Raw genomic sequence first — 51147 nt, forward strand, 5'->3', positions numbered from 1 at the left:
AAGCTATGCCGCAGGCTTTACGCTGCGCTAACGTAATTCGTAATTCGTAATTAAGAACGCAACACATCAACCATTGTAGAGACGTAACACATCATGTCTCCTTAATTTTGAATTGATATAAACTAAAACACATCTAGTTTCCCCTCGCGATAAAGGTTAGCATAAAGGCAAAAGATAAAAGGCAAAACTCAAAATCTTGTCTTATTCTTTGCCTTTTTTCTTCATATTTCGACTTTGCCTTTCGGCTCTGCTCAGGACAAGCTCATTACAAGTTCCCTACTCCCATTTACCGTGGGCTGAGCGAAGTCGAAGCCCACTCACTACTCTTACCTACAACCACTTCTCAAATGCAACATAATCGCAAAAGATAACCCATCCCATAAGGGAGTATTTGCATTAGCTTTTCGCAAACCTTCACCTGTCCAAGAATTACAATTTCTTAATATAGAATAACTACCTTTTGCCGCATAAAAACCAGCATTATCGGTGTGACCATCACCAATACGAACTTTTTGATTTTGAGCATTAAGTTGAAAACTTGCTTGAATAAATTGCATTAATTGTAAATAATCTGTTTGATTAACTTTAATACATTTAACTTCTAACTCATTAGGAATTGACTGATAACCTTTAACATACATCACAGAAGGAGTTGGTAAAAATAAAGCCTTAAAAGTCGTAGACAATTTGAAATCCGCCACATTTGGCGTTGACATATAAAAATCGCGATCGCCCCAACCAAAACTTAAATAATTGTAACTATTATTAGTATCCTTACCAATCTTATCTAGAGATATATATTCTTTCCAATTAAAAGCATCATTTTTGATGGGCACTATAATATTAGAATGAATTCCCGTGTTAGAAATACAAATATTCAAATTACACCCATGTTGTGAGTAATTATTCCATTTTCTAGGTATCAACACACCCAGAGCTAATAGAGTTAGACTAGATAAAACAAAACCAAATAAATAGTAACTGCAACGATATAGTAAACGCCGTCCCCTAGAATTATTGGTACCTTTCATAACAATCTCAAGACCTTTTTATATAGAACTCATATTTGATTTGGTGAAAAAACTCCGTATACCTATAAAATCTCTCTTCCCCCACTTCCTACTACGCCACTTGGGGAAACCCCAAGACCCTTCGGGTTCAGCACTTTGCTATCGGCGGAAACCTTAAGAGGTGCAAGTACTTCACCGCAGTGGCTCCCCTACTCCCTGTCTACGCAAATAATTTCATCAATCAAGTCAGATCTTATAGTTAACTTTAAGCAGAATATTATGAATACGGATAATTGGACAGATCAATTACCAAAGGCATTACCCACAAGTCCCCGCGCACTGCTGTTGGTAAATCGTCATGCCCGCCAAGGACAGCAACGTTTAGAAGAAGCAATTCATCATCTTGAAACACTTGGCTTCAATTTAATTGAGGAGTCAACAGAAGACCCCAAACATCTTTCTGAGGTTATATTACGCTATCAAAATCAAGTTGATTTGGTGATAGTTGGGGGCGGAGATGGTACTCTCAACGCCGCCGTGGATGGATTAGTTGATACCAAGTTGCCTTTAGGAATTTTACCTTTAGGAACAGCCAACGACCTCGCAAGGACATTGGGAATTCCTAACTCTTTAGCCGAAGCTTGTAGAATTATCGCTTATGGGGAACAGCGCCGCATTGATTTAGGCTGGGTAAACGACAAGCACTTTTTTAATGTCGCTAGCTTAGGATTGAGTGTGAAAATTACCCAGCGACTTACCACAGAAGTCAAACGTCGCTGGGGAATACTTGCTTACGCTGCTACGGCATTGCAAGTAGTTTGGGAGGCCCGGCCTTTTCGTGCAGAAATCATCATTAACGGTCAATCAATTCGCGTCAAAACAGTACAAATTGCTGTAGGTAACGGGCGCTACTACGGTGGTGGTATGGCAATAGTCCATGATGCCACAATAGATGATCAAAGGTTGGATCTTTATAGTATAGAAATTAAACATTGGTGGCAAATTATACTTATACTTCCTGCGATGCGACAAGGGCGACACATTAATTCGCGGAATGTCCGCGCCCTGCATGGACAGGAAATAAGAGTTAATACTCGTAAACCGCGTCCAATAAATACTGATGGTGAAATCACTACCTACACCCCCGCTCATTTTCGGGTTATACCTAAAGCTGTGACTGTTTTAGTACCATCAGAAGTTAATTCGTAATTCGTAATTCGTAATTGGAATCAAGAAAATTATTTCCTAGTCCCCAGTCCCCCAGTCCCCAGTCCCCCAGTCCCCCAGTCCCCAATCCCCAGTCCCCAATCCCCCAGTCCCCAATCCCCAATCCCCAGTCCCCAATCCCCAGTCCCCAGTCCCCAGTCCCCAGTCCCCAGTCCCCAGTCCCCAATCCCCAGAAATGCATCTAAGATTTGCTCAAGATATTAAGTCGTTGCTGCAACGCCTAGCTGAACAACCGTTAACTTTGGGTGATATTCTGGCAGAAACTTCCGAAAGGGGTTTTAGTTTGGTTATTGCGTTATTAGTTTTGCCTTTTTTATTTCCGATGCCACCAGGATTGGCGGGGCCTTTTGGTGCTGCTTGCTTGTTGTTATCAGTGCAGATGATTTTGGGAAGGCGATCGCCTTGGCTACCGAGAAGAATGGCTAATTACAAATTTCCTCGCGTTTTTGCCCAGTTACTTTTACAAAATCTCGGACGCCTCACCAAAATATTACAAAAAATTACCCGTCCTCGGTTGACAAAAATAGCTCATAATCATTTAGTTTGGCGAATTAATGGAATTTGTATCTCTTGGCTAACAATATTATTAATGTTGCCAGTTCCTTTTACAAACCCTATCCCCACGGTTGGAATCTTATTATTAGCAGTTGCCACCATTGAATCGGATGGTTTATTAATTTGTATTAGTTATGTCATCACTGGTTTAATTACTGCATTATTTGCATTTATTGGTTATGCATTATGGCTAGCACCTAGTTTAATACCAGCCATATTTAAATAAGAAAAGTCCTCAGTTTTTAGGTGAGGACTGTAATTTTTTAGGGTGCATCTACCATTTATTTATCCATTTTGCTTATTGCTAAATCCGGGAAATTTTTATTTGAAATTTGTTTTTTAAAAGTAAAGCCCCCAGTCAAAAGCTGGGGGCAATAATTTATTAGGGTGCATCTACCATTTATTTATCCATTCGATTTAGAGTAGCATCCGGGAGAAACCAATTTTTCAACTATCATTTTATAGTCATAAATATCTAAATAATTAACCACTATAAATTAATAAAAAAAGTCCCCAACTAAAAGCCGAGGACTGTGATTTAATTAAGGTGCATCTACTATCTATATATCCATCTTGCTTTTAACTGCGTCAGGAAAAATTTAAAAAAGCGATCGCCTAATTTAAGGTAATGGGTAATTGGCCTATTACCCATTACCAATTACCAATTACCAAATTCCTCGTCCCCTTGTGGGCGAGGAATTTTAATGCTAGATTTACTTCGGGTTTTTGCGTTGATTTACCCAGCGTACTGCTTCAATTGCAGATGTAATCCGCAGTGGTATCTTAGATACATGTACTTCTCCTGTACTGGGATTCGTCGCCTTCAAAAACTGCATAGGCTGGACATTAACCCGCTCGTTTACGCGTAATAAGCTGTATTCTTCCCATGAATCAATTTCAACTGCATTAAATTTTTTTAATAACTGTGTCCAGTTAATATGGTCAATTAATTTATGTATGCGTTCTAGCTTGATTTGACCGTGATCTACATTTAGACTATACCCATCTGTAAATGCGATCGCGGCTGCATCCTCAGCATGAATACGATTCTCGCTATTAATACTTATTTTAGTTGGATGGTTGGCAATAATTGCTACGTTTTCAAAAAAGAAAGTCCAGCCGCAATTCCTCACAAATTTTTCTAAGGTGATGACTGTGTCTTGAAATTGGTGGTAGTTGAGAACATGAACACAAAAGTCAAAATAGCTGCTTCCTGCAACTAAACTTTCGGGTTTTCGGCATGAAGAGAATATATTTTTCAGGATTTGGCGATCGCGTCTACCAAAATGCTGATAAAAAACATTTTCCCAATGATTTTCTAATTGGTGTTGCACCAGATTAGCATACTCGTTGGCAAGATGATTTTCCAACAACGAATGTAAGTTGCTTTGCAACTCAAATGGTACTCGTGCAAGTAAATACGATTGTAAATTATTGTAAATTTTACTCCAATCAGAACTACTTATAGCATTGCCCAGCATTGTATCAGAACTAGCTTGGAGCAAATTCCAAATGTATTCAAATGCAGCATTTGGACTATCAACAAAAATTATTGTTGGTGAAGTAAGTTCAAGTGTGGTGTATATAGCTTGAACTGCATCGATGGCTTGTTGCTGGTTAATGCATTCGATAGATAACCCGATATGTTGCCATTTTTCTCGATAGTGGGATATTAGTGTGCGTTGTTCTGGTGTTAGATGGTCAGCAGACATAATCAGAAAGCGATCGTCACTCAAACACTACTGTACGATTACCATACACCAAAACGCGATTCTGTAGATGTAAACGTACTGCTCTTGCTAACACAACTCGCTCTAAATCTTTACCTTTTCTGATCAAATCATCAACTTCATCACGGTGGCTAACTCGCACTACATCCTGTTCAATAATGGGGCCTGCATCTAAGTCAGCAGTCGCATAATGAGCAGTTGCACCAATAATTTTTACACCGCGTTCAAAGGCTCTTTGATAAGGGTTTGCACCAATAAAAGCTGGTAAAAATGAGTGATGGATATTAATTATCTGTGGAAATTTTTTAATAAAATCTGCACTAACAATTTGCATATATTTTGCCAAAACAACTAAATTAATTTTGTATTTCTGGAGTAATTCTAGTTGTTGGGCTTCTTGTTCTGATTTATTGTCTTTATTTATTGGTATGTAATGATAATCAATGCCAAATTGCTCTGCAACAACTTTTAAATGAGGGTGATTACTAATAATTAAAGGAATCTCGGCGGCAAATTCTTTCGCTCGATGTCGCCAAATTAAATCAAACAAACAATGGTCTTGCCGACTTACCCAAATAGCAATACGTGGTATGGTATCAGAAAAATGCAATTCCCATTTAGCGCCTAAAGGTTGAGCAATGGCATTAAATGCAGCAGCGATTAAATCTCGTGGTAAATTAAATCCATCTAGCTGCCATTCAATGCGAGTTAAAAATAAACCTGCGGCAAAATCTGTATGTTGATCTGCATGGATAATATTACCACCATTGGCATAGATAAAATTAGCTATTTTCGCTACTAGTCCCCGTTGATCTGGACAGGAAATTAGCAAAGTTGCCGTTGAAGTTGTCATAGATATATTATTTTATACCGCCAAGTACGCCAAGAGAAGAGATAAATAGGGCATTTCGTATTTTATAATTTAAACTACGAATTACGAACTACGAATTACGAATTTATCTTGTGGGTGTTGGTTGAGGAACGGTGAGGGGAGGTAGTTTTTCAATACTCTTTATGGGTTGTTTCCATTCTGATAGTTCACGATTTACAGCATTTTCAAAATCTGTAGATACCAACAAAACATTTACATTTTGTTGATTAGCGGGGTCAGTTTGAGCATATAAGGAACTGCGACTAAAGTCACGCTTACCTAGAAGTAACTGATGACTTTTCTGGTTTTTCAAAGTGATATTGATCGTTGCTTGGGGTTTATCTAAGCCAAATTCGCCCAATCTGTTTGCAGGTGTTGATAAAATGCGATCGCTTTTTCCTTTAACCAACAAATCCGTTAAATAAGAAACAATAGCATCGTTTGCAGGTTGCGATATCGGAGATTTAATCAACCATTTGGGATTTTCAGTTTGACTGCTACGTTCCAAACTCAAAGTCATATTTTGAGTTTTGATCATTAAAGATTGTATATCCTCTTCAGTAAAAGAGAAAACTTGTTGCTGTTTTTCCTTGATTTCTTCTTGCCGAGTCTTACCTTGAATTTCATAAAAATAAACAAAACCACCTAAACCTAGCGCTAGCGATATCAAAATTAAAGTCGTTCGTGGTAATTTCATTTTTGAGGAATTGGGAATTGTCATTTATCGTTTGTCATTGATTATTCTCCGTGTCCCCGCGTCTCCCTCACCTCTCTTACCGTCTTTGCCACCAAATAATAGCACCCATCACCAACCCACTTAGGGGTAACACTAACAGTAGTGACAATAAAGAATAGGCTTGGGTAAGCGTCAGGTTTAGCCGACGGTTTTTCTGTTCTTTAGGGCTAATTGAAAGTAGTTGCTGATCTTGTTGACTTAGCCAAGTCACCGAGTTAAGAAATACATCTCCATTTAACTGCTGTTGAAACCAACCATCGGTCATAAAATCTGAATTTCCTAACACTACTAATCTTGATTCAGTCGCAATTGGTTGGGGTTTTTGAGAGGGAGGTGAGGGAGATGGGGAAGGTGAGGTAGGGGAAATATTGGCAGGGAGAGAGGGGAGAGGTGAGGGGGAGGCAGTAGGACTGGGGTTGGATGTAGATGTTACTTTTTTCTGCAAAGCTACGCCCAAAGTTAAGGGGCCTTTGAGGTCTTTGTCGGGGTTGAATTCTAATTTTTCGCTTTTGAGGTCACCTTCTGCCCAGCTTTCGGGATAGGGTTTGGTGAGTAACAAGGGAGTAGCTTCAATACCTGAGACTGGTTTAATCTCAATGGGTCGCGTCCACCCATAAACAGAAAAACCATTACCAAACACTTTAGTAATGGGGTGTTGCCCGTATTGGGTAACTATGGGTTCAGCAGGGCCACGTCCGACTAATTCTCCAGACCTTTCTATCACCAAACGATTATCTAATTTCACACCCCATGCACTTAAAAAGCTGTCGAGCTTAGGGTCGGTGTTGGGGTCAACCATTAATAATAAGTTACCCCCCTGGTTCATATATGCTTGTAAAGCTTTAATTTCGTTCTCAAATAGCGTTCTTTTTGGGGCTATTATGACAACTACATTAGCATCTTGTGGAACGCTTGGTTGTTTTGCCAACTCCAACGGTTCAACCGTATATTTTCTTTCGCTTAATGCTGCCACTGCCTGAGAAATTCCGCCTTCACTTGGTTTAAGTACACGTTCACCGTGACCTTGAAGAAAGTAAACTTTAGCTGTGCTGAATGTAGTAATTTGTAGCAACCGATTAGTCAATTTCACTTCCGACAATCGTTCTTGCTTATTGACCGTTTGCACCAACTGTCGTCTATTTTGAGATTCTAAATAAACTTCACCAAATTTTTGCACGCCAAACTTATCTGCTAATCCTGGTCTGGTGCGTGGGTCAATGTACTCAAACTCAAAATTTGGGTTTTGCTGTTGATAAATTTCTAGTAATTCCCTATCCGAAGAGTTTTGAGTTACATCAAATACCCATACCTTTACTGGCTGTTTTATAGAACCTATCAATTCCCTTGATTCAGGGGCCAAAGTAAACCATTGAGACTCTGTAAAGTCTATTCGCAAATGATAGCGAGTACCCAAAAAATTAATCAATCCTAAAATCGCTAACACTGCGAGAGTAGCAACCAATGCATTAGTTCCAGCTTGAGTAGAACGACTAGCCCACCAGTCATTCTGCCGACTGTGCGACACTAGCCACAACCCACTAACAATAATTCCTGCAACTAATAATCCCAATGGAATTGGTATCCAATTATCAGCTACTAATCCTGCCGTCAAGCCAGTAACAAATAGAAATGGCCCAAGCCAAAATATAAAAATCCACAGTTTCTTTTTTACAAATTTTTTCATGTTATTTGTTATCCCTTCGACTCCGCTCAGGGCAAGTTTTCATTTGTCCTTAGTAACGTGACAATAGACTCATAAACCTCTTGCATAAATCAAATTCTGGTCTATAAAACAATAAAACTCTCATTACTCTCTGCGTTTCTGCGTCTCTGCGTGAAAATATAATTCTTATTTTCCCAGCAATAACCCTAAAACTATTGCCGCTGAAAACGCAGTGCATCAATTGATTGTGCTGTCAGAAAGATACCTAAAATAATATAGCTAGCAAATAAAATTAAACTGCTAGTATCAAAAATTCCTTGAACCAGATTATTGTAATGTTTTGCTAATGAAAGATGACCAAGAAACTCCCCTACCGACCCGCCAAGTTTTTGAGCAATAAAATCTGGAATTAATAACAGCATTAAACTTGCTGCAAATGTAAAAACAGCAGACCAGATTGTACTGTCTGTTAGCGAAGAAATAAACATTCCTAAAGATAGAATTGTCGCCGCTAATAAGATTAATCCTAAATGACCTAACAGAGGAATTGTCGGTTGTATTGCTGGATTTGTATTACTTAAAGCGATCGCCTCCAGTCCCAGCAAGGGTACGATCATAGTAATAAAGAATGTTAGCACTCCCAATAACTTACCTACAGCCACAGCCCAGTTGGTTACAGGCGACGTAGCTAGTAGTTCCAATGTGCCACGCTTGCGTTCTTCGGCATAAAGTCCCATCGAGAGAATTGGCAGCACGAAAAATAATAGCCATGCCATGCCAATCAAAAAATCCTGTACCAATCTCACGCCAGAATCTAGCGATGCTATTGCCCCATAAGCAACTTCGTCCTCTAAGATGCCTTGTGGCCCCCATAAAATCAAGAACAACAATAGCCCACTCAATACCCAAAATATACCAGCGATCGCATACGCTAAAGGCGATACAAAATAACTCTGTAGCTCGCGGCGATAAATGGCAATAATATTACCAAGCACTATACCCATTTACGCAGCTTCTCCTTCTTTCGCTGCTGAGTTTACCTCAGTCTCTAATGTTGTCAGTTGCAAGAACACATCTTCTAGGGTAGCGCTGACACGCCGCATTTCATGTAAACCAAATCCCCCACGTAGTAGTGCTGCGGCAATATCCCGTCCTGGTTCTTTGCCTGGTTGCGATATCACCCGCAAATAAGCCCGGTTTTGCTCAAGTTGGTAACGATTTTGGACTCCGGCGTTCGGCATTGATTCTACCAAAGCGACGCCCTTAACATTTTGCAATACCTGTTTCGCTAAGGCAGCCTCTCCATCTATTTCAATTTCATATCCTGACCCATCTGTCAACTGGGTCATGAGGTTTTCTGGTGTATTTGTTGCTACAATTTTGCCGCGATTGATGATGGCTACACGATTACAGGTCATGCTTGCTTCTGGCAAAATGTGCGTAGACAAAATAATTGTGTGAGTACCAGCAAGGCTTTTAATTAAATTCCGCACCTCGATGATTTGCCGGGGGTCAAGTCCAACGGTGGGTTCATCTAAAATAATCGCTGGCGGGTCATGGACGATCGCTTGAGCAATGCCTACCCTTTGCCGATATCCTTTAGATAGTTTGCGAATAATCACTCGTCGCTTTTCTTCTAAATTACAGCGCTTGATAGCTGCTAAGACTTTACTAGTGCGATCGCCTGCTGGTATTCCTTTAATTTGGGCGACAAAATGCAAAAATCCCTCCACCGTCATTTCTGGATATAGCGGTGGTGTTTCTGGTAAATACCCAATTCGCTGCCGTACAGCTAGAGAATTTTCATGGACATCATAACCAGCAATTTGCGCTGTTCCACTTGTAGCCGGTAAATACCCAGCTAAAATTCGCATGGTCGTAGTTTTCCCAGCACCATTGGGGCCCAAGAAACCTAAAATTTCCCCTGGTTCGACACTAAAAGTGACATCGGTAATAGCTGGGGTAGAACCGTAGATTTTACTCAAATGCTCAACTTCGATCATCGGGTTCGTGGCGATCGTCAATGATAGGGTACTCAAACCATATTAGATCACCAAAAGAGGCAGAGGAGCAGGCTTACAGGTGTAAGTTTTTAATATTTTGCGTTTTGATAGACGGGGAGACAAGGAGACGGGGAGACGCGGGGACGCGGAGAAAGATTTCAAAACGAAGAAATAGGCTTTTTGGATTGAATAGACCTCTTGCAAAAGTCGGATACTCGCCAGAAAATTTATTTTCTGGCTGATAACTCAAGTCGGTTTCAACCGACTAATAACAGTATTTTTAGTCCGTTTCAACGGACTTTTGCTATTAGGCAGAGACTTGAGTCTCTGACGGTTCAAGTATTTTTGCAAGAAGTCTAATGTAAAAAACCTACCTTTCTCAATCATGTGAGTTCGACGGAACTAAAACAATAAAAAACCTCAGTTGTGAAACCGAGGTAACAGAGAAAGCCCAATGTTGTCGATGGAAGAAACCGATACCGTTGTCTAAAAAATTTAGCTAACGCTCAAACTAACCAAGATTAAGGTGGTGACAATCAATGTAGCGAACACACCTTGTATAACATATTTACGTTGTTCCCAGATTGCAGGGTACTCAGCGTAATAAACTTGGGGTTCGTTTGCGTAGTTGTTGAGAACGCCGTTTTCGTTAACTGTGGTGTACATAGTTTTTTCTTTTGTTTGTTTATTAACTTATGTAAACAAATATAACAGTATTGTTACAAATGGTCAACAGAACTTGACAAAAAAGTCTCATACTTTTGATAAGTAAATCTTATTGATTTTGGACGTTACAAGATACTCTCCCGACGATACCCGCTCCCCTGTGCCAAGGCGACCCCAGTGCTGTACTGGAGTTGCAAGCTGTGCTAAATGCTATCTATGACGAAGCTGGGTATGATTTATCGGTAGACTCACCCAACTTCCACCTCCACCAGCATTGAGTGATGCGGATATTGAGTGGATATACAAATAGTTGGGTAAATCTTCTTTGTAGCAGGTGTGGAGTTGCTTCAATATTTAAGATGTAGTTTGTAATTCAGCATTAATACTTGCTGCTTGCCGGATTGCCTCTAAACGTTTGAGGTAAAATTCATCCATTTTGGCAATAAATTTACTATCAATAATTTCAACACCCAAGGCATCAGAAACTGCTAAAAACTCCAAGAATGTTGCTCTTTATCTTCAAAGAATTTAATTTGTTCTTCCGTGTGTCCGCATAACGCTGCCAGTTCTTTTGGCGTGATTTTAAAAGCAATTCTGGCTTTAATTAATAAATCAGATATTTTATTCATGCACTCCACTTGTAGAGTGATAGGTTCGTTGGAATTATGGGCGGCTAACATTTCATACTCAACAATTTCATCCACAAGTTTCTGCCGTAACGCATCGTTAGAATCTTGAATTAACTGCCAGCCATCCGGGTCTTTTAATCGCTTTTCTTCATTTGCCCTTAATTTCCGGTTGGCTTCAGCAAACTTTTCTACCCATTCCTTGGAATATGCCAGTTGTTTATCATCTTTAATCATGGCTCCCACTCCAATAAGTTAATAGCTACAATACCCTTACGATTTTGTTTTCTATCGCGTTGAAAAAACTCTATTGATATTGTAGACTCATCCACGGGTTGGTCGGATGAATAAATTTCCCCCTTATACTTAGCTTTCTGTGCCGCACTGTCATAATAATTCATTTAAATAATCCAAAAATGTATTGGCAAAAATGGCAGCTTGAGTACGATCGCGCAAATTCAACCGATTTAAAATATTCGTAACATGGTTCTTAACTGTCCCTTCAGATATATAGAGTTGTTGAGCAATTTCGCGGTTACTAGCGCCTGTAGCAATTAAACGTAAAACCTCTTTTTCTCTAGGAGTAAGTTCGGCTAAATTAGGTGGTATGGGTGGCGACTGAGTTGGTGTGTTGGTGGGAAACTGAGTCAATAGTTTTTTAACGATTCCTGGGCCTAGTTGAGTGTATCCTTTATGAACAGCGCGAATAGCAACAGCTAATTCTTCTGAAGGCGTATCTTTGAGTAAATAACCCATTGCACCATTTTGTAAAGCTGCTGATACATATTCATCATTATCAAAAGTTGTCAATACAAGAACTTTGGTGCTATTAAAATGTTTTTGAATTTCTCGCGTAGCTGCAACTCCATCCATAATGGGCATTCTGATATCCATTAATACGACATCTGGCTGTAATTGCCTGACTAAATTAATTGCATGTTCGCCGTTTTCGGCTTCTCCAACTATTTCTAAATCTGACTCTAGTTCTAATAACGCTTTTAATCCTTGGCGAATTAAATTTTGATCGTCTACAATCAACACTTTAATCATGTGATTAACCTAGTCATAGGAATATCAACTATAATTTGACACCCAGAACCAGGGGTGGTGTTAATCTTAAATTCACCCCCTAATGCTAGAGTGCGATCGCGCATACTTTGCAAACCAAAACCAGTGGTATTTTGCTTTAGATCAAAACCTCTACCATTATCCTGAATTATCAACACTAAACTACGTATTTTTGTAGTGATTTCTAGTTTAATTTCTGTTGCATCCGCATATTTTGAGATATTTGTCAAAGATTCTTGGATAATGCGATAAATAGAAGTACTCACTTCTATTGGGATGGGATAGACAAGATTTATTTGACAAATTGGTATGACACCATTTGAGCGATAAAAATCTTCTAGAAGAGTAGCGATCGCCTGCTCTAAAGATTGTTCTTGTAAAAGATGGGAACGCATAGTAGAGACAGATTGACGGACATCTTTGAGTGTTTTAGAACCAAGTTCTTTAGCTGTTGTTAAAAAAGTAAAAGCCTTGGTTGGATTAGATTGCCATAGTTTTAAAGCAGTTTCTAGTTGCAAATTTAAAGCCGTGAGAGAATGCCCTAATGAATCATGAATTTCACGAGCAATACGGTTACGTTCTTCCAAAGTGGCTTGATTTTCAATTTTCAGAGCATATTGACGGAGTTTTTCATTAGCAATCGCTAGTTTATCTCGACTTTTACGTTCAGATAAAACTGCATTCATCAACAATAATATAAAAACCAAACTTAAGCCAAATAACATCGCTAAGCTAAAGCTAAAAAACCGAAACTTCTCCTGTGTCGGTGGTGGAAGTGGCGGTCTGGGAAATCGATATTGTAGTGTTAGTAAAAATAAAATAAACGATAAAAATGTAATGAATAAGCGTCCAGATGACTGAAAAATTAGACAACTGCGAGTTACTAAAATGATGTATAAAAAAGGAAAAAGCCTAGCAGTTCTACCACCAAAAATTCCCGTTATAATAATTAATAAAACTTCGCTAGCTGTGTAGATTATCTTAGTAAGATAGTTATTAGTAGGTAATCTTAGACCCATTAAACCAAAAATCACAAGACAGCAAATTGTCAATTCTGGAAACTTAGCAGCAAATCGTGGTGATGGATGTGGCAGTGCAGCACTGAGAACAGCGATCGCCAATAAAATCCATTCCAAATATAGTAGAAACCGAAAAGGATGATTGTTAATCTTAATTGGGCGACTCATAAAATTTTAAGCTTGAGATTTTCGATTGGTAATCATCGAGTTGAGGCTGTTTGATGAATTTCAAACAAGACAATTGATTTGTATAATCTATCTTCCAGATCCAATTTTCAATTCCCAATTTCCAAATATTTACATATAATTGTCAGTCATTTTTGCAAGAAATGAATCATGACTTAAGTCATAGTCTAACCGTGACTTTCTCCTCATGTGGTTACTAGAGGTGAGTTTCTATGATGGTGACATCAAAACACAAAAAACCACAAGGCAATAAATGAAACTCAAAGCATTATCACTCATCGCTGGTGCGATCGCTCTTACCTTAACTACAACTCCCTTTGTTGCTCAAGCACAACCAACTGTTCCGGCTCCAACCCGTACAGAAACCCCAGAAAAAGGCCCCTGGCGAAATTTAGAACTAACCGATGCACAAAAAGCCCAAATACAACAAATTCGCCGCAACACTCGTACCCAGATTGAAGCACTACTGACCCCAGAACAAAAAGAAAAATTAAAAGCCGCATTTGAAGCACGTCAAACTCAACGACAAGCAGGTCAGCGTCCATCACGTCGAGGTAAGGATTTTGCTAACCTGAATCTGACTGAAGAACAGAAAACCCAAATGCGTCGAATTCGCGAGTCTGCAAAACAGCAAATGCAAGCAGTTCTGACTCCCGAACAACAGGAACAACTCAAACAATTCCAAGAAAATAGGAGAGAGCGTCGTCAACAACGCAATCCTTAATTATCGTCAAAAAGTCTGATGTCAAATACATAACCATTGAGAAGGATATTTCTATGAAACGCTTTATCTTTGCTGCTGTGTGTGCTACCGCGATTTTCTTGCCTACAGTAGCTTCTGCTGGTGAAGTACATAATCGTGAAGTTAGGCAGAATCAACGTATCTACAATGGTGTTAGAAATGGCTCTATAAATAGAGCCGAACTACGCAATCTCAAACGCCGACAAGCAGCTCTTGAAGCTGCACGTAGGCGCAATTTGCTTGACGGTGGACGCCTAACTCCTCGTGAACGACGACGACTCAACCAACAACAAAATAATTTTTCTCGCACTATATATCGATATAAGCGCAACTAATACAAATTCGTAATTCGTAATAACGCTTCTACATTGCTACCGCTGCGAAACGCGTAATTCGTAATTTGTAGTTTAATGAATTTCCAATCTATTTACTCTTTCCCATTTTCTATTTTCAAAACAAATAGCAACAGTTAGGGTGGGTTTTTTCCCACCTTACAAAATTTCATATTTCGACTATGCAAACCTTTACTACTTCCTCAAATCCCGTTCCGCGCTTGCAACAAGTTTTAGATTTAATTGATCGCATGACTGAAGTAAAGGGATTAAATGTACCGCAAATCGTGGACATAGAGAAATTGCGATCGCTTCCTATAGGAACTTTTGGTAGAAATTGGGTAGACTTTCTTGGTAAAAACAATTTAAAACCCTTTACTACAGGTAGCCGTCGTAAACAACTCCATGACGGCGTTCACATCCTAACAGAATATGGTGTAGATCCCATTGGTGAAGCCGAAATACAAGCATTTTTATTAGGAGCAAAGCTGCAACTAACTAACGTTTTGTTAGGGTTAGGATTGTTGCGAGTAATTCATCAAAACCTAAATTATCAACAACAATTTAGTTGGAGTCGGCTCTGGCAAGCATACCAACGCGGTCGTCACTCTCAGTTTGACCCGGATACTTGGCAACCAGAGCTGTTGTGGCATTTATCCTTAACTGATGTGCAAAAAATATTTTCCGTAATCAATAAATAACAGACTTCTTGCAGAAAGAAGATGGGACAAGGGGAAAAACTTCATCCTCTTGTCCTTTTTCCTATGGTGGACTGGGGAACTCGGGGCCCCCGCTCCCGGAGGGAGTGGGGATTAGGGGTAATGGGGACTGGTTAATAGTCAAGAGTCAAAAGCCGTGTTTCGCGTAACCTGTAGCAACTTCCGCCTCAACGTTTCCGTGTTTCGCGTAGTAAGACGGCTGCTACATTTATTTTTATTTCCTCAGAGTGATAGAAGGAGTATGTCTGCTATATAAATTCTAGACAAGTCTAGACATTTATTTCTTACTTCAATGGGAGCTGGGTTTCACTTCGTACCCCTACGCTTAAGCAAGCTACAACCCAACCTACATATCTTCTTAACTGAACCGTATTGGGGTATGTCTCCACACAAAGAAATTTCAGTCCTGTTTCTTGTTCCCTTTTATGCATCAATTTCCTCGCTGAACAACACCAAATATTTATTGAAAGTAATTATTCTATTTTGGCTACATACTAGTAAATCTACTGAACTCAATAAGTCATTAGCTTACATACATTTATATTTGTTTCTTCACAAAATCTCAGAATTCCTACACATAATCTCAGTATTTAGTAGAAATTATTTGTGAGGAATAAAAAAGTACTAATAAAAACATTACTTGGTAAAACGCTGGTCAGTATGACTATCTACCCCACTCAAGATTTGTACCAACAACAGCCCACAGAACGTTTAGTTTTTATCGACCCACAGGTAGAGGATTATCAAAGCCTAGTAGCGGGTGTGTTACCAAACACTTGTGTTGTCATCTTAAACACTGAGCAAGATAGTATTGAAGAAATAAGCCAAGTTCTGGCATCTCATCAGGAAATCAACAGCTTACACATTGTTTCCCACGGCGCACCAGGATGCATATATTTAGGTAATAGTCAACTTAGCTACGAAACAATTAATTGTTATACTGAACAACTCATGGGTTGGGCAAATGCCTTGAGCGCAAATGCCCAATTACTGCTGTATGGTTGCGAAGTCGCCCATACACAGCAAGGTATGGCACTTATTGAGCGCTTGAGCGAACTCACAGGTGCAGTAGTCGCCGCATCTGATGACTTAACAGGAAGCGCTGCATTGGGTGGTGACTGGGAACTAGAAGTGAGTACAGGGGAAGTTGTAGCGCCTCTGGCATTTGAGCCAGAAGTAATGGCAGCTTACAGCTCAGTTTTATCTGTAGTACTTCCTGACATTAGCTTTGATGGCGATGGCATAGTCAAGACTGGTTTTGGTGGCGTCGATATTGGAAATAGCATAGTCGTGCAAACAAGCAACGGCAAGATTATCGTTGCGGGAGAAAGCAGTGGTAACTTGGCTGTTGCACGTTATCTAGTCAATGGTACTCTTGACAACACCTTTGACGGTGATGGTTGACTACTGATTTTGCTGACACCGAGGCAGGCTATGGCGTGGCTGTGCAAAGCGACGGCAAAATTGTTGTGGTGGGTAAAAGCGGCGATGACTTTGTCGTAGCACGTTATCTAGTCAATGGTACTCTTGACAGCAGCTTTGATAGTGATGGTAAGAATACTCATGGTTTTCTTGGTGGCACCGACATTGCCTACGGCGTTGCCATACAATCAGATGGCAAGATTCTCTCAGCAGGAGAAAGCAACGGTAACTTTGCTTTAGCACGTTACAGAACAGATGGTGATCATGACAACAGCTTTGGTGTTAATGGCAGAGTCGTTACAGATTTTGGTGGTTCTGATGGTGGCTACAGTGTTGTTGTACAACAAGTAGCCAATGGCAAAATTCTTGTAGCAGGACAAAGCAACGGTAACTTTGCCATAGCACGTTACAACTCCAACGGCTCACTTGACAATACCTTTGATGGTGATGGCAGGCTCACTACTGATTTTGATGGCAACGATGTTGGCAGAAGCATTATCCTGCAACCTGATGGCAAGATTGTTGTAGCAGGAAATAGCGATGGTAGCTTTGCTATTGCACGTTATAACACCAATGGCAGTCTCGACAATACCTTTGGTAGTGGTGGCAAGGTTGTAACTGGTCTTGGCGGCAACGATATTGGTAGAAGTGTTATCCTGCAACCTGACGGCAAGATTCTTGTAGCTGGTAACAGTGGTGGTAACTTTGCTTTGGTACGTTACACCTCTAATGGCGTTCTTGACACTACCTTTGACACTAATGGCATCGTCATTACAGGTCTTGGCAGCAACGACATTGGTAGAAGCATTGCCCTACAATCAGATGGCAAGATTCTCGTAGCTGGTAACAGTGGGGGTAGCTTTGCCATAGTACGCTACAGAATTAACAATGCTCCCACAGACTTGAGTCTGAGTCCAACAAGTTTCAACGAAAACATCGCCGCATCTACCGACGTTGCTACTTTCTCAACCACTGACTCAGATACAGTCGATACATCATTCACCTATACCTTGGTTTCTGGTGCGGGTGATACCAATAATGGTGCTTTCACTATTAACGGAAATCAACTGCAATTCAATTCTTCCCCAGACTATGAAACCCAAACTAGTTACAGCATTCGTGTCAGAACAACAGACGCTGCGGGAGAATATTACGAAGAGGCGTTGACTATCAGCATTACCAATATCAACGAACCTCCCACTGATTTTGCATCAAATCCAAGTCCAGTAAATGTTGACGAGAACATACCAGTATCTACCGACATTATTACTTTCTCCAGCACTGACCCTGAAGGTCAAACATTAACTTATACATTGGTTGCTGGCACAGGTAGTGATGATAATGGTGCTTTCACTATTAACGGTGGCAATAAGCTGCGATTTAACTCTTCCCCAGACTATGAAACTAAAACTAGTTACAAAATCCGTGTGAGTGTGTCGGATGGTTTTAACACTCCTGAAGAAAAAGAGTTTGTCATTAATATCAACGATATTAATGAACCTCCTACAGGCTTTATATCAACTCCAGTTACACCAATAGCTGTTAACGAAAACATAGAAACATCCACTGTCGTTACTACCTTTTCGGTCACTGACCCTGAAGGTCAAACATTAACTTACAGTTTTGTTGCCGGCATGGGTGATGATGATAACGATGCTTTCACTATTAATGGGAATGAACTGCAATTCAATTTTTCCCCAGATTATGAAACTAAAACTAGTTACAAAATCCGTGTAAGTGTATCGGATGGTTTTAACACTCCTGAAGAACAAGAGTTTGTCATTGATATTAATGACATCAACGAACCGCCCACTGATTTTGCATTGAGTCCCATAAGTGTAGACGAAAATGTAGCAGCATCTACCGACATTGCTACCTTCTCCAGCACCGATGAAGAAGGCAATACATTAACCTACAGCTTTGTAACTGGCACAGGTAGTGATGATAATGGTGCTTTCACTATTGATGGGGATAAATTGCAATTCAACTCTTCCCCAGACTATGAAACTAAAACTAGTTACAAAATCCGTGTGAGTGTGTCGGATGGTTCTAACACTCCTGAAGAAAAAGAGTTTGTCATTAATATCAACGATATTAATGAATCCTTCACAACATTGATGTTAAGCAATACAGAGGTTGACGATAACGCACCGAAGAATAAGGAAATTGGAGCTTTCTCAACTGATAACCCGGATGAAAACGACCCGTTGACTTATGATTTAGTTGCCGGAACTGGTGATACTGATAATCCGGTTTTCATCATTAAAGGCAATAAGCTGTTTATCAGGAAATCTCCGAACTTTGAAACTAAGCCTAGTTACAACATCCGTGTCAAAGCAACTGACACTGCTATGAACTCTAAAGAAGAAGAGTTTATGATCAATGTCACTGATATTGATGTGCCAACAAAATTAACCAAGGTTAATGACAAAGATGTCTTTATTGTCAACAGTGACAACGAAAAAGCCAAACTCTCAATCAAGCTGACTGGACAAAGTTCTAACCTACTTAATGAATTGGGAGTATTCATCGTTGACGATGAAGAAGGGACAATTGATGGTATTGGTCCTGGTGAAGAAGGTTATACCGAAGCGGCTTTAGAGCGTTCTCAGGTGTTATTTTCCACTATTGTTAAAATTCCCAACGGGTTTATTAACAAAGCAACGCGCCTACTAGAAGTCGATTCTAGCGAACGTTTGCGATTTTTTATTGTACGCAACAGCACTCTTGATGAGGTGATGAGTGGAGAAGGTAGTCTCGATGATGTACTCTTTTCCTCTGATGCTAGTTTCAACATCAAAAACTTAGAGGATGGAGGGTTTTCTCTCGGTTGGAGGGATGCCCAAGGTGCTAACACTGATGATTTCCAAGATTTGGTGGTGACGGCAAATGTCACGGATGATGATTTAGTTTTAGGTACAGGTTTACAAGGAAAACCACAAGGCGAAGTTCTTGATTTGCGAGATGTTACACAAGTAGTAAATGCTGAGTTTGTTGTCAATAGAGAAGCTGTTCACAACAACTTTATCGGCTTTTATCAGGTAATTGATGAGGATGGTGGTATTGACACTGACGGTGATGGTACAGCAGATTTATTGGTTGGGCAAGCTGGCTATACTGAAGCAGCTATTCGCAACCGTGTAGGCGGTCTTGCTTTGACTGTGGAGAATCAAAGCGCTGCAAGTTACACTGGCACTTTGCAGCCTGGTGGTATTTTTGTCCCATTCATGATTGTTGATGGTACGCCTGATACTTTTCTTGCAAGTAATTCTAATAATAATCCGGCTGTTTACTTCCCATTCTTGGGGGCTAATACAGACCAAACTGATCACGTTCGCCTATTAGGAGATAACACCTTTGGCTTTGAGGATTTAGCACACGGCGGTGACTATGATTTCAACGATATTATTGTGAAGGTGAATTTGAGTATTGCTTAGGGGAATTCGTAATTCGTAATGACGCTCGAGGACTCGCTACCGCTGCGCTAACGTAATTCGTAATTAGGAATTATTTATTTCTCCCCCTGCTTTTTTACTGTCTCATTTCCCTGGCAGAGACGCGCTATGGCCCGTTTCTACCAGGGTTTATCTTTTATTTATTACTATTCCCCATTCCCCATTCCCCAACTAATTCTGCATTACCGCATCTAAAAGCACTCCAGCATCGAAGCGTACTGCATCTGTACATGGTAGTCCGGTTTCGGCTGTTGTTTGCGCGATCGCCTCTTTAGCCTTAATCTCATCTAAGTGTGCAGTATTCAACGCTATACCAACTACTGGCACTTTCCCAAAAGCACCCCCAGCACTTGCAACAGTCTCATAAAGCCGGATTACTTCTGGTAAAGATGGAATGGGTACATAGGGATTATTACGGTTATGAGTTTGTCCGGCTCGATGCACTAATACTAGTTGAGTTGGTTGAGAACCACGAATTAAGGGTAAGGTTGCTGTGGAACCAGGATGAAGTAACGAACCTTGACCTTCGACATGAAGGATGTCGTAGTTTTTACCATAGCGCATGACTATTTGTTCGACAGCACCAGCGGCAAAGTCTACCCGGACTGCATCTAAAGCTATGCCATCTCCTTCTAGCATTAAACCAGTTTGACCCGTAGCGATGAACTTAGAACGCCAGCCCCGCAGTTTTGACGCCCAATGTAGTTCTAAACTTGTAGACATTTTACCGATCGCCATGTCAGTTCCTACAGTCAGCACTCGCCGACAGGGAAGAGTACGTGCTATGGCACTAGCAACCTCTAAATTTGGTGGTTCTCTGCGTACATCCCAAATTATTTGCCCTGGTTGCAATAGGGCATTTAACTCTGGCATGTTTGCCATTGGTGTGTGCAAACCATTGACTAAAGACATACCAAATTTTAGGGCATGTTTAATTTCTAACCAATAATCATCTGGTACACCACCACCCTTTGGCGCAATCCCAATCACCAAAACCTCGGGTTTGTATTCTAATGCTGCTGCTACCGATGCTACAATCGGTACTTCACGCTTGATACCTGTGAGTTCTACTAGAGATTTACCCGCACACTCGCGATCGATTAGTGTTACTATCGGGGCTTCGCTATAGCGTAAAATTGATAGTCCGGTTTTGCCCTGGGGGCCGGTGACTCCTTCATGTAATAAGATAGCAACTCGTTGATTAAGCGACAGACGCACTGTGTTGTACCCCCAAGCCTGGTAAATCGTTTGGTAATATTCTTCCTTCTTGCATCAATGCACCCGTGAAGGGGTCATCAATTAAGTTTAGGTGACTGTCTAAATCTAAATAATCAGCTAGTGGTGCTAACTGAGCAGCGGCTGTATTTGCTAAAGTACTATCTGAGTAGCAACCGAACATTACTTGCAAACCACAACTTCGTGCTGTGTGTACCATCCGCATTGCCTCAGTTAAACCCCCTGATTTCATCAATTTAATGTTAATACCATTCACGCAGTTTGCTAGATGAGGAATGTCAGCGCTGGTAAAACAACTTTCATCAGCAAAAATAGGTAGAGGCGAATGCTCTTTGAGTTTTGTTAAGTTTTTTTCCTCTCCTCGTGGCAGTGGCTGTTCTACATACTTTATACCTAAATCAGCTAGCCAACTACACATCTCAATCGCATCTATCAAATTCCAACCCCCGTTGGCATCAACGAAAAATTCCAGATCAGGTGCTTGTTCTCGTACCGCTAATAGCATTTTTCGATCTGCGTCTATGCCATCTGGGCTACCTAATTTCACCTTAAACAGCTGAACATTCATAAATTGTAACCAATCCCGTGCCCTTGCTTTGGCTCCCTCTGGTGAATTAATCCCAATTGTTACCGAAGTTGGTACTATCACATTGCGATCGAGTCCCCAGATTTGCCACAGTGGTAAACCTACATACTTGCCAAGCCAGTCATGCATCGCCATATCCAATGCTGCCCTAACCGAACAAGGAACTTGAAATTGGGTTAGCACTTGCTCAACTTGCTGCCGTTGTAAAGGGTTGAATCCTTGCAACGCAGGTACGACTTGCTGTAATGCGATTCTGATTGTATCAGTTGATTGTGAGTAATTGCCCACACTAAAGGGTGATGCCTCTCCCCAACCTTCAATCCCATCTTGGGAAATTTTCACCCATATATTCGTTGTTTGTGCCGTTGTTCCTCGGCTGATGGTCAAGGGAAATCGTTTGTTTACGGTAAATGATGTAACATCTATTTGCATAAGTATACTATGGTGGATGAAATAATACGTTAGTGATAATTTCTAGATTAATTACTGAAGTGCTTTCCTCTTAGAGGATTAAAGTCCTCACTCCAAAAGCTTTTTTATACATAAACTTATTCTTGATTGATCTTATGAACAATTTAAAAAAATGGAAAATTTTAAACTCAAAAATGGTTTTAGATGAACGCTGGTGTCAGGTAAGACAAGATGAAATCGAATTGCCTAATGGTAAAATTGTAGATGATTACTTTGTCACTATTAAACCAGAAGTCGCGTTAATTTTACCTATTACTAGTAATCAAGAAATTATTTTTGTTCGTCAATACAGACACGCAGTAGGAGATTTTTTTATCGAACTGCCAGCAGGGAGTTTTGACCACACACAAGAGAGCGCTGAATTAGCAGCTATGAGAGAATTACAAGAAGAGACTGGTTATAGCGCCAAACAGCTACAGAAAATTGCAACGTTATATGACAAACCTAGCAAAGATACTAATAAAATACATTTATTTTTAGCAGAGAATGTTATCAAGTCTGGCGAGCAAAACTTGGACATTACAGAAGAAATTGAAGTTATCTTAATTCCTATAGAATTAGTTTTGGATAAAATCAGCCGAGGCGAAATTTCTGTTGCAGGAACTGTAGCGGCTCTTTTATTGGGTTTAAATTTTATTATTTAATTAATAGTCTATGAGAAAACCACAAACTGTAGAAGCTTTAGAAAGATTGGGGCGTGTTCAACTTTCTAAGAGTTTTTTTATGCGTGAGTTCCTGTACTCTGAGATTTCACAAATAGAAGGCATTCCCAACATACCAGATGATCCAGACTTAGCGATCGCAGCCGGAAAAATGCTCTGTGAGCAAGTGTTAGAACCAATTCAAGATGCACTCGGTAGAATTAGTGTGCGTTCTGCCTTCCGTGCTTGTACAGTTAATGCTAAAGGTGCAGAAAACAAAAATCAGTACAACTGTGCCAGCAACGAATCAAGTTATGCAGGTCACATTTGGGATATTAGAAGTAAAAAAGGTTATATGGGTGCAACCGCGTGTATCATTGTCACCTCGTTTATTCCGTACTATGATCGCACCCAAGACTGGACAGCTTTAGCTTGGTGGATACATGATCATATTCCTCACTATGCTAATATGGTTTTCTATCCAAAGTTGGCAGCATTTAACATTAGTTGGTATGAAGCATTAGAACGCTCAAAAGTTATCTATAGCTACGTTAAAAATCCACACACAAAAAAGGCTGGGTATTTAACTCATCAAGGAATGGACAACTATTTGGGTTCACACGAAGAATATTACCAAGAATTCATCCAAGAACTACAGATAGCTAAGTAATATCGTGTTCGATTAATTACGAATTACGAATTACGAACTATTTAACGTGCCCACTGCTGTAAAATGTAGGCATAAAAAGCTTCTTTATCTACTCGATCCATTGCATAAATTTTACGACCACCAGGGACTATTTTTGTACGCCCCTGACTAATACCTGTGGTAATAATTTCTGTTTCCCACTCGCGCAATTGATAAAATTCTGGATGTCCGAGGTAAGCTGTTGCTAGCACATCCCAGAAATAATAATCTTGGGGAATCACTAATGCATAACATTGTCCGGCTAAATCGGATATGGGATAGTGGCGTTGTCGTCCCATTTTTTGTACTAATTCTGATGTAACGGGGACATTGTTAGTTAAATCCAAAGGACACATGATAATTTCAATCGGCGTTTCCCACACTCTTGCTGCCGAAACCGCATCCCAATAAGCATTCCATTCTGCGGAACCGTCTTGTCCTGGTTCCCAATTTTTTTCGACATTGCCAGGTACATTTAATGCACCCCCCATCCAGACAATTCTTTGAATTTTGGCGCTAATGTCTGGTGCTTTTTCTAATGCTGCGGCAACCGTCGTCAAGGGGCCTGTAACCATGAGTGTGACTGGTTGCAATGCCTCACGCAACACTCGAACCATAAAATCTTGACCTGTTTGTGCTACCAAAGGTGTGTTAATGGTTTCGCTTTGATTGAGAATGGGAAGATGGTCAATCACAAACGAATCTCGGCGATAAAGATAAGGAAACGGGTTAATACCGCGCACAGTGCTTTCTGCAACCGAGATGTGACAAGATGCCATCAAATCAAGAATTTTCCGGGTAGCGCTGAGAGCTGGTTGAGGATAACAATCGGCAGGAGTGACAACTACACCGAGAAGTTCGATATGATCCATCGTTAGCAATAGCATAATTGCGAGAAAATCATCTACACCGCCATCATGATCCATTAATACGAGTTGTTTTGACATAAAAGGAGGTTAACATGGATGAGTTTATGGAAGTTGCGATCGCTCAAGCTAAACGAGGCAGGCAAGAGGGTGGAATTCCCATTGGTTCTGTGCTTGTCAAGGATGGCGAAATCCTCGGCAAAGGACATAACAAGCGCGTACAAGATGGTGATCCTGTTACCCACGCCGAAATTGATTGTCTGCGTAATGCGGGAAGAATTGGCAGTTATAGAGGCACAACTCTCTATTCAACCTTAATGCCATGTTACTTGTGCGCTGGGGCTGTAGTGCAATTTGGGATTAAAAAAGTCATCGCTGGAGAATCGAGAACTTTTTCTGGTGCTAAAGATTTTATGGTATCCCACGGTGTAGAAGTAATCGACCTCAACCTTGATCAATGCGAACAGATGATGAGTGAATTTATTGAAGCTAATCCTGAACTTTGGAATGAAGATATTGGCAAGTGAGAGGGAACGCTTAACAGGGAAAAGGGGAAAGCAGCGGTTGTGACAACCGCAGTCATAGCTTCTCAAGGAAGGAATAGGGAACAGGGGATTTTCCTGCATGGTTAACAGTTTATGGTTATTAAAGATTCTCTATTATTCAATAAAATAGTACGATTAAATAAGAGATTCAGTAAAACATAAATATGGCCCATACGCTAATAATCTCAATCATGTCTTGAAACATATTGAGGGGCATTACATTCGCGGCTATGGTGATGGAACTGCTAAAGCCGAAAGTGCCGAAATTTATGTTTTACCAGAAGGCAGAGAAACAGCACAAGCTTTTTTATCAACAGAACCAGAAGCTCAGAAGCGGTTAGAGCGAGTTAGCAATCTCATCACTGGTTTCGAAACTCCCTATGGTATGGAATTGTTGGCGACAGTCCACTGGGTGGCTATCAAAGAAACCACTCCAGCCAAAGATAGCGAACAGGCGATCGCTTTAGTGCATGAGTGGAGCGATCGCAAACGCAAAATCTTCAAGCCTGAGCATATTCGCAAAGCTTGGCTACGGCTGCATCAGCAAGATTGGCTAACTGCTATTTGAAACCTCTTATCAACCAAATGAAGCCTGTAGAACTCCTAAAATAGTTGGGATATCAAAACTATCAATTCCTTGTGCTAGCCCAGTAATATTACACACACAAGTTTCACAAAGTGTTTCATCCCGTAAAACACATTTACCCACACTCTTGCCTTCAAAATTTAAACTTTCAACACGTTTTGCTACAGAGCAAGTAGATGGGTTATCAATGGTATATTTTTCGTCAAATAAAAACTCGTTTACTTTAGGTTTATTGAATGGAAATAGTTCCCATCCATACTTTTGACCACAAGTCGCAATCATTTGCTTAAGTATTTGTCTATCTTGAACCTGAAAGGTAACGGGATCAGCTTTGTCTTTTGTGGCAGCACCAGAAACAACAATACCACGTAGCTTTTTGATGTCTCTAACAAGCCAATCAACAGCATTAGGAAAGTATTGCATTGATTGTGGTGTTAGCGTTATGTGTACATAAGCTCCTCGCTCTGATTCGTTAATATTTCGGACAATTACCGCAGCCATTCCTGTTAAATCACCGTAACGGTTTTTAGCAAAAAACTAAAATATGATCAAAAGGGTAAACATTTAAAAGCCATCGAGAAAGGCAAGTCTCCCCTCGCGGGAATATTGGGTTGGTGGCTTCGCAAGAATCAGGCTACGATTTGAAATCTAAAGTTTTAGGTAAAGGTGGCGACCGCCGATTTCATGCAAAATTCATTGATGGTATATTACACTTCCCTGGTTTGATAACAGAACATTAAACACACATAACTATGACAAGGCTCGAATTGAAAAATCATCAAGTCTGGCGAGATTTAACTGAAATACTAGAAAATTTAGATGCTAATATTCTTGTTCAAGAACATCTTGAACAATGTAATTATCAAGTGTGCGGCTACTGGGATGAACAAGATGAATACTATGAAACAATTACGTTGCCTCGTACCCTAGAAGCCGAATTAATTAGCAGTTCTATTGGCGTTACTCACACTGAACGTTTTTTAAAACTAAAATTTTCACTTATAGCTGATACTGTTGATCATACAAAAACTGTAAGTAGTAAAGCTCAAAAACTTGGTGAATTGGTTCTTGTTTATAATGAAAATCTAGAATTTGTTGATGAGAATTGGCTTCTAGATGTAGATTCTCCAATGCTTGTGAAGTGATCTGGCTCATTTTAGGCAATTGAGCAGAAGTAAGAAACAACTAAGCAACGAATTTTCACGCCTAGCTCAAAGCTGAATATATAAAGGTTTGAGCTAGGCAGTACGGCATAGCTTTATTGCTCAGTATTGGCTATAGTAAAAATTTTGTAGTTAAAACCGCAGGCTGGTGTCTGGCGCATCCAGTCGCCTGCCTGATTTGTTATGCTTTTATATTATTTTTTTTACTAAGATGAAACAATTTGCTTTATATTTGGATGAATCTGGAAGTCAAAAACCATCTCCACATGACCAAGCTACATTTTTTGCTATGGGTGGTGTAATTATAGAACGTGGTGGTGAAACAGTTTAAAATCACTTTTGCAATGATAGCGGCGATCGCCTAACGTGATTTACTCAGCCGTTGCGATCGCACTACCTCGAGCATTTGGTTAAAAGTATCCGGACGTACGCCACATAAGCGTTTAAAGTCTTCTGGTTTCAGACTTTTTACCTGTTCGTAGGTCATAGATGCTACCCAACTCTAACTTACTTGTCCCACGCATCTGGGACTTTTGCAAGAGGTCTATTGCGGTTCTTGTCCACAAAAACCAGCGCTGTAATAATTATGCGTTTTCGCTTCACCTGATGCTATTCAAAAGGTGATTAAACTCCATACAGCTATACATGATTCCAAGATTGGCGATCGCTTCGTAAAGTATAATTACGTAAAAAAGTACATCAAATGAATACAAGCTAACATCATTGTATTTGAGTAAGTATGAACAAAAATTATGACATCCACCACAATTTATCTCTACAATACTCAAAGCAACTCCATCTTTAAGGAGATTAACGAAAACAATCTGATCACAGAGCGAATTGACAGTGATAGTGATGGCATAGCAGAGTCAGTCATCACCTATAACCTCATCAATGATGGAACTACAAACTATGCCTATAATTCTAGAGGCAACCGGATATCTGAAACCAGTGACTATAACGCAGATGGTACTGTAGACAGGATTAATACTTATACTTACAATTCTCAAGGACAACTGCTATCCAAAAGCTTTGATGATGATGCAGATGGTCAGCCTGAAAACGCTAGCATCTATACCTACGACGCCAACAGCAATCTCGTATCATTCCTCGATTTTATCTATGATGATGATAATAACCAGCAAATATCCGACGGTATCTATAATACCTATGATGACAAAGGCAATCTGACAGCATCAGATCCTTACGGCCCTTACGGCGAATTTAATAACGGGTTTGTCTACAACTATACCTACGATGCTAAGAGTAGAGTTATAGCTAGTAGCTTTGCTGTTGATAACGCATCTGGCGAAATCAATATTCTCAGTAACACCACCATTACTTACGATGCTAACGGTAGTTTATTAATCAGTGACACAGAACCTACCTATGAAGGGGGTGGAGAATCCTTCATCAGCAATACCTACGATGCCAAAGGCAGACTCACAAATACTTCTGAATACAATGCCTTTGAGAGACCTGGTGGAATTACTAACTCTACATATAGCTACGATGCTGAGGGCAACCTCATATCCATCACCTCTGAAACTGCCAATGACTCTGGAGGCTTGTATGTTAGAACCACACTAAATTATACATACGATCCTGAAGGCAATCTGATCTCCGAAAACTATTGGGAGGGAAGCTTTGAAGGTGTCTTATTCTCCAGTTACAACATAAAATATACTTATGATGCTGAGGCAATGACACAATTTATAAGGACGGCTAGCTGAAAACCCTTGAGGAACAGGCGCACAGCGCCGTATTCCGTACTTTAGGCAAGGGATGAAAGCTGCTAGAAGGCGTTTACGCCTCTGTAACGTTTTCAATCACGTTGTTGTTCAATATATCGTTTTACCGATTCTGTGCTGATGTTTCCAGCAGTGGATACAAAATAACTGGGTGTCCACAGTGTTGGTAATTTGAGCAATTCGGGAAATTCTTTTCGCAGGTGATGGCTAGCCCTCCCTTTAATTTTGTTCATCATTTGAGCAGGATTATCTATTGGTTTGGCATTTAAAAAAATATGCACATGGTCGGGCATAATCTCCATTGCAATAATTCGCCATCTGTTCTCATTGCAAATATCACAAATGATTTGCTGTAATCGTTCCGCTATTTCATTAACTAAAACTTTTTTTCTACGTTTAGGGATAAAAACAAAGTGGTAGTTAAGTAATGATATAGCATTCCCCTCATGCCTATATTCATCTGGTGTAAAAGCTGCCATTTTCCGAAATAACCTATTGTAAGTTTGTATAAATATATAGTATAATCGACATAATACATAAACAACAAGGAGGTGATTAAGTTGCTAGTTCTAGAATACAAAATTAAAGCGAAGAAACTTCAATATTTAGCTATTGAGGAAGCCATCAAAACAACTCAATTCATTAGAAATAAGTGTTTGAGGTATTGGATGGATGCGCCAAGAGAGTCGAAAATTGATAGATTTGCGCTCAATAAGTATTCAACGGAACTACGCAACGAATTTAAATTTGTGGCTAACTTAAATTCAATGGCTGTGCAATCAGCAGCCGAAAGAGCATGGTTGGCAATATCAAGGTTTTATGACAATTGTAAAAAGAAAGTATCCGGTAAAAAAGGATATCCGAGATTTCAGCATGATAACCGCTCAGTTGAGTACAAAACATCAGGATGGAAGCTAAACTCAAACAAACGGCGTATTACCATTACTGATAAAAAAGGTATTGGTGAGTTGAAATTGTTAGGCAAGTGGGATATTCAAACCTACCCGGTTAAGTCAATTAAGCGTGTTAGATTGGTACGCCGTGCCGATGGTTACTACTGTCAATTTTGTGTTGATGTCGAAGTTTCAGATATTCAGCCATTGACAGGTAATGAAATCGGTTTAGATGTTGGGATTGAAAGTTTTTACACCGATTCTAACGGTCATCAAGAGGCTAATCCAAAGTTTTTAAAAAAGATTGAAAAATCAGTTAAGCACGCTCAAAGACGCATTTACAAAAAGAAAAAAGGTTCATTAGGACGTAAAAAGGCTAGAGCTATATTTGCCAGAAAGCACCTAAGAATAAGTAGGCAACGGAATGAACACGCTAAGAGAATAGCGCGTAACGTGTGCAAGTCTAACGACTTAGTAGCCTATGAAAACTTACAGGTACGTAATTTACTCAAAAACCATTGTTTGGCTAAGTCAATTTCTGACGCTGGCTGGTATTTGTTTAGGCAGTGGATTGAGTATTTTGCTGGTAAATTTGGTAAGTTAGCAGTTGCTGTAGCACCACATTACACCTCACAAAAATGTTCAAATTGTGGTGTGATTGTGAAAAAATCTCTATCAACCCGCACCCATGTATGTAGTTGTGGATGCAGTCTTCATAGAGACGAAAACGCAGCAATTAACATTTTGAATCTTGCTAAACTTGCTAGGGACGGGCAGTCCCGAAGTAACGCTGTAGGACTCGTGACCTCTACTTTGCTTGGTGAAAACCTGGTAAAGCAAGTGACAAGGCAGATTACAGAATCCCCGTACCTTTAGGTCGGGGAGTGTCAAGGAAAAGATGGCAACGATGAACTATTAGGGTTAGGTGGTAACGACATCATCTATGGTGGTAAAGGCAATGATGACCTTGTCGGGTTTGATGGTTACGACCAACTTTTTGGTGGCAATGGTAATGATCAACTTTCAGGTTTTGACGGCAATGACCAACTATTTGGTGGCAATGGTCGTGATACCTTGATTGGTGGTGCAGGTGGCGATATTCTCACAGGCGGCAATCGTCGTGATACGTTTATATTTGAGTCTTTGAGTGATTCGTTGCTGGCGAATTTTGATGTGATTAAAGACTTAAACATTCATGTAGATAAGATTGATGCACCAAAGGCTGTAAATGCTCGTAATGTTGAGCAATTTGGCGAGATTAATCTGCTAACTGAGTCTAGAATTCAACTTTTGTTGGATAATACTAGTCTTGTTGCTAATCAAGCGGCAACCTTCACCTTGAGAACAAATAACGGTAGTACATTTGATGAAAATCTGCGAACATTCTTGGTAATTAATGATGCGACCAATGGATTTAATGCTGCAACTGACGCCATCATTGAGATTACTGGTTACAGCGGTAATTTAGGTGCATTGGCGATTGTTTAAGTTGAGTGTAGGGCGGGTATCTCGCCTTACACTCAACTTAACGTAAAACTGCTATTAGCATAGCAAAAGTCATCTAAAAGACTACCTGACCCTGCTGCCGGATCAAAATTACTCGTTCCTCTGGACGTAGCCGTTCTAAAGGAAGTAGCTCAAGCATACGTTCAGCGATCGCAACTGGAGTATAGTGTCGTTGTAAGTCAGTCCATTTTTGACCACTTACATAATCTGGTAATTCTTTAATTACGAATTCTTTAATCAGGTGGAGTTAAGCGGGTTCGAACCGCTGACCTCTGCAATGCCATTGCAGCGCTCTACCAACTGAGCTATAACCCCATAAAATTTCAGTCTTTCATTATCTCTAAGTAGTAAATACTTTGTCAAGCTCTCTCTATAATAAATATAAAACTTATTGCTTACTCTTCAGCACTCAGTACGTGGCTCAAAGCCCCGCTACTGCGCTTCAGCACTCAGCACTCTTTAAGACACTTGCAATAGATAAGTCATACAATGCCCCATCAAGAAGTAAACTACTAACATGGCAGCAGCAGCTAAAGCTACTAAAGTGCCAGCCAACATGAAGGAAAATTCTTTGCTCTGGTAGGCTTTTTCCATTAGGTGGAGTGACCACGCCACTAGTGCCACATCAAAAAGTAAAATAGGAAGCAACATATTTCTTAATATTTATTAATAGATGTAAATTAATATTAACACCCTTTGGAGAGTGTGTGTCTGGCCAAAGATAGATGTGGATGTTGCAGAAAACCCATTTCAAGAAAACATTCGCACAGGTACTTGACGATCGCACAAATAATTTTTAATTTCTGCTACGCTTAATTGCCCGTAATGTAACAGAGATGCTAAAAGTGCAGCTTCGGCTTTACCCTCAGTTAGTGCTGCATGGATATGTTCACAATTGCCTGCGCCGCCAGAGGCTATAACAGGAATTTTTACAGCTTCAGCGATCGCCCGCGTTAACTTTAGATCGTATCCGGCTTGAGTGCCGTCTGCATCCATACTTGTCACTAGTAGCTCTCCTGCGCCGCGCTTTTCGACTTCTTGTGCCCACAGTAAGGCATCCAAACCTGTGTTTTCCCTGCCGCCACGCACGTACACATCCCAGCCTGGATTATGAGATTCAGTTCTGCGTCTGGCATCAATAGCAATAACTATGCACTGATTACCAAAGCGATCACTGGCTCGATTAATCAAATCTGGTTCGCGTACTGCCGCAGAATTAATACTAACCTTGTCTGCCCCGGCGCGTAACAAAGCTTTAACATTTTCTAAGGATTGAATACCGCCGCCCACAGTTAGTGGAATAAAGACCTGCTCGGCAGTGCGGTAAACTACATCAAAAATAATATCCCGGTCTTCATGAGTGGCAGTAATATCCAGAAACACTAACTCATCCGCACCGGCTTCGTTGTAAACCTTGGCCAATTCAACCGGATCGCCTGCATCTTGAAGGTTTACAAAATTAACTCCTTTTACAACCCGTCCTGCTTTTACATCTAAGCACGGTAAAATTCTTTTAGATAACATAATAACTTTTTATTTTTTCGGTAATAGCCCGGAATTTAAATTTTAAATTGACGTGTGTATTCTCCAACGAAAATTTTAGCCCGTGTTTATTCTTAACTATTGCAGTGTATATGGCTTTCCGTGACTGGCCAGTTAGCTGTCAAGAGTCACATAACACTTTATCCTCCGCACTTCTTACTCCCCTACAAATTGAACTATGGCGATCATCTCCTCTAAAAAACAGCCTCCAGAACCCAACGGACAACCAAAGCAACGCCGGGAATCGGTAAAAACACCACCCGATGACAAGATTTTGCAACCTGAAGCTGCTATTGATGAACAAGGTAAACAAGAAGAGAGTATTCGACCACAGCGATTTGCTGATTACATTGGGCAGAAAGATTTAAAGGATGTGTTAGATATTGCCATTAAAGCAGCAAAATCTAGGGGTGAGGTGTTAGATCACTTGCTGCTGTATGGACCTCCAGGATTAGGTAAGACAACAATGGCGATGATTTTAGCATCGGAAATGGGGGTAAGTTGCAAAATCACCAGTGCGCCGGCACTAGAACGTCCACGAGATATTGTAGGACTATTGGTGAATCTGAAACCTGGGGATATTCTATTTGTAGATGAAATTCATCGCCTCTCCAGAATGACAGAGGAAATTCTCTACCCAGCGATGGAGGATTATCGCTTAGATATAACTATTGGTAAAGGTTCGAGTGCCCGCATGAGAAGTTTACCGCTGTCAAAGTTTACCTTGGTAGGAGCTACAACTCGTGTAGGAGCGCTGACTTCTCCACTGCGCGATCGCTTTGGTTTAATTCAAAAACTGCGCTTTTATGAAGTTCCAGAACTAAGTAAGATTGTACTGCGAAGCGCTCAATTACTCCAAACCCCCATCACTGATAATGGTGCTACAGAAATTGCCAAGCGATCGCGTGGAACACCAAGAATAGCAAATAGATTACTTAAACGAGTGCGTGATTATGCGGAAGTAAAAGTATGTGCAGAGATAGACGAAACTGTCGCTTCTGAAGCATTGCAACTATTCCAAGTAGATCCATGTGGTTTAGATTGGACAGACCGTCGAATGCTCAGTGTAATAATTGAGCAATTCAATGGTGGGCCAGTGGGATTGGAAACAATTGCTGCTGCTACAGGTGAAGATACCCAGACAATCGAAGAAGTCTATGAACCTTACCTGATGCAAATTGGCTACCTCAGCCGCACACCTCGCGGCAGAACCGCTACCAAAGCAGCATACAAGCATTTAGGCTTCATCCCTCCCAATGAACAGTTGTCGTTACTGCCTTGATTTAAGGTAGAGGGATGAGGGAGATGAGGGGGATGAGGGAGATGAGGGGGATGAGGGAGAAATTTTCTCCGCGTCTCCGCGTCCCCTCGTCCCCGCGTCCTCTTGCCCATTCCCAATTCCCCAGTACCCCCATTCCCCAAAATGATTAAAATAATTAGTATTTTTCTTTGTATGTTACTTGCGTTTGGCTGGGCTACACCAGTCATGGCACAATCTCAACAGCCTAATATTACTCAAGAGCAGTTAAAACAAGGGGATGAGTTAGCAAATCAAGCGTTTGCAGCGACAAATAAAGGTGATTTTGCCACAGCTGAAAAGTACTGGACAAAGATTATTGAGCAATTTCCTACGAATGCTGGGGCTTGGAGTAATCGAGGAAACTCGCGTGTCAGTCAGAATAAGTTACAAGAAGCCCTAGCAGACTATAACAAAGCTATAGAACTAGCCCCTAATGTCACCGATCCTTATTTGAATCGTGGTGCAGCTTTGGAAGGGTTGGGTAAATGGCAAGACGCGATCGCCGATTATAATCATGTCTTAGAACTAGATCCCAACGATGCGATGGCTTATAATAATCGCGGCAATGCCAAAGCAGGTTTGGGCAAATGGCAAGATGCGATCGCAGATTATCAAAAATCTACAGACATAGCACCAAATTTTGCTTTTGCCCGTGCTAACTATGCCATAGCACTTTATGAAACTGGCCAAATAGACAAGGCTATCAAACAGATGCGGAACATCGTCCGCAAATATCCCAAATTTGCTGATATGCGCGCCGCCCTCACCGCTGCTTATTGGGTAAATGGTAAACAAGGTGAAGCTGAAAGCAATTGGGTGGCAGCTTATGGACTCGATACACGCTATAAAGACCTCGATTGGGTGGCGAATATTCGTCGTTGGCCTCCTAGCTTGGTGACAGCTTTGGATAAGTTCTTGAAATTACAGTAGGTACTCTTAAGAAAGACAGGGAGTGGGGAGTGGGGAGTAACAGATATAGAAGCTATCAAGCAAGAAGCCCGTAAGCGTCTAGGTAAAGTCTCTCACAAGGATGACTGACCTGCTATTATCTAATAATTTTCCTATCTCCCGTGAGGTAACAGTCGTGCAAAATCTCACCAGAATTAACCGTAATGCACAAGTGATGGGTGGCAAACCCTGTATCAGGGGGATGCGTATTACTGTTGGTACTATCGTCGGCTTAATAGCATCTGGACACAGTAATAGTGAGATTCTAAGTGCGTATCCTTACTTAGAAGAAGCCGATATCTATGAGGCACTTGCTTATGCTGCGTGGCGGGCCCAAGAGATTGAAGTTCCTCTTGTAAGCACATGAAAATTTTGATTGATATAAATATTTTTTGTCTCACGCAGAGGAGGACACTTGCGTGCGGGGGTTCCCCCCGTTGAGCAAAGTGTTCGTCGCGCAGAGGCGCAGAGAAGAGAACGCAAAGAAGAACTTTTGCAAGAGGTCTACACTGTTGACCAAGCCCAATCTAGGGTGCGTATTTTGCCGATTAGATGTGTATAGCTGGTGTCCCTTCTCTATATACTGCGATCGCTGATTTCACTTCCGGCTCTAGATCTGGCATAATTCAGCCTATATTCCTAAATTTATGGCAATGCTCGCCAGCTACGGCCGCTGTTTTATGGTTATGAATTTATTATCATCCCGCTTCCATGCAATTGTTGGTCTGATGGGTACTGCTGTTATACCATTAGTGCAAGTTGAAATTGCGATCGCCTTACCAGCATCGGTAAATAGCATAGCCCAACAGGTGACGGTTCGGATCGATGGGGCTAATACTGGTTCTGGGGTAATTATTAACCGCCAAAGCAATACTTATACTGTTTTAACTAACTGGCACGTAGTTGCACCCGGAGGAAATTACACTCTCCAAACCTATGACGGCAAGACTTACCAAGTTAGTCGTAGCGCTATGAAACGTATTGGTAATCTTGATTTAGCCGAATTACAATTTACCAGTACAGAAAACTACCGCAAAGCAGATTTATATTTAGATCAGTTAACTGCTGGGACGACAGCATATATTTCTGGGTGGGCTGATCCAGATGCTGTGAGCGTGACTCGTGAGTATGTAATTATACCACAAATTATTACTAGAGTTGTGCAAAAGCCCAAGGATGAATACTCCTTGGTATTTAGCACCCCCATTAAACCAGGGATGAGTGGCGGCCCTGTATTGGATGAACAAGGACGCTTATTAGGAATTCATGGACAAGCGAGGATAGATGTCAGAACTGAAACAACGGATTTTTTAGGTATACCTATCAATACATATACAAGACTCGCCTCAGTAAAACCAGCTACACCAATACAGTCAGCAACTACTGGACAACCAAGACCCACGTCACCAGTTTCCACTGCTGCTAGATTAGACAATTCTAAAGAATTGATAGATGAAGTTTGGCAACTAATCAACCGTCAATACATAGACGATACTTTTAACAAAACAGATTGGCAAGCTGTCCGTAAAGAATATTTAAACAAGTCTTACAGTAATAAACAACAAGCTTACCAATCTATCAAGGAGATGGTGAAAAAGCTCGACGATCCATACACCTATTTTATGGAGCCAGCAGAATTTAAGAAAACGCAGGTAGATAATTCTGGAGAACTAATAGGTGTCGGTATCACTATCGGACAAGATGAAAAAACAAAACAGCTGTTTGTAATTGTCCCAATTGAAGATACACCAGCTTTTAAGGCTGGAATTTTAGCTAAAGATACCATCCTCAAGATAAATGGGAAAAGTACACAAGGAATGGATACCAATCAGGCGGTATCTTTAATTCGAGGTGAACCAGGAACGACAGTCAACTTGACAATTCAGCGTAATGGTCAAATCAAACAGTTTGCTATCAAACGAACGCGGATTGAAATTAAACCAGTGCGCTACAATCAACAGCAAACTCCAGTGGGGAATTTGGGCTATATTCGCCTTAAGCAATTTAGTGCAAATGCTGGCAAAGAAATGCAAAATGCAATCAAAGATTTAGAAAATAAGCGAGTTGCTGGATATATTTTAGATCTGCGTGGCAACCCTGGTGGTTTATTGTATTCCAGTATAGAAATAGCCCGCATGTGGCTAAATCAAGGTACTATTGTTTCTACCGTTGACCGCAAAGGTGAAACAGAAAAAGAAGTAGCAAATGGACGTGCTTTAACCAATAAACCCTTGGTAATATTAGTAGATAATGCCAGCTCTAGTGCTACTGAAATACTTTCAGGTGCTTTACAAGATAATAAACGTGCTGTTTTAGTAGGTAGTCGGACTTTTGGCAAAGCTACTGTGCAATCATTACGTCCTTTAGAAGATGGTTCAGGATTAGCAGTAACAATTGCTAAGTACTATACACCCAAAGGTAAAAATATTGAAAAACAGGGGATTACTCCAGATGTGATTGTAAATCTAAGTAATGAGCAAAAACAGGATTTGTGGGCTAATCAACAGGAAAAAATTGGTACTTTGCTAGATCCTCAATTTATTAAAGCAGTGGAAACTTTAGGTAAACAAATTGCTGCCAAGTAAACTGGTTGAAGACCTATGATGTAGGCTGACATAAAGAGATAGGAACATCAGGATACGGAAATGGAATTTTAATGATTATTAACTCCAAATAGAGTAATGAAAATATACTTCCAAATGCCTATTTTTATTACGCTTTGTGTAGAGATGCTTTTAATTGCATGAAAATATCGATAAATTAAAGATAGTTCTTTGCTTAGCTCAAGGAGTTAAAAGCAATGACTGGAATAATCTTGTTTACAACCTTTTGTTTTCTTTGGCTGATTGGCTTAACACTATTAGCAGAAATTTGGCTGGATGAAGAAGAGGAGCAATTGTAATTGCGATCGCTCGTGGTAAAGTGTAGAGATATTCCATATAAGGTTCATAGTTGTGCTATCCTCCGGGAAAGCCCCGCGAACAGTGCTAAAGTAAGCTTTAATTATGCGATCGCATAATTAAAGTCATGTCACACCGAAAGCAAAGACAGCCCAACTAGGAACCTTTTTTTGCAATATTTAAGGCTTGACACGCTACATGAATCGATTCACCCCTAAAAATTGGATTTTACTTAAACACCAATTAACTCCCTATTTATTTTTACTACCTGCATTATTGTTATTAGGTTTAACCGTCTTTTATCCCGCATTGCAAGCATTTTACTTGAGCTTCACTAGCTACGAAGATATTACTCAGCCGCCGCAATGGATAGGTTTGACAAACTTTCTCAAGCTTTGGCAAGATGCAGTGTTTTGGAAAACATTACAAAACACTTTTATCTATCTTGTCGGTGCGGTACCAATTTTGGTAATTGCTCCTCTAGGATTAGCAATTTTAGTCAATCAGAAACTGCGGGGGATGAATTGGTTTAGAGCCGCGTATTATACTCCAGTCATAATTTCCATAGTAGTTGCAGGTATAGCTTGGAAATGGCTGTATGCAGAAAATGGTTTACTCAATCAACTCCTCAAAACTTTTGGTATTGCTGCTGAAGGTATTCCTTGGTTAACTGATAATCCACCAATTAAACTTTTTGGCATTGTACCGATTTCTCTGGCTAGCGTCATGGTTGTCACTGTCTGGAAAGGACTCGGTTATTACATGGTGATTTATTTAGCAGGATTACAATCAATTCCTGCTGATGTGTACGAAGCCGCAGCAATTGATGGTTCTGATGGTATCCGCAAACATTTGGATATTACTGTACCTTTGATGAAGCCATATCTCGCACTTGTAGCAGTAATTTCTGCTATTTCTGCCACTAAAGTGTTTGAAGAAGTCTTTATCATGACTAAAGGACAACCACTGAATAATTCCAAAACTATTGTCTTCTATTTGTATGAACAAGCATTTGACAACTTAGCAATCAGCTATGCTTGTACAATTGGTTTAGTGCTATTTTTGATAATTTTAGGATTATCAGTTTTACGCTTAGCTATTAATCAGCAGGGAGGTGATAATATTGACGGTCGGTTGTAAAATCTTAAGAAGTTAACTACGAATTACGTAAAGAATTAAAACCCAAAGTGAATCAAAGCTGCGCGAATTGCAATGAACCACACCGCAAGCGTTGCGAATAGGTAGAGGTAGAACCGAAGCATAATTAAATTGAATGTACAGTGAACAACGCTATGCAATGCTCGAAATACAACGAAAACCCACGCAGCGTTGACATACACTGTATCTACTTGCTTGGTAACGAACAGGTATAAAACGAGTGCATAAAAAAGTACTGGAACCTCAAATAGATTCTTGAGGTTATCTGAGGGATTGGATACGTTTGGTGGTGATATCTGCGCTAATGTGCCTGGTACAGCAAGATCCTCTGAACGGATTTTTCTATTTGTGATGAAACTGATCCGGCGGATATACATATATACCCAAACTATGAATGTCAGAAATACTGTTGCAAAAAAAGGACTAAAAATTGCGTCTTGCGTTATTTCCATCTCTCAAATTCGATTTAATGTCAAGTTGTTTTTCAGATTAAAGGATAATATAAACTTCCTTGCTTCAATCTTCTAGTCCCCGAATGGGTACACTTGCATGTTGCAATAACTATTTTCTTTTGTCTGCGTCAAATCATGAGAGTTGCCTGCACAATTACATCGTTAAAATCTTTGTCACCACCATTTGCTAAATCCTCAAAAGCGAAGATGTTATCTCCCAGCAGGCGAATATGGTCAACTTTGTCAGAATTAGCACCCAAAAATGAGAAGTAAACCGCCGGGTCGTTATTAGTACTACTATCTAAAATGGCATCGGGTCTACCATCAGCAATCATAAATGGTGCAAAGATGCCACCAGGTTGAAAAGTACCAGTGAAAGTAGCCGTACCTTGGTTACTAACTGTCAGGTCAATACCTGCAATACGCCCACGCACAGCCGCTTGAGTATAACCAGCCTGTCCGGGGAGAATATCTGCATTGCGATCGCCATCAATGTCAATCCCACCATTTTCATCGGTTATCTGATAAAATCCTATAAAGTTATCAAAAGTTGCTTCTCTGTTGACGACAAAATCAGCTTTTACCAATTGTGTCTCACTGCGTAAATCAATCAGTTCTGCTTGTGAATTGCCTTGCAAATTTGTACCCACAGGTAAAGATTGATTAGTACCCTGAATCTTTACTACCAAATTCTGGAAGTCAGTAGTGCCAGTACCATCTTCCCAAGCCAAAGTAAACTCATCATTACCCAAACTAGTTACTTTTTGTGTCGCTGTATTGGACAGCAAGACTTCTGTAACCGGGGTAACTCCAGCGACGACAGCATCTGTTGTACTATTTTTGACTAAATAAAATCTCAGGTTGTCGCCGGAATTCAATTCTACTAAGCGTGTTAGATTACTAATATTAAAACCATTGGGGACATTGGTAATAGTAGAGAAAATTACCTGAGCGCGGTCTAAAGCAGCTTGGGTGTAACCAGCCTCACCTGGAGCGATACCATTAATTTTACCAGTAGCATCGTCAACAATAAATACTCCCAGTTCATTGACTTGATTAGAATTGCGTCCTGTGAGAGTGACTTGGAGTGTGGCTTTGGTATCGTCACCTGTAATGTTAAAGATATCATCATTCTTTGTTGTCAGCCTGGTGGGGATATCAAGGTCATTGACAGTGATAGTTAATGCCTTTTGGTAAGATAGTCCACTAGCGTCGGTGGTTTTAACTCTAATGTTGTAACTCGATTGAGTTTCAAAATTGGGAGAAGCTTTGATTTTGAGTTGATTGCCATCAACAATGAAGGCATCATTATCAGCATCGCCATTTCCAACGACTAAGCTGTAGGTGAAGGTGTCGCCTGTGTCGGGGTCGGTGGTTGAAAACGTCCCAACGACGGTACTCACTGAAGAGTTCTCAGCTACGCTAGTGTTGTTCAGCGCTAGGTTGGTAGGTGTCTCGTTGACATTGGTGACGTTGATGGTCAGTTCCTTCTCATAGAACAAGCCATCCTGGTCAGAGGTTTTAACTTTGATGGTGTAGCTGTTGTCGGACTCGAAGTCGAAGGCAGCATTGGCTTTGAGTTGGCTGCCATCAATGGTAAAGAGGCTATTGTCGGGGTAGCTAGCGCCACCGACAAAGGTATAAGTGTAGATATCCGTACCGTTGGGGTCTGTGGTGACAAAGCTGCCAACAACGGTGTTGATGGGCGAATTTTCTGGAATACTGCTCGGATTTAACACCAGATTTGTGGGAGCGGCGTTTTCTAACTCGAAAGCTCCTATGTCATCAAAAGCACCTTGGGGACGGGTAATGCCACGCTGGTCGGTGGTGAGAGTAGTGTTGCCTGCACCAATGGCTGGGCTACCGGGTAGGAGCGCATGGGTAGGAGTGGAACCCCCGTTATTTTGCAGAGAACCCAGCAGGGGATTGGTGTTACTTAGGTCACCAGTAGCAGTGAGGTTGCCGCTGCCATCGCTGTTGATGTTGTAGCCCAGCGATTGTACTTGCGCCCCCGTACTGCCCGCAAGGTTGCCATTTACTATGTTTGCCGACCCTGTATTGTTGGCAAAGATGCTGTTGCTGTATCGGGTGACGGCACTAACGGCACCATTTTGACTGCTGTTTCTCAATCCTGAGCCAAAAGCAGCGCTGTTATTGGCGATGGTGACATTGGTTAAGCTTAGACTGCTGGTCGCTCCAGTGCCATCGGCAAAATGGATAATACCTCCTCCATTGTTGTCGCTGTTGCTGCTTACAGTTACGTTGCTCAAGCTAGCATTGACGTTTAGCAGCCCCATCCCGCCTCCAAAGCCAGCAGTATTGTTGCTGACGGTGCTATTGGTGAGGTTCAACGTTCCAAACGATAAGAACAGACCACCGCCATTAGTACCTCCACTGCTAGCTGTATTTCCGGTGATTACAGTGCTATCGATGTTCAGGGTATCGTCCCCATCCTCCATTAAAATCCCACCACCAAAGCCAGTGGAATTACCGACACCGTTTCCTCCAGTGATGGTTACGCCCGAAAGGTTATAGGTGTTGCTACCACCTCCGCCGAACTGGAAGACGCGAGACGCATTATTGCCATTGATGGTGAGTAGGTTGGCTCCGGTTCCGCTAATGGTCACACTGTCTGTAACCAAGAGTTGTCCACCCGTGAGGGTGATGGTATCGGGGGTGCTGTCGGTGAAAATGCTGCCCGCAAAGGTGATGGTGTCGGCTCCAGCGTTGGCATTGGCATCCAGAATTGCCTGCCGCAAGGAATCTGCACCACTGTCATTAGTATTGGTCACCGTGTAAGTTGCCATAATGATTAGTTTCCTTTGGTAAATAACTTGGTATTGATAAGAATGACAATGCCGCTTTTTACCTGGCGATCGCGCTATCCAACGGCGGTATCAGTAGCGCTACAAGTGATATGCGCGGGTTTGCCGTCGTGCATCGCTAACCCGTTGAGGTGACAACGCTCTTCAGTCGCCAACTTTCGAGATCAAGAGCGGCTGCCACAGGGAAACAAAACCGTAGTCGTTGCTAATGGTGGCGAGGCAAAATATAACTTTTTCTGTATTGTCCAAGACGACATGTGGACATTTAGGTCGCCAGTGGTGTATACTGTGGAGGGATGTAAAGACGATGTTTAACGACAAGCCACTTCTCTACCAAAAGCTGCACCAACAGCAAGCTCAGGGCAACGCGCTCCGCGAACGCATCTACACTTCGCTGATATATCTCCCCTCGTGTTAGCAAATTATCAAAGCGCCAAATTTGATCATGTGTGCTAAAACATAATCTGCTATTTGATGCATACATACCCATTGGTTTATCAAACAGTTGCTCTTTGGCAACCACTAGCCCTTGGGAATTGCAACCGATGAAAAATAAGCGGTTGGTTTGATAAGTAGTGAAAGCTAGACTAAGAAGCTGGGTTTGCAGCCAAGAAACAAAGTGCGGTGAGTAAGCAATCTCCAGTTTGGGCGTATTAGAAGAGGGTATGGGGTTACTGCGGGGCAAAAAACTTTCCATACAAAGGCTTTGAATTCATTAATAATTTTTTGACAACATAAAACAGCTTCCATTACTACTGCAATGGAAATCTGCACAGACAGCACCCAACTAATCTGTAATTTTTACTTATTAGTAGTATTAGTAATATTACGTCTAAATACTTGGTATCTAAGGGAAGTTTATCAAAAATTTAATAAATAAATATAAGTCATCCCTCTAAGGTTATAAAACTGCTCAGAAAGTTCTCAATTGTTTTATTGCTGAACTAATCGGTTCAGTTTAGCTATTTAGCTATTTAGAGAATTCGCCAACGGTATCAGTGGCGCGAGAAACCCGTCCACGCGGCTGTCTAAGCGTTGTAGCGACTGCCGCGCAAAGAAGAACGCAAAAAGAATGACTTTTGCAAGAAGTCTATTCTTGTTCTAGACGCAATAACTCATCTATAACTGTATTTGCTAGTTTCATACTCTTTAAGTAAGTATGATAAGCTGCTACTGGCACTGTCAAAATATCACTCCATACTTTCTCTTGTTCATGAAAATCTTGGATTTTTGAGTTATTTGTAGTAGATAAGCTACTATTAGTTAACCCTAAACTAAGGATTTCTGATATTTTTGGTAGTTCATTAACTAAGCCGTGATTGTAGTCTCCAACTGTTAGCAAAAGGTCGTAAATTTGCCGCGATAATATTTTGCCAACTGGGTGTAGTAAATTACAAACCAAAGCCGGAATTATGTGCCAAGTCTCTGCTAACAAATCTTGCTCTACCCCAGAGATTGTGGCGGGAATTAGCAAATCTACATCACTCAGAAAATCTGTGTTTACAGATAAAAACATTACAGAAACAATTAGCCACTGTTCGTGTTTTTCTACAGTTGCAACAGGCTCTTTGACAATCATCACATAACGTGGTGGAGATTTACCTGCTAAAAAGCTTTGCACCGAAGCAGAGTATAATTTTTGTTGCTCTTGACTTGAGAACTCTAAAGGACTTTGCACTATTCGATTCACTTCCCAAATTTCTCCGGGTTGCGGAATTAGTATGTTACCCCCTTGCCTGTTACTCAAGTTTACACGCATAGATTTCTACTTCCCGATAGGGATGAATGACTAGTTGAAATTCTATGTAGGTTTGCATCTGTACAATATTAATTAACGAATCAGTGCCTGCGAATATCACAATTTGTGGTAATCTTTACAAATTGCAGCAAAAAGAAATTTAGAAGTTATTCAACTACCACTGTTGTGTAGAGCGATCGCGTCTTTTATTTTGTTGATGAAGTTTTTGGTTTTGTTGCTTCACATCTTCAAATTCTAATAATCCTAACATCTGGGCAATACGCCCGACAAGTTCCTGCCATCGTTTGGAGATTTCACTCTGGCTGACTCCCAGTTTGGCAGCAATTTGAGTTTGGGTTTTTCCATCAACCTTCTCTAGCCACAGTTGGAGATATTGTTGCTGAGGATGGCTTTGATGAAGTTGGTAAATTGCTTCTATAGCTTTGACAACTAAATCTGCGCGTTCTGTTGCTTCCAAAGTATTGAATTCATCAGGAATCGTATCTAACAAAGTAATGTCTGTTCCAGGGATACTGCAATCTAAACTCTGGCAGTTCCGCAAACTTTCTTTACGAACAAAATCTAGAATCTCATATTTGGTTACAACAACCACCCAAGCAAAAAACTGTTCAATTCCTCCTTGCCTAAATTTTGCATCTTGAATAACCTGAAGAACTTTTAAATGAGCCGCCTGCACAGCATCTTCCCAAGATAAGCCTGTACCTCTGGTATATTTACGAGCAATCTTTTCCAGTTTTTGACGATAACAAGAATCGCACAAAAGTTCTAGATAATAACACTCTGATTGCTGTTTTGATATCATGTGACACACCCTCCTCCGTTGGACACTATGCGTCAGGCATTACAGCATTTACAAATCAAATATTTAGCAATGCTATGGCAGTTCGCTTGCATTTTTGAACTAACTTGTGCAAGTTGATAGTAGTAAGTAAGGAGTAGGAGGGAAAGAAAGCCTTATCGGGATGTACCGATTTTCTCAAAAATCAAATAGGATTCGCATATATTGCTAAATAAACATAAATTTGCTTGTTTATTCTATTGCCGTCAGATAGTTTTTACTGGTTAGATAGCCAGTATTTTTAGTAAAGTGAGATAAACGTTTCGGATATGCAGCTTTATATGGAACAGCTTATCATCACTCAAACTTAAAAATTTTTACCTAATGCATGAAACTTCAGAATATTCTCGTGGTCTAACAGTTACTTGTACTGAGCGACTTGCATTCAGCGAACTTGTTTTGTTTTATTGCTTGGCGAAAACCACATCTATTAGTGGAAGTGCTAGCTGGTGGCGGGTCTACATCCCTTAGCATACGCCTAATAAATTTTCATTGTATACTGTTCGCTGATTTAAAGAGTAGATGAATGATGTCGCGAGTGATGCAATAGTTCAAACTTCTTTAATAAGCATTACTTATCTTTACTTTTTTTGAGTATTTACTATTGCGGTTGTTGTGAAAATGGGGACTGGGGACTGGGGATTGGGGATTGGGGACTGGGGATTGGGGACTGCTGATATCTTGCACCAGTCCCAAAAACCGCCATAGGTTAGAAACCTATGGCTAATAGCAAAAGTCCTCTCAAGAGGACTAAATCTAGGCTGTAAACTTTGTACTCTTTTGCCCATAAGGGTTCATGCAGAAAGTGTGTTGACTATTTTTGTGGAAAAACGGCTGTTCCAGCCGTTTTTCCACAAACAAAAAAGAACACGAATAATTTTCCGCAAAATCGCCTAAAAACCAACAAAGTCAACAGCCTAGACTAAATCTCACAAAAAGCAGAGATTTTAGTCCACTTAAGTGGACTTGACCTAATAAGAGCGAGAATTTATTCTCTGGCGGGAGATTGGGCAGGTGCAAGATCTAAGACTGGGGATTGGGGACTGGGTGTTTGCTATTTCTCCCCCTGCTTCCCCTGCTCCCTCATCCCCCGGTTGGTGAGCGAAGTCGTACTGCGAAGCAGAACCCGCAGGGTACCACATCCCTCTCATCCCCTCACGAACGTCTGTCGCGAAAAATCAATGATACTAACCGTTTGAGCTTTTTGGCTGCTGATTGTTCAGCAAATTCAGAATTTAAGGCCTCTTGTGCAGCAATTTCTGGATGCTTGAGTGGTATTTGTTTAGTAAACTTTGGTGGTTCTGGGGGTATTCCTAGTAATTGCTCAATTTGAGCTAACATCTGGATTATGTCTTCTTGAGTTAGCTGTTTTTTATTGGATGTAGCTATATCAGTTTGTTGATTATTGTTAACTTGAGACAAGTTACCGCTGCTAAGGCTCTCGGAATTACTACCCGTATTCTCAGTTATTTTTCTTAATGCTTCTATTTGAGTGTTTGAGTAGAGATCAGGACGCTGTAGAGCTGCAAATACTGTGTTTTCTAAATAACGAATGTGTTGATCTTTTTCTAATAACAGTAGTTTTTTTTCTCCAATCAAGTTTTTTAGCTGATTATAGGTAGCAAAATATTCTTCACTCAATTGTGATTTGTCAACAGTAGGAGCAGTTTTAGCACGTAGTATAAATCTATCTTGACCTCGTTTCTCGATCGCAACTATTTCTAGCTTGGCTTCAGGATGATTTTTGGCTAACTGTTTCAATGAAATAGCGATCGCATGAGGATCAACCTCTTGCTGATGATAGAGGTCTAGTGTGTCAACAAGTGGTTTAATAAAATCAACAAATTCTCCTCTTTTAAATACTCCTCGCCTGTTGTCTGGTTTGCGTTGAGGATCAGGATTTTCTTGTGTGGGTAAGTGCCTGTAAATGTATTCACACCTTACTCCATCGAATTTTGTGTTACTGGTAATACTCCAGTCTTGTATAAAAGCTCCAGTTAGGTAAGCATCTGTAAAATCAGTTCCGTCTAACTGTGTTTGTACTAACTTGGCTCTGGATAAATCAGCATTTTGTAAGTTGGCTGTACTTAAGTCTGTACCAATAAAGCTGGCATCGACTAAGTTAGCTTTTTGTAAGTAAACTCCCCGCAAATCTTGATGCTCAAAATTTTTATTTTGTCCGTTTCCTGTTACTAATAGTTGGCATATTTTTTGATTTTGTAAGTAACTTTTTCCTGGACGAACGCGGTTAAGCAATTTAACCTGATGCCAACAGGTATGGGTGAGGATTGCATTTCTTAAGTCAGTGTTTGCCAGCGTGGCTTTAGTGAAATTGGCGTTAGTTAAATCAGCTTTGCGAAAACTTGTGCCTCCTGTCGCCGCAAAATTGATCGCCAATGAACGCACCCAAGTATTTTTTTCTCCAGCTAAAGCACGCCACCCAATGTAAGCACTCAACAACACTGAAGCACCAGCCGCAATCCCAATCAACACTCCAGCCATCACCCCGGCAATCACCCCAGTAGCAGAACCGGCAAAGGCCAAACCAAAGATTAAAACAGCTGCTGCAATTATGGCTCCTGCGTTAGTTAAGGCAAAAGCGCCAGCAAAAGCGATCGCCATAGCCACAAAAATTATCCCCGCGATCGTTCCACCCAAACCACCAACTAAAGCTCCAATTAAGGCTCCATTCACAGATTCAGTGATGCCTCCAATCAAAGCTCCATTTACAGCTCCAGCGATCACTGCAACTCTCAATCCTGTTAATAAGTTCTTGTTAACACTGGCAACCAAAAATACTACATATCCAATAACAGCTATTACATTGATAAATATTTTTTCTAGAAATGTAAATTCATAAGAATTAACATAAGATATGACAAAATCAAAAATCAATTGCGAAAACCATCCCAACATACCTAGCATTAGCCATAAGACTAGCAACAACCCAATTAGTTGAAGATGCCTTAATCCTGCTTTAGCATGACTAAAATTTGCATTCCTCAAGTTAGCATCAGTAAAATCTGCACTTGTGATATCTGCATAGCTAAAGTTTGCATTTGCAAGGTTCTGGTTCTTAAAAGAACGACCTCTGAGATTCCGACCGGAAAAGTCTTGAGGCATGGCTAGTACTAATTCGTAATTCGTAATTCGTAATTCGTTAGTTGATACGCGTTTAGATTGTATATTTTGGTGTTAAAACTGTCCTTTGTCATTGGTCATTTGTTCTTGGATGTAAATGACCAATGACAAATGACAACCCTCACAAGTAAATATACAAATAAAATGCATAACAGCTTAATGAAGCTTGGGGACTCTAAGCGAAGCTATACCGTTCGCCCTTGGCGTCTCCGTTAGGAGAAGGCTTTACACTACGCTAATTTAATTTGTTTGGGTATATTAAAATACACCTTTACTGTTTATCCAAGCAGTTTCCAATACATCACCCTGATTTTGAAATAATACATCTTTTCTCGGCTCAATTATCAGTCATCACTAATTTCTTCTCCCTCATCCCCCTCATCTCCCTCATCTCCCTCATCCCCCTCATCCCCCTCATCTCCCTCATCTCCCTATCTCCCTGCCTTTTTGAAGAAGGAATAAAAAGTATTGATTTTTGTAGATTAATTGCTAAAGAATCATAAGGAAAATCAGAAAGAGCGCGATCTGAATTATATAAAAATCTGTATTAGGAGTGAACGGGTGTTACCGTAAACTATCTAACAACCTGACGTAACTCACAATCTTAATCTGATTTGCAACTCTTACTTTACTTCGCTACGTAAGGTCAAAAGTTCAGAGTTTCTTGACTATTTACTGTTTACTTCTACTCTAAATTTTTCTGAATCACTTCAAAATTCTATGAAACAACCATACCTATCTCCAGATGACTTGCCTTCATACAGAACAACGCTAATTAGTGAAATTCTGCTTAGTCAACTCGAAGAAACAATCAAAAAAAAGTTTTTCTTAGCGTGCGATCGCATGGTGCGTATTGTACTGTCTAGTTGTCACTGGTATTTTAAGGTCAATAGTGGCATTTTGATGTTAGTCATGATTTGTCATGATATAGAAAGCTATCAGCAGATCATGATGACTGTGCCTCACTTGGCTAGCAAGCTAAAACGGTTTGCCAACCAGGCCAAAATTAGTATCAGTTCTCCAGTTAACCAAGGTATCCCGTCGGTAATCAGCATCACTGACATCTTCTCTGATGAAGACTCGCCAAGCATGTAATATAGCGTTTCTCTTCGTTGAGATGAGGGGGATGAGGGAGACGCAGGGACGCGGAGAATAATCAATGACAATTCCCCAGTCCCCAGTCCCCAGTCCCCACTCTCTTTTCAAGACAGTTTTTGCTAACATTGTTTACATTACTTAAAGTTAACAATGTGTTATTAGCAAGATACGTATCTTTGCGTAAACCTTATGAAGACCGTTCTCAAGACCAACCAAGAGCAAATTACTCGGTTGTTTTCACATCTAGAATTTGATGGTAATCAGCTACATCATCAACCGGGTAGTGTATTGGGGAGTACAGCATTGATTGCGGGTACTACAGTTGGTGCAGGGATTCTTGCTTTGCCTACGGTAACTCTACCATCTGGAATTGTGCCTTCGACAGCGCTGCTCATTGCTGTTTGGCTCTATGCTTTAGTTTCAGGTTTGTTGATTGCGGAAGTGACTTTAAACGCGATGCTTCTGGAAGGACGGCCAAGTGTAGGCTTGTTGGCAATTGTTGAGAAAACTCTTGGTAGGTTGGGAGCGCGTATAGCTGGTGGTGCATACTTGTTCATGCACTATGCTTTGTTAGTTGCATACGTTACTCAAGGCGGAGAGATTTTAGTATCTGCGGTTGAAAAAGTTTGGGGTTTACAGAACATCGTGCCAACTTGGGTAGGCACAACGGCTTTCACGCTTTTGTTTGGCGGCATCATGTATCTGGGACGAGAAAGGTTTATTGAGAAATTAAACAGCGCCTTTGTCGGGATTGTGATCGTATCCTTTTTGGGACTATTGTTGCTAGCCGGAGGACAGGTTAAGAGTACCCAGTTTTTATTTCAAGACTGGAGTGCTTTGGGTAGTGCTGTCTCAGTTATGTGTGTCGCCTTGTTTTACCATAATGTTGTGCCCGTGGTTGTGACTCAACTTGAGGGAGATGCTCGCAAAATTCGGCAATCTATTATCATTGGTTCTGCAATTCCCTTGATCATGTTCTTGGCGTGGAATACAGTGATTTTGGGAAGTGTGAGTCTTGAAATGTTGCCTGGTTCATCTGATGGTAGAGTCGTTTTTGACCCACTGCAAACTCTGCGAGCTGGTGGTACGGGGGAATGGTTAGGAGTTTTAGTCTCTATTTTCTCGGAATTCGCGATTATTACATCGTTTATTGGATTTGTATACGGGTTACTGGATTTTTTCAAAGATATTTCCTTAGTTGCACAACGCGAAGCTTTTAGTCGCTTCCCCCTATATTCTCTAGTTCTTTTCCCTCCCATGGGTATTGGAGCAGTCAATCCTAGTATCTTTCTGATAGCTCTAGATTATACTGGCACTTTTGGTGTATCGGTTTTAGGCGGTATTATTCCGGCTTTGATGAGTTGGAAGCAGCGACAACAGCAGAAAGACTCCAATCATATTAATCAATCGCTTGTTCCTGGTGGTAAAGTCACTCTCGCGATCATGATTGGAGTTGCTTTAGGTTTGATATTGAAACAACTTTTGACATTTTCTCAAGTATAAAAATTTCCCTACACCTATTTTCACAAAAAATGGCGATCGCATTTGTATCCATAGGGCAGAATCTCAATCTGTGACTTTCCCATGAATAATCCTCGCCTTACAAAAATCAGCAAATATCTCAGTCTACATCTACGCCACCAACCAGATCGTATTGGTATTCAACTCGCTCCTGGTGGTTGGGTTGCTGTTGATGAACTGATAGCAGCCTGTAGCAAACATAAATTTCCAATTACGCGTCAAGAACTGAATGAAGTAGTCGCTACCAACGATAAAAAACGCTTTGCTTTTGACTCTACAGGCACTCTCATTCGTGCTAACCAAGGGCATAGTGTAGAAGTTGATCTACAATTAGAACCTGTTACACCTCCTAGTGTCCTTTATCACGGTACTGGACATAAATCAGCCAAGTCCATCATGGAAACAGGACTTTGCAAAATGTCACGTCATCATGTCCATTTATCGTCAGACATTAATACAGCAAAAACCGTAGGTGCAAGACATGGAAAACCAATAGTTTTTGCTATAGATGCTACAGCAATGCATCAGTTAGGTTACATTTTCTACTGCTCTGATAATAATGTTTGGTTAGTGGAACATGTGCCACCAGAGTATCTTAAACAAATTTAGATTTTGAGAATTAGGAATTGGTGTATTTGTCATTTCTCCCCCTCATCTCCCTCATCCCCCTCATCCCCCTCATCCCCCTCATCCCCCTCATCCC

General features: G+C 40.7%; 54 protein-coding genes, 1 tRNA gene and 1 pseudogene. 28 read left to right on the forward strand and 28 right to left on the reverse strand.

Annotated features, from left to right (window positions below):
* Positions 1-326: 326 nt before the first annotated feature.
* A complete protein-coding gene (locus tag AC5JMF_RS06550) occupies positions 327-1031 on the reverse strand; it encodes a TIGR02117 family protein (RefSeq protein WP_495794896.1) in 705 nt (234 codons plus the stop codon).
* A 258-nt stretch (positions 1032-1289) separates the two neighbouring features.
* On the opposite strand from AC5JMF_RS06550, the gene AC5JMF_RS06555 reads away from it, so the two are divergent.
* Both AC5JMF_RS06555 and AC5JMF_RS06560 read left to right on the forward strand, forming a co-directional pair.
* On the forward strand, positions 1290-2219 hold the full coding sequence (locus AC5JMF_RS06555) for a lipid kinase (protein ID WP_495794897.1): 930 nt from the start codon (positions 1290-1292) through the stop codon (positions 2217-2219).
* A 193-nt stretch (positions 2220-2412) separates the two neighbouring features.
* Positions 2413-3018, forward strand: coding sequence for an exopolysaccharide biosynthesis protein (locus tag AC5JMF_RS06560; protein WP_495794898.1), 606 nt, complete (start codon positions 2413-2415; stop codon positions 3016-3018).
* A 487-nt stretch (positions 3019-3505) separates the two neighbouring features.
* Here AC5JMF_RS06560 and AC5JMF_RS06565 read toward each other — a convergent pair whose 3' ends face one another.
* From AC5JMF_RS06565 to AC5JMF_RS06590, 6 genes are all read right to left on the reverse strand, one after another.
* On the reverse strand, positions 3506-4504 hold the full coding sequence (locus AC5JMF_RS06565) for a DUF6745 domain-containing protein (RefSeq protein WP_495794899.1): 999 nt from the start codon (positions 4502-4504) through the stop codon (positions 3506-3508).
* 16 nt (positions 4505-4520) lie between these two features.
* Positions 4521-5375 (reverse strand): formyltetrahydrofolate deformylase, encoded by an 855-nt coding sequence (gene purU / locus AC5JMF_RS06570; protein WP_495794900.1) that lies wholly within the window; start codon positions 5373-5375, stop codon positions 4521-4523.
* Between the two features lie 103 nt (positions 5376-5478).
* Entirely contained in the window at positions 5479-6090 is a 612-nt protein-coding gene (locus AC5JMF_RS06575; RefSeq protein WP_495794901.1) for a DUF4340 domain-containing protein, read from the reverse strand.
* 76 nt (positions 6091-6166) lie between these two features.
* Complete coding sequence (locus AC5JMF_RS06580; protein WP_495794902.1) at positions 6167-7813, reverse strand: GldG family protein; 1647 nt, start codon at positions 7811-7813, stop codon at positions 6167-6169.
* Between the two features lie 191 nt (positions 7814-8004).
* On the reverse strand, positions 8005-8796 hold the full coding sequence (locus AC5JMF_RS06585) for an ABC transporter permease (protein WP_495794903.1): 792 nt from the start codon (positions 8794-8796) through the stop codon (positions 8005-8007).
* A complete protein-coding gene (locus AC5JMF_RS06590; protein ID WP_495794945.1) occupies positions 8797-9795 on the reverse strand; it encodes an ABC transporter ATP-binding protein in 999 nt (332 codons plus the stop codon).
* 198 nt (positions 9796-9993) lie between these two features.
* Here AC5JMF_RS06590 and AC5JMF_RS06595 point away from each other — a divergent pair, with 198 nt between their 5' ends.
* Positions 9994-10155, forward strand: coding sequence for a hypothetical protein (locus tag AC5JMF_RS06595; RefSeq protein WP_495794904.1), 162 nt, complete (start codon positions 9994-9996; stop codon positions 10153-10155).
* A 135-nt stretch (positions 10156-10290) separates the two neighbouring features.
* Here AC5JMF_RS06595 and psb34 read toward each other — a convergent pair whose 3' ends face one another.
* The gene (psb34, locus tag AC5JMF_RS06600; protein WP_495794905.1) at positions 10291-10461 is read right to left on the reverse strand and encodes a photosystem II assembly protein Psb34; all 171 of its coding nucleotides are present in this window, start codon (positions 10459-10461) and stop codon (positions 10291-10293) included.
* A 158-nt stretch (positions 10462-10619) separates the two neighbouring features.
* On the opposite strand from psb34, the gene AC5JMF_RS06605 reads away from it, so the two are divergent.
* Entirely contained in the window at positions 10620-10739 is a 120-nt protein-coding gene (locus AC5JMF_RS06605) for a hypothetical protein (protein WP_495794946.1), read from the forward strand.
* A 76-nt stretch (positions 10740-10815) separates the two neighbouring features.
* Here AC5JMF_RS06605 and AC5JMF_RS06610 read toward each other — a convergent pair whose 3' ends face one another.
* From AC5JMF_RS06610 to AC5JMF_RS06630, 5 genes are read right to left on the reverse strand one after another with little or no spacing between them, the layout of a single operon-like run.
* The gene (locus AC5JMF_RS06610) at positions 10816-10962 is read right to left on the reverse strand and encodes a hypothetical protein (protein WP_495794906.1); all 147 of its coding nucleotides are present in this window, start codon (positions 10960-10962) and stop codon (positions 10816-10818) included.
* A complete protein-coding gene (locus AC5JMF_RS06615; RefSeq protein ID WP_495794907.1) occupies positions 10950-11324 on the reverse strand; it encodes a hypothetical protein in 375 nt (124 codons plus the stop codon). Before AC5JMF_RS06615 ends, AC5JMF_RS06610 begins: the two co-directional genes overlap by 13 nt.
* Positions 11321-11488 (reverse strand): DUF6932 family protein, encoded by a 168-nt coding sequence (locus AC5JMF_RS06620; protein ID WP_495794908.1) that lies wholly within the window; start codon positions 11486-11488, stop codon positions 11321-11323. Before AC5JMF_RS06620 ends, AC5JMF_RS06615 begins: the two co-directional genes overlap by 4 nt.
* Positions 11475-12137 carry a response regulator gene (locus AC5JMF_RS06625; RefSeq protein ID WP_495794909.1) on the reverse strand — a complete coding sequence of 221 codons (663 nt, stop codon included), beginning with the start codon at positions 12135-12137 and terminating at the stop codon, positions 11475-11477. Before AC5JMF_RS06625 ends, AC5JMF_RS06620 begins: the two co-directional genes overlap by 14 nt.
* Positions 12134-13342: a sensor histidine kinase gene (locus AC5JMF_RS06630; protein WP_495794910.1), complete on the reverse strand. Its 1209-nt coding sequence runs from the start codon at positions 13340-13342 to the stop codon at positions 12134-12136. Before AC5JMF_RS06630 ends, AC5JMF_RS06625 begins: the two co-directional genes overlap by 4 nt.
* 271 nt (positions 13343-13613) lie before the next feature.
* On the opposite strand from AC5JMF_RS06630, the gene AC5JMF_RS06635 reads away from it, so the two are divergent.
* The 5 genes from AC5JMF_RS06635 (at position 13614) to AC5JMF_RS06655 (ending at position 20012) form a co-directional block, all read left to right on the forward strand.
* Entirely contained in the window at positions 13614-14084 is a 471-nt protein-coding gene (locus AC5JMF_RS06635) for a Spy/CpxP family protein refolding chaperone (RefSeq protein WP_495794911.1), read from the forward strand.
* Between the two features lie 53 nt (positions 14085-14137).
* Positions 14138-14437 carry a hypothetical protein gene (locus AC5JMF_RS06640; RefSeq protein WP_495794912.1) on the forward strand — a complete coding sequence of 100 codons (300 nt, stop codon included), beginning with the start codon at positions 14138-14140 and terminating at the stop codon, positions 14435-14437.
* Between the two features lie 179 nt (positions 14438-14616).
* Positions 14617-15135 carry a hypothetical protein gene (locus AC5JMF_RS06645; RefSeq protein ID WP_495794913.1) on the forward strand — a complete coding sequence of 173 codons (519 nt, stop codon included), beginning with the start codon at positions 14617-14619 and terminating at the stop codon, positions 15133-15135.
* A 678-nt stretch (positions 15136-15813) separates the two neighbouring features.
* Positions 15814-16557, forward strand: coding sequence for a DUF4347 domain-containing protein (locus AC5JMF_RS06650; protein WP_495794914.1), 744 nt, complete (start codon positions 15814-15816; stop codon positions 16555-16557).
* Positions 16554-20012: a DUF4114 domain-containing protein gene (locus AC5JMF_RS06655; protein ID WP_495794915.1), complete on the forward strand. Its 3459-nt coding sequence runs from the start codon at positions 16554-16556 to the stop codon at positions 20010-20012. Before AC5JMF_RS06650 ends, AC5JMF_RS06655 begins: the two co-directional genes overlap by 4 nt.
* Before the next feature lie 189 nt (positions 20013-20201).
* Here the strand turns inward: AC5JMF_RS06655 and AC5JMF_RS06660 are convergent, their stop codons facing one another.
* Together AC5JMF_RS06660 and AC5JMF_RS06665 are read right to left on the reverse strand one after the other, a co-directional pair.
* On the reverse strand, positions 20202-21248 hold the full coding sequence (locus AC5JMF_RS06660; RefSeq protein ID WP_495794916.1) for an N-acetyltransferase DgcN family protein: 1047 nt from the start codon (positions 21246-21248) through the stop codon (positions 20202-20204).
* Positions 21232-22284 carry a dipeptide epimerase gene (locus AC5JMF_RS06665; protein ID WP_495794917.1) on the reverse strand — a complete coding sequence of 351 codons (1053 nt, stop codon included), beginning with the start codon at positions 22282-22284 and terminating at the stop codon, positions 21232-21234. Before AC5JMF_RS06665 ends, AC5JMF_RS06660 begins: the two co-directional genes overlap by 17 nt.
* A 134-nt stretch (positions 22285-22418) precedes the next feature.
* Here AC5JMF_RS06665 and AC5JMF_RS06670 point away from each other — a divergent pair, with 134 nt between their 5' ends.
* Together AC5JMF_RS06670 and AC5JMF_RS06675 are read left to right on the forward strand one after the other, a co-directional pair.
* On the forward strand, positions 22419-22967 hold the full coding sequence (locus AC5JMF_RS06670) for an NUDIX hydrolase (protein ID WP_495794918.1): 549 nt from the start codon (positions 22419-22421) through the stop codon (positions 22965-22967).
* Between the two features lie 10 nt (positions 22968-22977).
* Positions 22978-23634 carry a peptidase M15 gene (locus AC5JMF_RS06675; protein ID WP_495794919.1) on the forward strand — a complete coding sequence of 219 codons (657 nt, stop codon included), beginning with the start codon at positions 22978-22980 and terminating at the stop codon, positions 23632-23634.
* A 41-nt stretch (positions 23635-23675) separates the two neighbouring features.
* Here AC5JMF_RS06675 and AC5JMF_RS06680 read toward each other — a convergent pair whose 3' ends face one another.
* Positions 23676-24599 carry a nucleoside hydrolase gene (locus AC5JMF_RS06680; protein ID WP_495794920.1) on the reverse strand — a complete coding sequence of 308 codons (924 nt, stop codon included), beginning with the start codon at positions 24597-24599 and terminating at the stop codon, positions 23676-23678.
* A gap of 14 nt (positions 24600-24613) precedes the next feature.
* Between AC5JMF_RS06680 and AC5JMF_RS06685 the strand changes: the two genes are divergently transcribed.
* Positions 24614-25045, forward strand: coding sequence for a nucleoside deaminase (locus tag AC5JMF_RS06685; protein WP_495794921.1), 432 nt, complete (start codon positions 24614-24616; stop codon positions 25043-25045).
* A 214-nt stretch (positions 25046-25259) separates the two neighbouring features.
* Entirely contained in the window at positions 25260-25631 is a 372-nt protein-coding gene (locus tag AC5JMF_RS06690) for a hypothetical protein (protein ID WP_495794922.1), read from the forward strand.
* A 9-nt stretch (positions 25632-25640) separates the two neighbouring features.
* Here AC5JMF_RS06690 and AC5JMF_RS06695 read toward each other — a convergent pair whose 3' ends face one another.
* Entirely contained in the window at positions 25641-26150 is a 510-nt protein-coding gene (locus AC5JMF_RS06695; RefSeq protein ID WP_495794923.1) for a hypothetical protein, read from the reverse strand.
* Positions 26151-26263: 113 nt separating this feature from the next.
* Here AC5JMF_RS06695 and AC5JMF_RS06700 point away from each other — a divergent pair, with 113 nt between their 5' ends.
* The 3 genes from AC5JMF_RS06700 (at position 26264) to AC5JMF_RS06710 (ending at position 27143) form a co-directional block, all read left to right on the forward strand.
* Positions 26264-26389 carry a hypothetical protein gene (locus AC5JMF_RS06700; RefSeq protein ID WP_495794924.1) on the forward strand — a complete coding sequence of 42 codons (126 nt, stop codon included), beginning with the start codon at positions 26264-26266 and terminating at the stop codon, positions 26387-26389.
* Between the two features lie 12 nt (positions 26390-26401).
* The gene (locus AC5JMF_RS06705) at positions 26402-26794 is read left to right on the forward strand and encodes a hypothetical protein (protein ID WP_495794925.1); all 393 of its coding nucleotides are present in this window, start codon (positions 26402-26404) and stop codon (positions 26792-26794) included.
* Between the two features lie 166 nt (positions 26795-26960).
* On the forward strand, positions 26961-27143 hold the full coding sequence (locus AC5JMF_RS06710) for a hypothetical protein (protein WP_495794926.1): 183 nt from the start codon (positions 26961-26963) through the stop codon (positions 27141-27143).
* A 30-nt stretch (positions 27144-27173) separates the two neighbouring features.
* Here the strand turns inward: AC5JMF_RS06710 and AC5JMF_RS06715 are convergent, their stop codons facing one another.
* Positions 27174-27299 (reverse strand): hypothetical protein, encoded by a 126-nt coding sequence (locus AC5JMF_RS06715; RefSeq protein WP_495794927.1) that lies wholly within the window; start codon positions 27297-27299, stop codon positions 27174-27176.
* Between the two features lie 265 nt (positions 27300-27564).
* On the opposite strand from AC5JMF_RS06715, the gene AC5JMF_RS06720 reads away from it, so the two are divergent.
* Positions 27565-28545, forward strand: coding sequence for a hypothetical protein (locus tag AC5JMF_RS06720; protein ID WP_495794928.1), 981 nt, complete (start codon positions 27565-27567; stop codon positions 28543-28545).
* 92 nt (positions 28546-28637) lie between these two features.
* Here the strand turns inward: AC5JMF_RS06720 and tnpA are convergent, their stop codons facing one another.
* Complete coding sequence (gene tnpA, locus AC5JMF_RS06725; RefSeq protein WP_495794929.1) at positions 28638-29042, reverse strand: IS200/IS605 family transposase; 405 nt, start codon at positions 29040-29042, stop codon at positions 28638-28640.
* 81 nt (positions 29043-29123) lie between these two features.
* On the opposite strand from tnpA, the gene AC5JMF_RS06730 reads away from it, so the two are divergent.
* Together AC5JMF_RS06730 and AC5JMF_RS06735 are read left to right on the forward strand one after the other, a co-directional pair.
* A complete protein-coding gene (locus tag AC5JMF_RS06730) occupies positions 29124-30332 on the forward strand; it encodes an RNA-guided endonuclease InsQ/TnpB family protein (RefSeq protein ID WP_495794930.1) in 1209 nt (402 codons plus the stop codon).
* Positions 30333-30395: 63 nt separating this feature from the next.
* Positions 30396-30944: a bluetail domain-containing putative surface protein gene (locus AC5JMF_RS06735; RefSeq protein WP_495794947.1), complete on the forward strand. Its 549-nt coding sequence runs from the start codon at positions 30396-30398 to the stop codon at positions 30942-30944.
* A gap of 260 nt (positions 30945-31204) precedes the next feature.
* On the opposite strand, the gene AC5JMF_RS06740 is transcribed toward AC5JMF_RS06735, so the two are convergent.
* From AC5JMF_RS06740 to hisF, 3 genes are all read right to left on the reverse strand, one after another.
* Positions 31205-31277: transfer RNA gene (locus AC5JMF_RS06740), tRNA-Ala, on the reverse strand.
* Between the two features lie 144 nt (positions 31278-31421).
* Entirely contained in the window at positions 31422-31613 is a 192-nt protein-coding gene (locus AC5JMF_RS06745) for a hypothetical protein (protein WP_495794931.1), read from the reverse strand.
* Positions 31614-31712: 99 nt separating this feature from the next.
* A complete protein-coding gene (gene hisF, locus AC5JMF_RS06750; protein ID WP_495794932.1) occupies positions 31713-32486 on the reverse strand; it encodes an imidazole glycerol phosphate synthase subunit HisF in 774 nt (257 codons plus the stop codon).
* Positions 32487-32682: 196 nt separating this feature from the next.
* Here hisF and ruvB point away from each other — a divergent pair, with 196 nt between their 5' ends.
* The 6 genes and pseudogenes from ruvB (at position 32683) to AC5JMF_RS06780 (ending at position 38792) form a co-directional block, all read left to right on the forward strand.
* Complete coding sequence (gene ruvB / locus AC5JMF_RS06755; RefSeq protein ID WP_495794933.1) at positions 32683-33786, forward strand: Holliday junction branch migration DNA helicase RuvB; 1104 nt, start codon at positions 32683-32685, stop codon at positions 33784-33786.
* 141 nt (positions 33787-33927) lie between these two features.
* Positions 33928-34734, forward strand: a complete 807-nt coding sequence (locus tag AC5JMF_RS06760) for a tetratricopeptide repeat protein (protein ID WP_495794934.1) — start codon at positions 33928-33930, stop codon at positions 34732-34734.
* A 154-nt stretch (positions 34735-34888) separates the two neighbouring features.
* Entirely contained in the window at positions 34889-35119 is a 231-nt protein-coding gene (locus tag AC5JMF_RS06765) for a DUF433 domain-containing protein (RefSeq protein WP_495794948.1), read from the forward strand.
* A 361-nt stretch (positions 35120-35480) separates the two neighbouring features.
* Positions 35481-36017: pseudogene (locus tag AC5JMF_RS06770) on the forward strand (S1 family peptidase); the annotation flags it as partial.
* Between the two features lie 57 nt (positions 36018-36074).
* Positions 36075-37337 carry a S41 family peptidase gene (locus AC5JMF_RS06775; protein WP_495794949.1) on the forward strand — a complete coding sequence of 421 codons (1263 nt, stop codon included), beginning with the start codon at positions 36075-36077 and terminating at the stop codon, positions 37335-37337.
* A 513-nt stretch (positions 37338-37850) separates the two neighbouring features.
* On the forward strand, positions 37851-38792 hold the full coding sequence (locus AC5JMF_RS06780; RefSeq protein ID WP_495794935.1) for a carbohydrate ABC transporter permease: 942 nt from the start codon (positions 37851-37853) through the stop codon (positions 38790-38792).
* A 35-nt stretch (positions 38793-38827) separates the two neighbouring features.
* On the opposite strand, the gene AC5JMF_RS06785 is transcribed toward AC5JMF_RS06780, so the two are convergent.
* From AC5JMF_RS06785 to AC5JMF_RS06810, 6 genes are all read right to left on the reverse strand, one after another.
* Complete coding sequence (locus tag AC5JMF_RS06785; protein ID WP_495794936.1) at positions 38828-39262, reverse strand: MAPEG family protein; 435 nt, start codon at positions 39260-39262, stop codon at positions 38828-38830.
* A gap of 128 nt (positions 39263-39390) precedes the next feature.
* Positions 39391-42069: a choice-of-anchor Q domain-containing protein gene (locus tag AC5JMF_RS06790; protein ID WP_495794937.1), complete on the reverse strand. Its 2679-nt coding sequence runs from the start codon at positions 42067-42069 to the stop codon at positions 39391-39393.
* 283 nt (positions 42070-42352) lie between these two features.
* Entirely contained in the window at positions 42353-42784 is a 432-nt protein-coding gene (locus AC5JMF_RS06795) for a DUF4915 domain-containing protein (protein ID WP_495794938.1), read from the reverse strand.
* A gap of 393 nt (positions 42785-43177) precedes the next feature.
* On the reverse strand, positions 43178-43846 hold the full coding sequence (locus AC5JMF_RS06800) for a hypothetical protein (protein ID WP_495794939.1): 669 nt from the start codon (positions 43844-43846) through the stop codon (positions 43178-43180).
* 154 nt (positions 43847-44000) lie between these two features.
* Entirely contained in the window at positions 44001-44648 is a 648-nt protein-coding gene (locus AC5JMF_RS06805; protein WP_495794940.1) for an RNA polymerase sigma factor, read from the reverse strand.
* A gap of 1191 nt (positions 44649-45839) precedes the next feature.
* Positions 45840-47807: a pentapeptide repeat-containing protein gene (locus tag AC5JMF_RS06810; RefSeq protein ID WP_495794941.1), complete on the reverse strand. Its 1968-nt coding sequence runs from the start codon at positions 47805-47807 to the stop codon at positions 45840-45842.
* Between the two features lie 738 nt (positions 47808-48545).
* Between AC5JMF_RS06810 and AC5JMF_RS06815 the strand changes: the two genes are divergently transcribed.
* From AC5JMF_RS06815 to AC5JMF_RS06825, 3 genes are all read left to right on the forward strand, one after another.
* The gene (locus AC5JMF_RS06815; RefSeq protein WP_495794942.1) at positions 48546-48920 is read left to right on the forward strand and encodes a hypothetical protein; all 375 of its coding nucleotides are present in this window, start codon (positions 48546-48548) and stop codon (positions 48918-48920) included.
* Positions 48921-49112: 192 nt separating this feature from the next.
* The gene (locus AC5JMF_RS06820) at positions 49113-50426 is read left to right on the forward strand and encodes an amino acid permease (protein WP_495794943.1); all 1314 of its coding nucleotides are present in this window, start codon (positions 49113-49115) and stop codon (positions 50424-50426) included.
* Positions 50427-50507: 81 nt separating this feature from the next.
* Positions 50508-51053 carry an RNA 2'-phosphotransferase gene (locus AC5JMF_RS06825; protein ID WP_495794944.1) on the forward strand — a complete coding sequence of 182 codons (546 nt, stop codon included), beginning with the start codon at positions 50508-50510 and terminating at the stop codon, positions 51051-51053.
* Positions 51054-51147: the final 94 nt, after the last annotated feature.

It is taken from the genome of Desmonostoc vinosum (assembly GCF_059505385.1).

Bases quoted from the DNA above. Each gene is read 5' to 3' on its own strand.
- AC5JMF_RS06550 (WP_495794896.1), bottom strand. From the start codon at position 1,031: ATGAAAGGTACCAATAATTCTAGGGGACGGCGTTTACTATATCGTTGC.
- AC5JMF_RS06555 (WP_495794897.1), top strand. From the start codon at position 1,290: ATGAATACGGATAATTGGACAGATCAATTACCAAAGGCATTACCCACA.
- AC5JMF_RS06560 (WP_495794898.1), top strand. From the start codon at position 2,413: ATGCATCTAAGATTTGCTCAAGATATTAAGTCGTTGCTGCAACGCCTA.
- AC5JMF_RS06565 (WP_495794899.1), bottom strand. From the start codon at position 4,504: ATGTCTGCTGACCATCTAACACCAGAACAACGCACACTAATATCCCAC.
- purU (WP_495794900.1), bottom strand. From the start codon at position 5,375: ATGACAACTTCAACGGCAACTTTGCTAATTTCCTGTCCAGATCAACGG.
- AC5JMF_RS06575 (WP_495794901.1), bottom strand. From the start codon at position 6,090: ATGAAATTACCACGAACGACTTTAATTTTGATATCGCTAGCGCTAGGT.
- AC5JMF_RS06580 (WP_495794902.1), bottom strand. From the start codon at position 7,813: ATGAAAAAATTTGTAAAAAAGAAACTGTGGATTTTTATATTTTGGCTT.
- AC5JMF_RS06585 (WP_495794903.1), bottom strand. From the start codon at position 8,796: ATGGGTATAGTGCTTGGTAATATTATTGCCATTTATCGCCGCGAGCTA.
- AC5JMF_RS06590 (WP_495794945.1), bottom strand. From the start codon at position 9,795: ATGATCGAAGTTGAGCATTTGAGTAAAATCTACGGTTCTACCCCAGCT.
- psb34 (WP_495794905.1), bottom strand. From the start codon at position 10,461: ATGTACACCACAGTTAACGAAAACGGCGTTCTCAACAACTACGCAAAC.
- AC5JMF_RS06615 (WP_495794907.1), bottom strand. From the start codon at position 11,324: ATGATTAAAGATGATAAACAACTGGCATATTCCAAGGAATGGGTAGAA.
- AC5JMF_RS06620 (WP_495794908.1), bottom strand. From the start codon at position 11,488: ATGAATTATTATGACAGTGCGGCACAGAAAGCTAAGTATAAGGGGGAA.
- AC5JMF_RS06625 (WP_495794909.1), bottom strand. From the start codon at position 12,137: ATGATTAAAGTGTTGATTGTAGACGATCAAAATTTAATTCGCCAAGGA.
- AC5JMF_RS06630 (WP_495794910.1), bottom strand. From the start codon at position 13,342: ATGAGTCGCCCAATTAAGATTAACAATCATCCTTTTCGGTTTCTACTA.
- AC5JMF_RS06635 (WP_495794911.1), top strand. From the start codon at position 13,614: ATGAAACTCAAAGCATTATCACTCATCGCTGGTGCGATCGCTCTTACC.
- AC5JMF_RS06640 (WP_495794912.1), top strand. From the start codon at position 14,138: ATGAAACGCTTTATCTTTGCTGCTGTGTGTGCTACCGCGATTTTCTTG.
- AC5JMF_RS06645 (WP_495794913.1), top strand. From the start codon at position 14,617: ATGCAAACCTTTACTACTTCCTCAAATCCCGTTCCGCGCTTGCAACAA.
- AC5JMF_RS06650 (WP_495794914.1), top strand. From the start codon at position 15,814: ATGACTATCTACCCCACTCAAGATTTGTACCAACAACAGCCCACAGAA.
- AC5JMF_RS06665 (WP_495794917.1), bottom strand. From the start codon at position 22,284: ATGCAAATAGATGTTACATCATTTACCGTAAACAAACGATTTCCCTTG.
- AC5JMF_RS06670 (WP_495794918.1), top strand. From the start codon at position 22,419: ATGAACAATTTAAAAAAATGGAAAATTTTAAACTCAAAAATGGTTTTA.
- AC5JMF_RS06675 (WP_495794919.1), top strand. From the start codon at position 22,978: ATGAGAAAACCACAAACTGTAGAAGCTTTAGAAAGATTGGGGCGTGTT.
- AC5JMF_RS06680 (WP_495794920.1), bottom strand. From the start codon at position 24,599: ATGTCAAAACAACTCGTATTAATGGATCATGATGGCGGTGTAGATGAT.
- AC5JMF_RS06685 (WP_495794921.1), top strand. From the start codon at position 24,614: ATGGATGAGTTTATGGAAGTTGCGATCGCTCAAGCTAAACGAGGCAGG.
- AC5JMF_RS06695 (WP_495794923.1), bottom strand. From the start codon at position 26,150: ATGGCTGCGGTAATTGTCCGAAATATTAACGAATCAGAGCGAGGAGCT.
- AC5JMF_RS06705 (WP_495794925.1), top strand. From the start codon at position 26,402: ATGACAAGGCTCGAATTGAAAAATCATCAAGTCTGGCGAGATTTAACT.
- AC5JMF_RS06715 (WP_495794927.1), bottom strand. From the start codon at position 27,299: ATGACCTACGAACAGGTAAAAAGTCTGAAACCAGAAGACTTTAAACGC.
- AC5JMF_RS06720 (WP_495794928.1), top strand. From the start codon at position 27,565: ATGACATCCACCACAATTTATCTCTACAATACTCAAAGCAACTCCATC.
- tnpA (WP_495794929.1), bottom strand. From the start codon at position 29,042: ATGGCAGCTTTTACACCAGATGAATATAGGCATGAGGGGAATGCTATA.
- AC5JMF_RS06745 (WP_495794931.1), bottom strand. From the start codon at position 31,613: ATGTTGCTTCCTATTTTACTTTTTGATGTGGCACTAGTGGCGTGGTCA.
- hisF (WP_495794932.1), bottom strand. From the start codon at position 32,486: ATGTTATCTAAAAGAATTTTACCGTGCTTAGATGTAAAAGCAGGACGG.
- ruvB (WP_495794933.1), top strand. From the start codon at position 32,683: ATGGCGATCATCTCCTCTAAAAAACAGCCTCCAGAACCCAACGGACAA.
- AC5JMF_RS06760 (WP_495794934.1), top strand. From the start codon at position 33,928: ATGATTAAAATAATTAGTATTTTTCTTTGTATGTTACTTGCGTTTGGC.
- AC5JMF_RS06780 (WP_495794935.1), top strand. From the start codon at position 37,851: ATGAATCGATTCACCCCTAAAAATTGGATTTTACTTAAACACCAATTA.
- AC5JMF_RS06785 (WP_495794936.1), bottom strand. From the start codon at position 39,262: ATGGAAATAACGCAAGACGCAATTTTTAGTCCTTTTTTTGCAACAGTA.
- AC5JMF_RS06790 (WP_495794937.1), bottom strand. From the start codon at position 42,069: ATGGCAACTTACACGGTGACCAATACTAATGACAGTGGTGCAGATTCC.
- AC5JMF_RS06795 (WP_495794938.1), bottom strand. From the start codon at position 42,784: ATGGAAAGTTTTTTGCCCCGCAGTAACCCCATACCCTCTTCTAATACG.
- AC5JMF_RS06800 (WP_495794939.1), bottom strand. From the start codon at position 43,846: ATGCGTGTAAACTTGAGTAACAGGCAAGGGGGTAACATACTAATTCCG.
- AC5JMF_RS06805 (WP_495794940.1), bottom strand. From the start codon at position 44,648: ATGATATCAAAACAGCAATCAGAGTGTTATTATCTAGAACTTTTGTGC.
- AC5JMF_RS06810 (WP_495794941.1), bottom strand. From the start codon at position 47,807: ATGCCTCAAGACTTTTCCGGTCGGAATCTCAGAGGTCGTTCTTTTAAG.
- AC5JMF_RS06815 (WP_495794942.1), top strand. From the start codon at position 48,546: ATGAAACAACCATACCTATCTCCAGATGACTTGCCTTCATACAGAACA.
- AC5JMF_RS06820 (WP_495794943.1), top strand. From the start codon at position 49,113: ATGAAGACCGTTCTCAAGACCAACCAAGAGCAAATTACTCGGTTGTTT.
- AC5JMF_RS06825 (WP_495794944.1), top strand. From the start codon at position 50,508: ATGAATAATCCTCGCCTTACAAAAATCAGCAAATATCTCAGTCTACAT.